The sequence below is a fragment of the Enterocloster alcoholdehydrogenati genome (genome assembly GCF_013282095.1).
GTDB lineage: Bacteria > Bacillota > Clostridia > Lachnospirales > Lachnospiraceae > Enterocloster > Enterocloster alcoholdehydrogenati.
Genome location: NZ_BLTJ01000001.1, coordinates 1 through 57671, shown reverse-complemented (window position 1 = coordinate 57671; position 57671 = coordinate 1). Strand labels below are relative to the sequence as shown.

Below are 57671 nucleotides of genomic sequence, written 5' to 3'. Positions count from 1 at the left end.
TTTCCATATATTCATCTGAAGTGATGGAACCCTCTGCAACATAGGTCAGGCCTTTTTCCCAGCTGGCCGTAAGCTCCGGATTCAAAAGCTGGCGGATGGAATGGTCTACCACGTCATAGACCATCTCCCCAAGCAGTGACGGCGTGATCACCTGAGTCTTTCCGTTTAAGGAAAGATACTGTATGCTTACCAGTTTCTTAAGAATCTCTGCACGGGTGGCGCTGGTACCGATGCCGCTGCCCTTGATCTGGGCACGCAGCTCCTCATCCTCGATAAGCTGGCCGGCATTTTCCATGGCCAGAATCATAGAACCGGAGGTATAGCGCTTGGGAGGAGATGTTTCCCCTTCCTTCACCCGCAGGTCCGCTACTGTAAGTATATCATTTTTTTTCAAATCTGCAAGCACCTGTAACAGTTCTGCTCTGTCAACTTTTGGGGATTCGGTATGATTTTGGTCCGAATCTCCCTCCTTTGCATCCTCAAAGGTTTCCTCCACCCCAGTTTTTTTGGCCAGATTCACATCTGCGATTTTCAGATATCCTGGTTCCGAAAGGACTTTAAAACCGGCAAAAAAATGCTCTTTCTTTCGTTCCAGTTCCAGAGAATACTTCTGATAGATCGCAGGGGGATAAAAAATGCTTAAAAACCGGCGGCATATCACCTGAAAGACTTTTTCCTGCAGGGAGGTAAGGGTTTTCAGGTTCCCAAGACCCTGTCCTGTGGGGATGATGGCATAGTGATCCGTGATCTGCTTGTCATTAACATACCGTGTTTTTGAAAGCCCCTGGTATGCCGACGTCTGCATGATCTCCTGAACAAAGAGGGACATAGGAACATAACCCGATAAACCGCTGATATTTTTATGAATCTCCTTGGCCACTGCCGCTGACAGGACTCTGGCATCCGTTCGGGGATAGGTAACCATCTTTTTTTCATACAGCTCCTGGACAACCTTAAGGGTCTCATCCGGGCTGATCTTAAACATCCTGGAGCAGTCATTCTGAAGCTCTGCCAGATTATAAAGAAGGGGAGGATTTTTTGTCTCCTTCTTTTTCTCCTTGGAAATGACTCTGGCTGTAAGGGGCTCTTCTTCCCTTAAAAAAGCAATCAGTTCTTCGGCCCGCTCCCGTTCCTTAAAACCATTGTCTTTATAAAGATAAGGGGTTCCGAAATAACGGGAGCCCTCTGCGGCTTTCCACTCAGCTTCCAAAGGAATGATCCTGCCGTCCTTATCCGCTGCGTCAAAGGTACCAAACACCCGGTAAAAGGGGGTCTTTACAAAGCTGCGGATCTCCCGCTCCCTTCGTACTACCATCCCCAGCACACACGTCATAACACGGCCTACCGAAAGTACCGTAAATTTGGTTCCCAGGTAGTTAGACATGGCCGGCCCGTAACGCAGGGTCAGAACGCGGGAAAAGTTGATTCCCATCAGATAGTCCTCTTTGGCTCGCAGATAGGCAGAGGCGGACAGATTGTCATACTCTGATTCGTCCTTCGCTTCTTTGATCCCCCGCAGGATCTCCTCCTCCGTCTGCGAGTCGATCCACACCCGTTTCTGGCGCTTTCCTTTTACCCCGGCCATCTGGGCCACCAGACGGTAGATATACTCTCCTTCCCTACCGGAGTCAGTACAGACGTAAATCGTGTCCACTTCCGGTCGGTTTAACAGCCCCTTAACAACGGCAAACTGCTTTGCCACTCCGGGGATAACCTCGTATTTGAACTCCCTGGGCAGAAAAGGAAGGGTCTGAAGGCTCCAGCGCTTGTACTTCATATCATATGCATCCGGATAACTCATGGTTACCAGATGCCCCACACACCAGGTAACAATGGCGCTCTCCGATTCAATATAGCCGTCTCCCCGCCGTCCGCGGATTTTTAAAGCATCCGCAAATTGCTGGGCCACACTGGGCTTTTCCGCAATGTATAACGATTTTGACATCCCATCCCTCGTTTTTCTTTATTTGCTGCATTATCATGTAAGGGCATCTCGCAGAAAATACCGCAGACATATTTTATTAGTATACCATTAAATGGATGATATGGCAATGTTTGCGAAAAAATCTCATATATTTCGTATAACTATTCAGCCATGCGGCAATTTTTGTGGAAATATGTGCTGCCAACTGGCTTGCATAAGCATATTTTGGGACAAATTGATGTATGACGTACACACAATGATGCAAAAAGAATGCAGCGCATGAGGATTTATCTCATATTCTGCATTCTTTTTTTGCCGCGCTATGTCTGTCTGCCGCTTTCCTGAGTTTTTAACCCGGCTCCCGCTTACTCCATCTCCCGGTAAAACCGGTAAACCGTGGTAGTGTCGTACACCTCTCCCGCTTTGAGGATCGGGGACGGAAAATGCGGTTTATGGCAGGCATCTGGAAAATGCTGTGTCTCAAAACAGAAGGCGTGGCGCCCCTGGTAGTGAGCGCCTCCCTTTCCCGGAACGGGATCATTTAAGAAGTTGGCTGTATAAAGCTGTATTCCCGGAAGATCCGTATACGTTTCCATCATACGGCCGCTTTTTGGATCTTTGGCTCTTGCCGCCAGAGAAAGGATGCCTGGATCATGATCCAGCACCCAGTTATGGTCATAGCCATGTCCCAGAATCAGAGCCTCATAGGGTTCATCAATATCCCGGCCCAGGGGTTTCATCTGTGTAAAGTCCATGGGCGTTCCCTCTACCGGCAGGATCTCTCCCGTGGGGATGGATACTTCATCTGCAGGAGTGAACCTTGAGGCAGCCAGCCACACCTCCTGATCCATCACAGAACCGCTGTCATGGCCAGCCAGATTAAAATAGCAGTGGTTGGTAAAATTGGCAACGGTGTCTTTATCACAGATCATACGGTAGCGGATCCGGATGCTGTCATCCTCTGTCAGTGTATAGCTGACCTGAATCGAGGCATTTCCAGGATAGCCCTGGTCTTTATCAGGGCTTTTTAAGGAGAAGGTTACGCAGCTGCCCTCGTCAGTCTCAGACGTCTCGCTTTCCCACAGCCTTCTGTGATACAGATCGGGGGCGCTGTGCAGGTTGTTGGGGCCGTTATTGGCCTCCAGCCTGTAATCAACTCCGTCAATCGTGATCACTGCCCCGCCGATCCGGTTGGCATTCCGGCCAATAATGGCTCCGAAATGGGGATTGTTGGACAGATAGCCTTCCAGGTTATCGTAACCCAGGATCACATCAGCCATCTTTCCATGCCTGTCAGGCACATTCATCGTAACCCAGGTGCCTCCCAGGGTGATAAAGTCCGCGCTGACGCCGTGATGATTGGTCAGTGTATACTTATAAACGTTTTCGCCTGAAGGCATGACGCCAAATACATTTTTGCTGATTGCCATAATATGTTTTACCCCTTCCATGAATGCAGAATGCCCTGGGCCTTCTGCCTATTTTGCTTCAATATAGCCTTTGGCGGCCAAAAACTCTGCACAGAGCACAGCTCCGCCTGCCGCTCCGCGTACGGTGTTGTGGGAAAGCCCAACGAACTTATAATCGTAAAGAGTATCTTCTCTCAGACGGCCCACAGAGATCCCCATGCCGTGTTCAAAATCTACGTCCAGACTTACCTGAGGACGGTTATCTTCTTCCATGTACTGAATAAACTGCTTGGGAGCGCTTGGAAGGCCCAGCTCCTGGGGAAGCCCCTTAAAGCTTACCAGCTTATCGATCAGCTGTTCCCTGGATGCTTTTTTCTTAAATCTTACAAAAACGGCGGCTGTATGGCCGTTTAATACCGGCACACGCAGGCACTGGCAGGTGATGAGGGGAGCTTCCGCCTTTACAATCACGCCGTTTTCAATATGGCCCCAGATGCGCAGCGGTTCCTGTTCGCTCTTTTCTTCCTCTCCGCCGATGTAGGGGATTAAGTTCCCTTCCATCTCCGGCCAGTCTTTGAAGGTCTTGCCGGCTCCGGAAATGGCCTGATATGTAGTAGCTACTACCTCGTAAGGCTCAAATTCTTTCCAGGCAGTCAGCACGGGAGCGTAGCTCTGGATGGAGCAGTTAGGCTTAACGGCGATGAAGCCTCTCTTGGTGCCAAGGCGTTTTTTCTGGTATGGAATCACCTCAAAATGCTCCGGGTTTATCTCCGGGATCACCATGGGAACGTCCGGTGTCCAGCGGTGGGCGCTGTTGTTGGAAACCACAGGAGTCTCCGTTTTTGCGTAAGCCTCCTCAATGGCCTTGATCTCATCCTTTGTCATATCCACTGCGCTGAATACAAAATCAACACCGGCAGCTACCTTTTCTACCTCGTTTACATTCATTACAACCAGCTGCTTAACCGCCTCAGGCATAGGAGTTGCCATCTTCCAGCGGCTGCCTACGGCCTCCTCGTATGTCTTTCCAGCTGATCTTGGGCTGGCTGCCACGGTCACTACCTCAAACCACGGATGATTCTCCAAGAGGGAAATAAATCTCTGTCCTACCATACCTGTTGCGCCTAATATGCCGACTCTTAATTTCTTTTCCATGTCTCGCTCTCCTCATCTTCTCTTTTTCACGCTTTATACGGAGATATTTACCTGCCATTCTCCATACTTAAACCGCTGCCTTTTATCCTATACCAAAGCAGAAAAAAATGCAAGAAGAAATTCGCCTTTTGCGTACATTTGTTTTTCCTGCACGCACATCCATAAAAATCTGTACATCATTCAGGTAAATTTTCAGGCCCTCTTATTTTTTCGTGCCTTTGGCATCCCGTTTGGTGATCCGCATACCGCTTAAGCTGATCTCACGATCCTTATAGGAAATGGAATACGGTTCTTCCCCCAGAAGATAGATCTGTTCCAACTCCTCGTTCTTGGAAAGCCTGATGCCGCGGACGCCGCGGGAGGCTTTTTTAAGCAGGGAAATCTCATCTAATGGAAAACGGAGGAAATATCCTCCTGTGGTCTGTAAAACGACCGTAGCCTCCTGTTTTTCTGTCAGGATCACAGCCTGCACTTCATCGCCCTCCTGAAGCTTGGTCGCAGCTACCATCCGGTTGTTTGTCTCAAATTCCTCTCCCGACACCTGCTTTACCATGGCAAGCCGGGTTGCAAATACCAGCCTTTTTCCCTTTAATGCCTGCGCACAGGTCAAAAGACAGATCCGGTCATTTCTTCCATCGTATTTACTGAGATTTTCCACAGGTACCCCCTTATCCCTGAGCTTGCCGGAAGGGATATCGGAGGCCTTGATCTGATGCAGAATCCCGCCTGCGGTAAAGAGGCAGATCTTGTCCGTGTTCAGACAGCGCTGTACATACACCTGCTCGGTGTCAACCGTCTCCTGATTGCGTTCATAGGTGGTCTTGTCAAGCAGTTTGCAGTAGCCGAAACGGTCCATTACAAAGACGACCTCCTGAACGGGAACGGCATTTTCAACATAGACGGCTTCAGGGCCATCCTCGATCAGGGTACGTCTTTGAAGAGCAAATTCCTCCTTGATGGAAGCCAGATCGTCCTTAATCACCTGATTCATGTTGGCTCTGCTGCTTAATATCTTCTGATAGGAGGCAATCTTTTTTAAGGTCTCCCTGTGATCCTTTTCCAGGGCCAGAATTTCCAGTCCGATCAGCTTATAAAGACGCATTTCCAGGATCGCAGAGGCCTGACGTTCGGTAAAATGCAGTTTTTTTGCATCCTCCTCAAAACCCGGCATACGGAAATGGATGTTTGATACATCTCCGGCAGTCAGGCAGGCCTTCGCATCCTTTAAACTCTTTGACCCCCTTAAAATGGCGATGATCAGATCGATGCAGTCGCAGGCGGCAATCAGGCCTTCCTGAATCTCCTTCTTTTCCAGTTCCTTTTCCAGGAGTACATTGTATTTGCGCTCCGTATTCTGATACTGAAATTCCATGAAGCTGCGCAGGATTCCCTTTAAGCTCAGGGTTTCCGGCCGGCCATCCGCAATCGCCAGCATATTAACGCCAAATGTATCCTCCAGCTTTGTTTTCTTATATAAAATGTTCTTGATCCGGTCAATATCCGCATCCTTGCGCAGTTCCAGCACAATACGGATGCCGTCCTTGTTGGACTGATTGGAAATGTCTACCACATCCGTTAATTTCTTGGATTCCACCAGATCCGCCACATCCACCAGAAACTTATTGATCCCTGCGCCGATCATGGTGTAGGGGATTTCCGTAATGATCAGCTTATCCTTATCTGCCTTGCGCTTGCCAAGCTCCACCTCAAAGCGGCCTCTCAGCTTGATTTTTCCCGCACCGCTTTCATAGATATCCGGCAGTTCGCTTTTGTTGGCAATGATGCCGCCGGTGGGAAAATCCGGGCCAGGCAGATATTCCATCAATTCTGCCGTGGTGGCGGCCGGATTGTCAATATAAGCGCGTACCACATCCACCACCTCTCCCAGGTTATGAGTGGGGATGCTGGTGCTCATACCAACTGCGATTCCCTCTGCACCGTTAACCAGAAGGTTCGGCACCCGTACCGGAAGAACCTCCGGTTCTTTTTCCGTTTCATCATAATTCGGCACAAAACTGACTGTTTTGTCCAGATCCTTTAAATAAACCTCCTGGGCAAATTTCTCCAGTCTGGCCTCAGTATAACGCATGGCTGCGGCCCCGTCTCCCTCGATGGAACCAAAGTTGCCGTGGCCGTCTACCAGGGCCATGCCCTTTTTAAATTCCTGGCTCATGACCACCAGCGTATCGTAGATAGAGCTGTCTCCGTGGGGATGGTATTTACCCATGGTATCGCCTACGATACGCGCCGATTTTCTGTGGGGCTTGTCATGGTCTAAATGCAGCTGGCTCATATCGTAGAGAACCCGGCGCTGAACCGGCTTTAAGCCGTCTCTGGCATCGGGAATCGCTCTCGCTGTGATGACGCTCATGGAGTAATTCATGTAGCTGCGCTGCATTTCTTCGCTGTATTCTGTCCGTAATATCTTTTCTGCCATTTCGTCCTCTCCTGTTATGCGTCGATCTCCGCTTCGTCAGCGTGTTCATAGATAAACTGGCGGCGGGGGCCTACCTCACTGCCCATCAGCATCTCCGTCACCTCAGAAGCCATTCTGGCATCCTCGATCTCTACCCGTTTTAATACCCTCCGTTCCGGGTCAAGGGTGGTTTCCCAGAGCTGCTCAGCATCCATCTCGCCCAGACCCTTGTAGCGCTGCAGGGTAAAATCGCCCTTGTGGCTTCTGCGGTAACGCTCCAGCTCCTTCTCATCATAAAGATACTCTTCCTGTCCCTTTTTAGGGATCACCTTAAACAGCGGCGGCATGGCGATATACACATGGCCGTCGTAGATCAGCTCCGGCATAAAGCGATATAAAAATGTGAGAAGCAGGGTATCAATGTGGCTGCCGTCCACATCCGCATCGGTCATGAGGATGATCTTGTCGTAGCGAAGCTTTGTTATGTCAAAATCATTTCCATAGCCCTCAGAAAATCCGCAGCCGAAGGAATTGATCATGGTCTTGATTTCCGCATTTGCCAGCACCTTGTCCATGGAGGCTTTTTCCACATTTAAGATCTTTCCGCGAATGGGAAGAATGGCCTGATACTGACGGTTTCTGGCCGTCTTTGCGGAGCCGCCGGCGGAATCTCCCTCTACAATGAAGATTTCGCATTTGGAGGCATCCCGGCTTTCGCAGTTAGCCAGCTTTCCGTTGCTGTCAAAGGAAAAACGGGATTTGGTCAGCATATTGGTCTTGGCCTTTTCCTCAGCCCGACGGATCTTAGCGGATTTTTCCGCACAGCCAATGATTCCCTTTAAGACCTCTACATTCCGGTCAAAATACAGCTGGAGTTCGTCTCCCGCTGCCGTAAATACTGCCTTGGTGGCGTCGGCGCTGGCCAGCTTCGTCTTGGTCTGCCCCTCGAAAATGGGATCGGGATGTTTGACGGCGATCACAGCCGTCATGCCGTTTCGGGTATCAGCCCCGGTAAAGTTGGGATCCTTATCCTTTAAAATACCAAGTTCCCTGGCATAGGAGTTGATAAGAGCCGTAAAACGCGTCTTAAAGCCTGCCAGATGAGTGCCGCCTTCCTGGGTAAAGATATTGTTGCAGAAACCAAGGATATTCTCCTCAAAGGTGTCCACAAACTGGATGGCTGCCTCTACCTCTACCCGATCCACGCTGCCTTTAAAATAAATCGGCTCATGAACCGGTGTTTTCCCGGAATTTAACTCCCGCACATAGGCGATGATGCCGTCCGGCTCATGATACGTGACGGACTCTTCCTCGCCGTTTCTGTGGTTTTCATAAAAAATCGTCAGATTGGGATTTAAGTAGGCAGTCTCATGGAGACGGCTCTTTAACCAGTCTGCCTTAAAGCGGGTCTTTTCAAAGATCTCGCCGTCCGGCAGGAAATTGATCTGGGTACCGGTTTCACGGCTTTTGCCTGTCACGGGAAGAAGCCCCTTTTCCAGAGCCACAACCGGAAGTCCCTTTTCATATGCGTCATGATAGATTAGGCCGCCCCGGCTGATCTTTACATCCATATATTCGGAAAGAGCGTTTACCACAGAAGATCCTACGCCGTGAAGGCCGCCGCTGGTTTTATATGCCTCATTGTCGAATTTTCCTCCTGCATGAAGCGTGGAAAGCACTACCCTGGCTGCGGAAACGCCTTTTTTATGCATCTCTACAGGTATGCCGCGTCCGTTGTCCTTTACGGTACAGGAACCATCTTTTTCCAGTTTCACCCAGATCTTAGAGCAGAAACCGGCCAGATGTTCATCTACCGCATTGTCAACGATCTCATAGATCAGATGGTTCAGTCCCTTGGTTCCAACGCCGCCTATGTACATACCCGGACGCTTGCGGACGGCTTCTAAGCCCTCTAAGACGGTGATGCTGTCCGCATTATATTGTTCTGTTGCCATTCTATTCCTCCATAGTCGCGAAGCACGCCCCTTAAAGCTAAGGAGCGTGTCGGTTTATCTCATAGTATTAAACCATATTTAATAAAATATTTCAAGCGTCTCCCTCAATCCCAAGTTTCTTTTCCAGCTCCTCGATCAGGCGCGACAGCTCCGGCCCCGGAGGGTCACCGGTAAAGTCAAGATGGGATAAAAGCTCTAAAATCCGATCCGGCCGACCTCCGATCACAAGGTCTAAATCCATGGCCAGGATGTCTTTTTCCGGATAGGGAAACTCGTTTTTCACAGCCTGGAAACGGGCTTTATAAAGATGTTTCGGATACATGGAATTCTCCTTTTATGAAACGTGAAAGCGTGCAACGAATAGGATTCCTCATTCTCAGCAGATTATGCAGAGCCGCGCGCCAAAAAGATCCTGTGAAAGATGTTATAAGCAGCTGTAAAAAATTTGAAAAACAGGCTTGCAAAAATCGTATAGTGCTGGTATAATGATTTCATCGCGCAGATGTAGTTCATCGGTAGAATATCAGCTTCCCAAGCTGAGGAGGCGGGTTCGATTCCCGTCATCTGCTTTACACCCTTGGCAGGGAGAAACCTTGTATTTATCAGAAAAACTTGGTAAATACAAGGTTTTTTCTTTATTTACACTTATTTTTATGTAACTGCAGAAATTATTTTTCCCCTTTTTACAGCCTAAATGTATCAAAGTATCACACGAATATCACACGATTTTAGTATCCATTAGTATCGCCGTAAGATGTGCCGTATAATTTCAGGAGGCCCCAAACGGCCTCCTTTAATACTGCCTCCTGCCATGCTATCTTTTACGCCTTAAACGAGTGATATCCCTCCTGCCATATCCTCTTTCCAGATTTTTTGCTTTAAAAGCGGCCGCCAAAACGCTCCGCAATCCTCCCCTCTCTGTAAGCTTTTAATAACTGCTCCAGATCCCCGATCTTTTCCTTCAGCTGCTGGCCGGTATCGGTATCTCCCACCAGCTTGCGGCTGGCCGTGCGCTTTACGATGATATCATCGGAATAAATGTCGCTTTCCTGCTCAATGGCGGCCGATCGGGATTCAAAGGGCTCATGAGCAGCCAGAATAAAACCATAAGAATTGTAGATCAGGGTATATCCTGCGATTCCCGTTTCCTTTTGATAGGCCTTGGAAAAGCCTCCGTCGATCACCAGTACCTTACCGCCGCATTTAATGGGATTTTCACCATTTTTAGATTTTACTGGCATATGTCCGTTGATAATGTGACTGTCCTCTCCCTGAAGTCCAAATTCAGCGAGAATCATATCCGCTGTTTTTTCATCCTCAAGATACCGGTAATAGGAGTTCTTTTTTTCTGTGTGGCTCTCCCTGTCAGCTAAAAAATACCGCTCAAAGGTAGCCATCTTATCCTTTCCAAAAAGAGGAGAATTCTCTCCCAGCCATATGTACCACATCAGATCCCGGCCCTTTTTCCTCTCTGCGGCATCCTCTGCCAGAAACCCTCTCCGTATATAGCTTTCCAGCACATCATAGAGTTGACGTCCCTTACAGAGCTCCCCGCAGATCTTAACCTCCTTTAAGCTGCCGTCCTCACAGAGAGGCATACAGCCATGGTAAAGAAGATTTTTGTTATACACTTTATACAGACTGCCTTTGGACAAAAGAAAACGCATATGCTGCTGAAGCTTTTCACAGTTTAAAAACGCCTGCTCCAACCGTTTCATAATAGCCGTTTCTTCTGCCGACAGGCGGTAAGGATCCGCTGGATCCACGGTTGGAAAATACATATCCTTCATGGTGTACTGTTTTCCATCCAGCACAATGGTTCCATTTTCATAATTGATCCGATGGAGAAGCAGCCGGCTCTCCAGATTAAACTCCGGATGTTCTCTGATCAGCTGCCCTTCCACTTTAAACTGAATGACGGAAATCGCCTTGTGCATACGCAGATTCAGTTCTTTTTCTCCGGGACTGCAGGGATGGCTCCCTTTTAAGGCAAAGCAGGAACAGGGATCTTCGCCATACGTCTCCAGGGCAAAGGTAGCCAGAGGCAGCAGGTTGATCCCATAGCCGTCCTCTAAAATATCCAGATTACCGTATCTGGCACAGATACGGATCACATTAGCGATGCAGCCGGGCTGTCCCGCGGCCGCTCCCATCCACAGCACATCATGGTTGCCCCACTGGATATCCAGTGAATGATATTCCATCAGCTTATCCATGATTTTATGCGGGCCAGGCCCCCGATCATAGATATCACCAAGGATGTGCAGGTGATCCACCACCAGTCTTTGAATCAGTTCGCAGAGAGCGACAATGAATTCTCCGGCCCGGCCCACACGTATAATGGTAGCTACAATCGCATTGTAATAGGATTCTTTATCCCGGATATCCGCCTTTTCTGTCATAAGTTCCTCGATCACATAGGCAAATTCCGGCGGAAGGGCCTTTCGCACCTTGGAACGGGTGTATTTGCTGCCGGAACGCTTGCTGACCTCGATCAGGCGGTACAGAGTAATTTTATACCAGTCCTCTTTGTTAGCCGTATGTTCCAGAATCTGGGTCATTTTTTCTCGTGGATAATAGATCAGGGTGGCAAGGCTCCTTTTATCCTCCCGGCACAGGGTATTGCCGAATACATCGTTTACCTTGCGCCGCACGGCTCCGGAGCCGTTTTTAAGCACATGGGAAAAAGCCTCCCACTCCCCGTGGATATCCGTAAGAAAATGCTCCGTTGCTTTCGGCAGGTTCAGTATGGCTTCCAGGTTGATTACTTCTGTGGATGCCGCGGCCACAGTGGGATAAAGCTCTGCCAGCCGTTCTAGATATCGTGTTTTAAGATCCTCCATGTATGCTCTCCTTATTTAATACGCTCTCCTATGATTCCTGGCGTTCCACAAATGTACCCGCTCCCGGATCGATGTGGTCCAACAGCCGGTAGTCATCGGTTCTTGGCGAAAGATTCTTCCTTTTAAGCCGTCTGCAGATGTAGTTGGATACAAGTCGGTAAATTACGGCAAACGCCGGAACGGCAATGATCATTCCCACAAACCCGAAAAGTCCGCCAAATAAGAGGATGGAAAAAAGAACCCAGAAGCTTGGAAGGCCGGTAGAGTCTCCCAGAATCTTTGGCCCAAGAATATTTCCGTCAAACTGCTGGAGCACCAGTACAAAAATCAGGAAGTACAGACATTTCAGCGGGCTTACCAGCAGAATGAGAAAGGCGCTGGGAATCGCGCCGAAAAAAGGCCCGAAAAAGGGGATTACATTGGTAACGCCGATAATCACGCTGATCAGGAGCACATACGGCATATTTAAAAACCTCATGCCGAAAAAACAGAGAATTCCGATGATAAGGGAGTCCAAAAGCTTGCCGGTAATAAAGCCGCCGAATACACGGTGGACGAAACGGATCTCATTTACAATACGGTTTGCTGTCTTTACCTGAAACAGCCCGTAGATAATCTTTTTAGACTGCGCACAAAGAGTTCCTTTGAGGTTCAGAAAATAGATCATAACGATCAGACCGATCAGTATATTTTTTACCACTGTCACAATATTGATCACACCGGTGGAAACGCGGTCAATGATAAGATATATGCTGGGCACCAGGTCTGTGGTCATCCAGGTCTGAAATTTCATCACCGCTTCGTTAAAATGAGGCATGATCGCCTGTTCCAGAGATGGATTGTCCTGGAGCAGTTTGGAAAGCCACAGCGTCAGGTTATTGATATAAACGGTAAGGCTGTCCTGAAATCCCAGGATACTGTCCAGTATCTGAGGAATAATCATCCAGAACAAACCGGAGACAACAAATATAAGAAGGAGCAGGCTTACCAGAGTGGCAGCCATCTTCCCTATACGGTTCCTGACCTTCTGGACCTTAAACAGCCTTACAGTCTTTTTGCAGACAAGGGAATAGGTAAAATTATAGATAGGAAGCATCAGGTAGGCCAAAACGCCTCCATAGATAATAGGCATCAGAATCTTGATGATCATACCGATCACTCCGAAGATATCCGAAGCCTTTGACAGAGCAAAAGCAAAAAGGACGCTGCAGGCAATGACTGCCAGCGCTGTGAGGCCCCAGTTGATATACAGCCGGAATCTTTGGTTTTTCATGTTTGTGTACTCCTGTGATATGTTTTAAAACAGTTCCGGCGTCAAAACCGAAAGCCTGTTTCTAAACAAGTATATCATGGTTCCCGTATTCTCACAATGCAGGGAAGGATTTTCATAAAAAGTTAATAATGCCATGAGTGTAACAGGCAAAGAATATGGTATAATGAATTTAAGAATGCAAGAATGTGTTCATCCCCATTGGGGAAAGCGCATCATTTGCGAAAGAAAGGATTTCCTTATGTCATACATCATAAAAATGGCCCTGGATATCAAAGCGGGGTTTGAACCGCCGGCCAATATGTCCTCTCCTATTGAAGCCTATTGTGCAGTCGGAACTATCGCCAGGGCTATGGGCCTTGAATGCCCGGAACGAAAAGACACTCTTTTTGAAATGCGTCAGGCATTAAGAGAGGCGATCGAGGGAAAGGAATTTCCCAGTACCAGGATCGAAAAAATCACACGGATCCTTATGAGCTTTATCCGAAATGAAGCTACCACAGACCAGATGATGGAATATACCCTATATGGGTATGAAAACGAAGGGGCCGGCCGCTGAACAAAGCTTTATGCGGCTGACCCCTTCTGCCGAGAATCCTTACCTGTCATTCCCGGCAGTTTCCATCTGACAGGTTACTGCCGTTTGGTGATTTTTTCATTTCGTATATACTCATATCCGCGCAGCATCCGCATCAGTTCCAGTGCGCTTCGGAAGGAAACAAATTTTCCTTTTTGGCAGGCTCCCTTCATACGTCCCTGCATACTGGAAAACTGACGCTGATGGATTTCAATCACTAAGGTTTCATATGCTTTTGCCGCTAATGACATAAATTTATCCATTTCCTGAATGTCCGAACACGTTTTCAGCGGAGCATATACCTGATTCAGCATCTGTTTTTCGTATGTTTTTCTCATATGCTCATCCAAAAACCGCATCTCGGTTGTTGCCATGGGTCTGGACAGCCTGGTGCATAAGATATCAATTTTCAGTGCCATATCCAGTATGCCGCAAAACGCTACTGGCTCCTTTAAATAAAAATTCACGATATTTCCGCTTAATTCCCCGCACCTGTTTTTAATACAAATGAGAAATACGCTCATACAGTTTGTGTTTGCCAGCGCCAGAAACTCACTCATTTCCATATTGTCACCTTATTTGTAGTCAAATGAATTTATTTTATCCCATACCGCACAATTTTGTTTAGGGTGTTTCCTGAATCCAGGCGCCGTTTCCATCAGTTGGGTATCCGTCAGGCGTTATTTCATTTATGTACAAAGATCCCAATGGGCGGCTGCTGGGATTTGTATATTCCCAATGCTTTGATGTTTGATTAAACGTCCAGGTCTGCTGCCTGTTGTCTGCCGTCAGATAATACCATATTCCGTCAATCTTCTGCCATCCAAGCATCATGGCACCATTAAGTGGGCTCAGATAATACCATCTGCCGTCGTTTTCATCATGGTGCCATCCCCTCATCATCCGTCCGAACCAGCCGTCATGTACATCTGACAGGAAATACCATTTTTCTGTACTCTCATCCAGGAACCAGCCGCTGTCCATAACGCCGTCACCGTCAAAATGATATGTATCTATCCGGGTATTTCCGTTGTATGTATAACGGATATTGGCCCAGCTGTCCTTTAAGCGTGTTCCGTTGTTTAACACAAATGCCCATTGATGTTCAGCCTGGTTAAAATGATCCCATCTTCCGTTGATCCCTTCCGAATAGGTACGGTAGCCATTTCCCGCACTGCTGCCTGGGCCAAAGCCTGCCGATCCGCGAAAACTGCCTGAATGGCCTCCTCCGGAGCCGCCGGATCCTCCATTGCTTCCCGGATGGTCGGTTCCCCCATTGTTATCCGGGGTATCCGTGCCGCCATTATTATCTGGAGTATCCGTTCCTCCATTATCATCTGGTATATCGGTTCCTCCATTGCTGACACGGTTCACTACAGCCTCAAGGGCGTTAAAAGCGTCCTCCAGTTCATCCACAGAAGGCCTTGGAAGCCGATTGAGCACTTCAACCGCCTCCGTCACTGCCTGAGTCAGAGCCTCTTTATCTTCATCACTTACAGATCCGTTGTTCTTTAAGGCGTTTGCCGTATTGATCTCCTGCTGCAGCTTTTCCTTTGCTTCCTGCCATAAGGTATCATCTTCCGGCTCATAAACAGCATATAATTCCAGATCCTGTTCCACAGGCTCCGAGGTATCATACATACGTCCTCCTGCCGGACGCTTTGACAGACCGGCAAACTCATATATGATACCGGTGGCCGAATCCCTATAGCCTTCGTGAATGTCCAGAGCCATGTAATCTGCGGAGTCATTGAGAGACTGACCGTCTTTTACCCTGAAGGTATGAACCTGTCCCCTGCTGGTGTCTATGACAGTTACATCATAGGCTTTGTAATAGCTGAATACCAGCGTATCACCAACATTGGCTTCAAAAGCAAAACTTCCGGTAAATGTGCCGGTTTCATTTGGATCTGGTGTAAGCTCTACTTCCTCACAGGCTGCACTGCCTTCTTCCTCTCCAAAATGAATCTTCCATAACCGGTATTCCATATTGCCCAGAATACTGGTATCCAGTTTTCCTAAAACTTTTATTCCAGGTGTCCGATCCGCCCCCTCTGCCAACGGTTTGTTGATGCCGTCTGCTTTACGCGAAAGCCCTATATCCAGACTCCACGGTATTTTCACATTGTCTGCGTCATTCAATTCCTGCTTCACCGCCTCCGAAGCAGATGCCACCGGAGCATGGCGGTTAAACTTCACTGTGTAAGCTATGCGCGTTCCATTTGCAAGGGCGATTCTGTCCTGTTCATTGTCAATCAGATGTTCTGTCAGCTCCTGAAGCGTTTCATCTGATTTATCCAGAGCAAATACGCCATTTTTAGGTGAATAATCCACAGATGCATTAGATGAGGTGGCGATTGAAGAGGGCCTATATACTGCCTGTATGATCACATCGCCCTCCATCATTTGAACCGCCTGATTTCTTCTGGTTGGATATGAAATATCCAAAGTTCCAATCTGCACTTCCCACTTCTCAAATGGGTTCCCCAGGTGATTCGTGTTTTCTGCGGAAATATAGATCTCATCTCCTGCTTTTACCTGAACTTTCTCTGCATACGCATCAATATCCAGCGCTTCTCCGTTTCTCATAACAGACTCCACATAGCCTCCGTTTACGGCCTGAAAGGTATACGTGCGTTCCTGCGCTGAAGAATCGGCTACCATTACCTGGCTTCCGTTTAACAGACGGTCTGACGGTGCGTCAGCATTATCTGCCGGTTTCGCTACTACTGTGTAGGACGAATTGGGCTCAAGCTTTATAAGCTGTGCTGTCAGCGGACTGCCTGATGGGCTTACCCAGCCGTCCTCACTTCCATCCTGACTGATAACATTTCCATCCATATCAAGAACTGCGTATACTGTATTGACCGCCGCAGGACGGATCACAATCTTCTTTCTGCCCTCTGTTTCGTCATCTGCCGTTGAATAGTTTTTCCCAAGAGCGGGAACGGTCACCCGGGCAGGCTGACTGATAAGGGACGGATCTATCGTATCGGTCAGTATATCTCCCACAATCGGAGCTGCACTTTCTGCCATTTCGTATACATAATAGCTGTCGCAGGGGAAAAGCCCTTCAAAGCGCCAATGGCCAAGCTGCTCTCCTGTCATGACTGCTATAATATGTCCTTCTCTGTCTGTGAGAGCGTACTTGCGGGCTCCATTAGCTCCGCTTATCTGGATCTGTCCCATGCCGTCATTCCCGATGCTTCCGGTTCCGTCCGGGATACACAGGATGCCATCATCCCCTCCCACAGGGGCAAAACGCGCTCTGTATGTCTGGTCTGACAGTATCTGCATATCGGAATCTGTGATCCTGCTGCCGTTTTCATCAAACCAGCCGATAAACATATAATTGCTGTCCGGCATAACCTGGGGCAGTGAAATCCGGGCCCATTGGGTACCCTTTGCGATGTGTACTCTCCTGGTTCCTGAGATAGTGCCATGGTTTCCGCTTTCAAAGCTGATATCACACCACTGTCCTGGATCCTCTGTGAAATCCGCATAAAGCTTTAGATTTCCCGTCAACTCTACCGCTGCATTCAGCGCGTCCCCAACTTTACCTGTGCCGGAGGAATTGGCCTTATACCAGCCGTTAAATATGTAATGTTCTTCTGGAGAAGGAGTGATCCCGTCTGTAAGCTCATCTATGGAGTGAACGCCCAAACGGAAGGAACGGGGGCTGCTGTCCCCTGACAGACTTCCATGTTCGCTGCTGTAGTAGTTTACCCTGCTCCACTGAGTTGTGTCATTCAGATCTTCATTATAGGTGATTGTGACAGTGCCGCCTGTTAAATCTGTCTTAAAATCCAGTGTGGACGCCGTCTGATCCAGGCTGATATCAGTGAAATTTCCATCCCATTCAATATTAGGCGGATAGGTATATCCTGCTTTGCGCTCCACAGGTATAGTCACCGTTTCGGCTGGAGATACTTCCCGTACTTCCGGTTCAGCCAGAATATTGTTATGGTTATCAATCCGATGAATCGTTACACGGGTTACATAGGAAGGATCCATATCGTAGGTATATACTACCGTTACCGGCTGATTAGGCATTTTCCCCGTGAAATTTTTCTGGGTGTCAAATGTACAGCCTGCGGTCCGCGCAGAATAAATTCCTCTTCCCGGAAGGTCATCTATATCTCCGCTTCCCGCTTTTATCTGTGCTCCTGAAAGCGTATATGCCTCAAGCTGCATTGGTGCTGCGGATATCTGCGACTCCGCGGAATAGAGGTGACTTTCCGGGGAATGGATTGCACGGCCCTGTCTGTCCACATATTCCACACGCAGGGCAAACTTTTTGGAGGGATCCGGCTCATATCTGAATGCTGCTGTCAGATCATCGTTCGGCATATTTCCACGGACAGATCGCGTAGATGTATTGAGAGTTGCGGATTCTTCCAGAGTGCCATGGCCGGAGGCATCGTCAAAGCGGCGCACTTTATTATTTTTAATCAGTATGGACGCAATCTTATACCCCGGTATGTTTCTCTTATAGGTTGCAGAAACTGCCGTATCCGCCGTCACTCTGTCCGTCCAGCTTCCGTTATTGAAAAATTCATAGATCTGGCTGTCTCCTATATCAGCCCATGCGCCTGGATCCGTTCCGTCTGTATTGGAATTTCTGTCTGGATTCAGATCCCGGTAATGCATGACAGTAAATGTAAACTGGCTGGATGTATCTCCCTTCCAGCGGGCCTCATACGTTGTAGATGAACGGTACGGAAATCCATAGGGGAGATATGCCATCTTGTTTCCTTCTTCATTGTACCAGCCGTCGAATACATATCCTGGCCAGTGCAGATCCGAATCAAACGCAGGCAGTACCGGTCGGTCGCCGGAACCCAGGTTTTCGACGGCGATTCCATTAAAATCTCCAGATTCTGTCAGCGGATGTCCCGCCTGACCTGTGGCATAGGTAATTCTGTTTTCTGTTCTTGGCACATTTTTGTAGTTGGAATGTGACAGATCCGGTCCTTCCTGGGGATCAAAACGTATTTCTGCCGGATCTCCATAATCCAGCGCATATACGGACGCAGGCGGCGCGGCCATGGTAAAAACCATGGCGGTCGCCAAAAGCTGCGTCAAATATGCCTTTATCTTATTTGTCCGTTTCATAAAACCTCCTACTGCTCTTTTAAGGCCCCGTCAGCTCCGACCAGATACCCGTCCGGCGTCATCTCATTGCTGTACATGGAACCAAGCGGCCTTTGCCGGTTCTGCATATAAACCCATTTTTCGGAGCTGTAATCATATGAGTATGTTGCTGTAGTATTACTTGGTGTGAAGAAGTACCATTTCCCTTCAATTTTCTTCCATCCCACTGCCATCTGGCCTGTAGCCGGATCCAGATAATACCAGTGCTTATCCGCCTCATCATAATGCCAGCCTGTTTTCATTTTTCCCAGCCAGCCGTCTTTCACTGTGTTGCAGTAATACCAGTTCATATGCTCGTCTCTGAACCAGCCGTAATCCATGATTCCGCTTGAATTAAAGTGATACCAGCCGCTCTGATTTACATTGTTGTTGGCATAATCCAGCTTTGCCCATATACCGGTTAAACGTATCCCGCCGTTTAGAACAAACGCCCATTTATCATTGTTTTGATCCAGCAGTACCCAATTTCCGTTTGTTCCGACCTCATAGCTTTTGCTCGTTTCTGCTATATAAGGGGCAGGAACCGAAACCGGTCCAGATCCGACTGTTTTTGATCCCCCTCCGGATCCTCCTTTTGAACTGCCGGATCCTCCATGGCTTCCGCTGCCCCAGCCATCGCCGCCGGATGTACCTCCACTGTTTCCGCCGTTCTGGATCTTGTTATAATGGTCATACCGCTCTTTCAGGATCTTATCAAACGGCTCACAAATTGCGTTTAGATTATCCAGCGCTTCCTGAAGCTCCTCAAGGGTGGCCCCAGGGCCTGTCTTGTCAAACACATCCATTGCTTTTTCAACGGCTTCTTTTATCTTTTCTGTTTCCTTCAATGTCAGAAAATAATCATCAGATTTTCCTACCGCTTCCTTGATCGCATCCTCCAGCTGCTTTCGGATATCATTGATTTCACTGCGGTTATCATCATAAAATGCATATACATAGGTCTTTCTTTTGATTTTCCTGTCTGGTTCAAAGTCTTTCAGGCGGTCTTGCCGATAACTCCATCCAACATAGTTAAATTCTACCCCTTCATGATCGACAAATGTGTCCGTCGGTGTCTCTACCTGGCCATATTCAAAAGAATATGTTCCATCTCCCGGCGCCTCACCCCGACGTACCTTAAAATGATATCTGTATCTGGGGTTTTCTTTATTATTGATGAAATAAACTTTGTATGCCTTTGAATATACGAGCACGTACCGCATACCTGCCTGGGCTGTGAATGAGAAGAGCCCTCCTGTCGTCTCCGGATCGTCAGACATATCTACCAGGTCTACTGTCATATCTGAGCTGTCCGGATCCTCAGAGATGGAAAACAGCTGATAATCCATCATATCCACGTGTTCTCTATCCAGCTGTACATATGTATTAAATGCTGCATCCGATGGCGAGGCAACTCCGGTTTTTCGGCCATTCACATACCGTTCAATATCTACATTTAATCCCCAGGCTCCCTGGTATGCTGACTCATGATTTCTGTCATAATAAGATGACTGTTTCACTGCATTGGACTCAGTAGCCCTGACGGTATTTTTTCTGTATACCACTTTATATGTCACATCTGCATGGTTCACATCCATAAGAACCCGATCCTCATCGGTTGTAAGTTCTTCCTCTAAGTCTCCAATTTCATTTGGATCCAAAGCCATCTCATGTTTATTTCCACCCCGCACCTCATCTATAACAGATGCGTTGCTGGGCGTTGCTGTTCTTTGCTCATAATAAGCGGTCATCACCACATTGGTATCCGGCATGGTAAACGTCACATCTGAATGGGGTATGGTTTCCTCCATTCCAGGCACTGTACCAATGGTTATCTTCCAGTAAAGGAAACGCCGGCCATTTCCATCCATATCCTCAGCGTGGAGCGCTACCTCATCGCCTTTGTGAACCTGATCATATCTGGGTGTATCTAATTCCTCTCCGTTAACTGAATGAACCAGGCCATTGACTGCCTCCGCTACATAACCAGGTATATCCAGCTCTCCTCCCGGATCGGTACTTATGCAGGTTCCGTCTTCCCGTTTACTTTCCGCTGTAATATCTGAAACACCATGTGGTCTTGCTACCACTACATATTCTTCATTATAATTCAGACCTGAGAAGGAAATACCTGCAGGCTGACTTTCCCTGACGGACTGCCAGCCTCCCGTTCCTGTCTCAGGAGCCATGACCACGTTTCCGTCCTTATCCAAAAGAGCATAATCAGAGTCAGTATCAGCGGGCTTAATGACAAGAACGGTCTTTCCTTCATTCTCCTCATCATAAAGTATCTGGTAATTCGTCTCCACAACAGGAACTAATATTTCCGCAGGATCGCTTATAATTCCGGTTACACTGTCAATGGGCTGTCCTGGCTGCGCCTGTGTTGTCCCGGCTGCTTCATATACAAGATACCGCGTTCCTGGATACAGATCTTCAAAATATACCCGTCCGGATATATTTCCCCTCGCAACCTCTAAAATATTGCCGTCCAAATCTGTGATGATATACTGATATCCCCGGATCGTTCCATAGGCAGTCACTTTCCCCTTTCCCTGGGTATCAATTCCGGCCGAAGCATCCGGCACTGTCACATCCGTTCCAAAAACAGCAGGGTCGGGATAGAATCGTATCGTATAGACAGCTCCGTCTGTAAGGCGGTTTTCATTCTCCATTGGCGTATTTTCGTGATACCATCCATCCGTCAGGTAGTTAATTTCAGCTGTATAAGAAGGCAGATCGCCGGCAATTTCACCCCAGGTATGGTCGTATGGGATATGGAGGCTGGATACCTCTCCGCCATCAAGGGAGCCATGCTCTCCTGCTGCAAACTTAATATTGATCCACTGATTTGGATCCTCACCAAAGTATGCAACTACTGTGACAGAATCGGTGAAACGGCTGTCGGCTGTAAGCAGTTTCTCGTCTCCGTCCTTTATTCCGTTTTCGTTATAATCAATAAACCACCCTTCAAAGCGGTAATAGGGAGCAGCTGATGGTTCCGGCGCCAGTTTCCTGTTCAGTATATCATCCCAGGTATAGCTTTCTGAAGCCCCCTCGGCCGTTCCGTCATTTTTCAGGACAGACGTTCTATAAATGCCTGCTGAAAGCTCTGTCACGTCCGCAGATGTTTCATTTCCTCTGCGCAGGGTTCCATGCTCACCTGCTTTATAGGTCAGATCCGCCCACTTTGACCGATCTCTGCTGTATTTATAGGAAACAGACAGTCTGTCATTGGGCATGAAGCCGCTGAAACGATTCTCACCGTCAAAGGTTCCTGCCGATGCGGGATCGGCGTTCCTGGACTGCAGCTGATAGCCATACAGGTTCCTGGCCTCCGCAGTTACGGCGGTATCGGCTGTTATATTTTGGGTATAGGGTCCTGTGATGTTTTTCAGGCGGGTATCCTGGGTATCATTATCAAGGTAGTCGATTCTGTACTCGTAGCCCTCAGTTGTCCCTTCATACAGATAGGTGATTTCCACCGGCTGATTGGGCATGGTTCCTGTAAATTTTCCATTTTCATCAAAGCTGCCCTGTAAAGCGCTGACTAAATTTCCATCTGCAGTATCCCCATTATTTCCGGCAGTAATTCCTGCGGTCAGAAAACGATAGCCATATACGTCCACAGGTACCGACGTGATGGTATCCTCCGGGAACACATTCTGTACCACAGGTGCATGAACCTCTGTACCATTTTCTGTCACATATTTTACTGTAAATGCAGATCTCGCATTTGGATTGCCGCGGTCTACCTGATATCCATATTTTACAGCTGCGTCCTGTCCCGGCATTTTGCCGCTGAATGCGCCCGTACCTCCATCAAAGCGTCCAAAAGGCACAGCTCCCTGTCCGTTCCCATAATCGTATGCAGAGGGGCTCATAGAAGAATCTGCAAGGCTCCATACATATCCGTGTATATTCTTTTTGGCGGACTGGATCTCTGCTTCTACGCTATAGGCATCCTCTGATGTAGTGGACTGAAATATGACAGAGCCATCCTCGTTTGTATAATCTACCGTATAGTCAAACTTCACATTGCTGTCCGGCATGAAAATCGCATAATAAGTAAGGGGATTTTCAGGGAATACCGACGGAAGGCTGTCTATGACCTGTGGATTTTCTCTGTCATTTACTGTACTCCATCCAATGAAACGGTAGCCGTAGCGGCTGATGCTGGGCAAAAGGGCATTGACATTTTCTCCAATAGAACCGGTCAGAGTCTGGGGCTGCGGGGTTCCGCCATTGGCCTCAAACGCAATCGATCCGTTATTTCTGGTATATTCATAGATGATTGTTACATCCTGTCCCGGCATCGTTCCGGTCACCTTGCCAAAATCTGCGGCACCTGTATCTGTCTGTGCAGACAGCGTATTTTCGCCGCCCTGGTCAATCACAACACCTGCAAGTGTGTATCCGGTAATGGCAGAGGGTGGGTTTACCGCAACTGCATCCCCTCCCGCATATGACAGGGATATATGTTCCGGCTCGCCATTTACAGCGCCGCCTGTAGCAGAATCCCGGTATACAAAGGATACGGTATATCCATTTCGCCTTAACACAGTATTTCTTCCGTTCCCCAGACCTGGGGTTCCAGCGCTTGTGTAAACGTTGGGATTTCCATCCCCTCCATCGGCTGTAAAATTATCCGCAAAAGGACACGAATCATCCGTTTTTGGGTAATCGTCGGACGGCACGGCAATCTTTACCTCCTGACCTTCCTCAGAGGCAATTCCGCCTGGTGAGGCGGCGGGAAGCTGCTCAGTTGTAACGCCGATCCGGGATATATCCAAATCATTCTTAACCGTTATATATTTTCCCTGCGCCAGGTATACGTTTGCTTTCTTTCCGGAGGGAGTCACATTATCAGATATCTGATTTCTGTTGCTGACCTCAAATCTGCCTGAGGCATTATAATAAACAGCCCCCTTTCCGGCAGAAATATTTCCGGAAACAGTCCCGAAATTCAAAGAGAGTCCTGCGCTTCCTGTCACATTGACAGCGCTTCCCTGGCTTGACTCACTGCCGCGGCAGTTCGTAATGGCAGAACCGCTGTTAAGCTCCAGTCTGCCGGATGAAACATCAATCAGCGGATCCGAACTCTCCTGATGATTTCCATCCAGAATGATGTCTGTCAGCTTTAGGGAAGGGCCTGATACATGAAACAGCGGGCCCGTGTAGCCATCTGTGCGGCGCAGACTTTTCATATAATCCTCATCCTCATTCTTTGGATTTCCGTCATGATCATAGTCTGTACTGGCAATGGTGATATCCTTCTGAGCGCTGCCGGTCACCTGGATTGCAGATGAAATATCCTGATAATCCATTACATAAATATACCCCTTGTTGTCTCCTATTTTCTCAAGCGCATACTCAATGGTTTTAAAGGGGCTGCTGTAGGTGCCTTCTGCGCTGGCAGTATCCTGTCCGTACTGTTCTGATACATAATAGGAGGTGTCTCTGATTGCAAACGCTACTCTTCTGTGGATCGTCTCATAAGGATGAAGCTGGAATTTCCATGAATAGGCCATTCCTGAATCTGTACCTCTTACTACATTCTCCGCGCTTTCATTAAAAACATTTGTTCCCCAGTTGCTATAATGTCCAATCCATCTGGTATCAGGAGGCGTCACACCCAGACTGCTGTCATTGGTGATACAGTCAAATGTAGTTTTGACATATTGGTTTACCATGTGGAATCCACGGCTATTTTTAGAGATAACAGCAGAATCATCCTCCCGGGTTCCTCCGATCATTACATCTGTTCCGGTTCCCAGCCTGATTTCCCTTCCAGCCGATCCGCCCTGGCCGTTTTTATCATAAACATAGTAATCTACAAATACATATTTATTATCCGGACTTGGGGATACGGCGATCTTTATCTCTATGCCATATGCATCCAGAGTCTGTACCCCGCCGTTTGCAGAGCCTCCGATCATCTGCCTGGCCCCCGTCCCAACCTGAAAAAAGGTTGCATATCCTCCATTTCTATAAGAAGTTTTAATGCTTGCCTGATCATAGCTTTGCTGTCCCGCCCGCAGGCCTCTGAGGTCAAAACGCCAGGATTTTTCTCTGCTGTCTGCTGTTCCCTGTCCTGTCACATAGTCCTCTTTCCAGGTATATGCAGTTGCCTCACTGGCGCCATTTCCCAGGTCTTGATCTTGCAATTCCGTAGATGCATATGCCAGCATATCGGGCCGCCACAGAGCCATTCCGGTAATCATGCATACAGCCAGAACCATGGCAGTCAGACGCTTATATAATCTATGTATGCTGCTGTTCATTTGTTCATCTCCTTTTTAAAAATTCAGCCGTTCTTCTTCCGACAGCCCGCTGGTATCCGGGGGCGTACCAGGCGCGGCTATGAGGCCTTCTGCAAAATGGTCCTCTGTATTTTCCTTATCATAATGATAGAATCCACTTCCCTCGTTACCATTTCTCCATCTGGGCTTGTCCTCATCTCCACACCAGGCAGCAAAACGATTGCGGATAATCAGAAGGTAGCCTCCGTCTTTGTCCCTTACAACTCTTCTCTTTCCTTCCACTACTTTTCCAGAGGTATCCACAACCTGATAATAGATATCTGATCCGTCTTCTACTTTTACGACGCCGTATCCATATTCCTCATCCGCGTCCAGACGAAGGCCGTTGATATAATACCTATCCTCTTTTTTCTGAAGGTGGTTCCGATTGCCAAAGGCCTTTCCATTGGAGGCAAAGCCAAAATGAAATACTCCGTCATCCAATGCTACTGCAATGTCCTGTCCTGTTTTCATGGAGCCATCATTGAGTTCATCCGGTGAGAACAGATACAGATCTGTTTTTTCAATGCCGTAAATGTTTCCCTCAATAAAATCCTCTGAACTCCAGTTATCCACATCATATTGAGCAACAAATTCCGACTTTCCGTCGAACAGCACAAATCCTGTCTGCATTCTGCCGATCCCGTCAAATGCATAGGAACGTCCGTTGATCCTGCGAATACTGTCCCGATAGACCTGGCCGCTGTTATCTGTATGCCACCAGCTGGCTTCCTGATCATAGTAATCATCCATATCAAGATTTTGTGAAGGGTACATCCAAAACCAGGTGTTTTTCAAAAGCACGCCCCCATCATATCCGGAATAATATCTTGCTGAAACATCACTGCTGGGATTGCTCTTATCTGCATTGTTAATACTGGCCACCTTACTCCACCAGGGAATCATGACGCCGTTCTCATCAAAGCCATACTGTGCGCCATTGATCGTCTTTTGCCTCAGGCGGTCGCCATTGCTTTTCACCTTCTTTGAATGGCTGTCAAAGAAAATCCACATCTTTTCATAATCCATGTAATTCCTTCCTGCCACCTCGCTGTCAAGATCCGATCCCCCGATTCCTTCATCTATATTTCCATAGTCCAGCCACTCATCCGTCAGGAGCCTGCCATCTGCTCTCGCATAATAAACACCTTCAACAAACGGTGCATCTGAATGGTCAATCATATTCCCATCCTCATCAAACCACCCTGACAGCATTTTTCCATTTTCATCAAATATATAAGTGCCGTCTCCAATTTTTCTTTTAAATCCGCTGCTCTTACGCCTGCAGCCCTTTCCGTCCGCGCCGAAATAGTACCATCCTTCTTCAAATTCATCTCCGGCCCCATTGTCGACATTCACAAAAATCCATGCGCTTTGCGCCATCCTCCCTTCATCATCCACATAGTAATTAGAATCCTTGTCCCGGAATATGCAGTGCTTTAAGAGCGTTCCATTTTCAGACAGAAAATACCAGCTATCCTTTGACTTTTTCCAGGTCAGAGTCACTGGCTGACCATCGGGATCATAATAACTCCATTCTCCGTCTGCCGCCTTCCAACCTTCTGCCGCCTGAGCTGTGCCCAAAAATAAAATCGTGGAAAATCCTACAGACAGCGCAAAGGCGGCAGCTGCCGTTATCTTTTTTTTCATACTTTCCCTGCCTTTCTCAAAACTTTAATATCTATAAATAAACCGCCACAGTCACTGAATGCTTTTCGCCCGATTCTTATAGGCAGAAAACATATCTGCATACCGGCGGGTTTTACCAGTCAGACACTCTGTTTCTATTCTTCCCTCAGGAGACGCGCATTTTTGGATATCCCAGGCGCAGCCTCTGTTCATTTTGCTTCTAAGAATGCCTATATCTGTAAATTCAAGAATATTGTATCTATTTTTGAGAAAAAAAAATTGTAGAATACGCTTTCACCATGTATATATCTGCATTTATTTTAAGGGAATAGTAACAATTCAGAATAGGGCCTCTTCTTAAATGCCTTTCGGCACTCCAGAAACATCTTTGGGAAGATGGAAATGTGGATACAGATGCAAAATTATGCTTATAAGCGAGCTTAATGCCTGTTTTCTCGCTTTCCGAACTGTTACAGGGAATTAAAGATTATTGAAGTGAGATATTGGAAAATAAACAGGTTGAATCAAATCAGTCATTCTATCCGGCAGAAAGTATGTTCTTTTTATGGCAAAATAAAAACCCCTTGATTTTACAAGGGGTTTTTACAGCCACTGGCCGGACTCGAACCGGCGACCCACGCATTACGAACGAAAATATTACTCCTAATGCATAATATTTTTATTGTATTTCCATTGTTTTTGAGAGAGTATAATGCCTTTTTGTGTGGCTATTTTAGGTTTAAACTATAAATTTCTTATAGCTTAGTAGTCAAATAGTAGTCAAATCTTAAAATCATTTTGTTAATCCCGGCCACCGCAACGCCCCGTCCTGATCAGGTGTCAGCGTCACCGGATCATTAAGCATCCGCCCCTGATCGTCCATGATATACCACTTACCGTCTATGGTCTGCTGGCCTTTGACCATAGCCCCGTCAGCGCCCAGATAATACCAGTGATCCTGATACTTATACCAGGTATCATACACCATCATTCCTGCTCCGTCAAACCAGTACCACTTTCCATCATCCTGATACCAGTCATTTTTTACTGGTTCCCCTGTATTACCCAGATAGTACCGCCAGCCGCCATCTTCCTGCTGCCAGCCGGCTTTCTTTTCCTTGGCCTGGACAATCGACCAGTCCGGCAGCCCGTAGCCAAGAATTTTCCCATAAGACCGGTTATAAGCCTTCCGGCACACCCCGCCGCCGTTTTCAATCACGCCGGATGCACCGGACGTATTACCCTCAATGGTCTTGATCCGCGTTGCCGTCACCTCTGTAACGATCCCTGTATGATAGGCTCTCTGGCCGTTGGTAAAGAAGATCACTGCCCCAGGCTCCGGCACCGCGGCCCACCGGCCTGCCTTTTTAAACTGATTGACCCCTGTGGGGCAATAATGGTACAGGCTGCCGCCCAGAAGTTTCTTAGCAACCTCCAGACCAAATGCCTGCACAAATACCTCTGATACGAACATGGCGCACCAAGGCTGGGCCTGCAGGTTCTGACCGGTGTGTGTCTTATAGTCCCTGGCAAAGCAAGTGAAATTGCCGCTGCCGGCATTGGCCGTAAAATCATCCAGCTGGGCGTTGCTTTTCTTTTCCAGATAGCCGTCCCAATGGGCGGCCTGATCAATGAGTTTCTTTACTGCGTTTTCCATATGTCTTTGCCTCCAAATAAAAAAGCCCGGTACAAAACCGGACAAAAATCATTTTCAGGTATCTTGCTTTTAAAATCTGCATATGCTATAATGCCAGTAGGCAAAGAGATACAACAGTGCAGCTGTTATGTATGCACCAACAAAAACCCCAGAGCGGCAACTCTGGGGTTTTCTTTACCGTTAGAGGTGGAACAAACCCAGGCTAGTTGTCATCGTCCCCACTATCTAGCCATTTGATGATGTAGTGGCAGGCTACACCACCCAAAATAGTGGTCAAAAGAGATACAACAAATTCTGTCATGCATACACCCCCTTTCCGTTGCCGGATTGGGTATGACAACATAGGCATTATAGCACAGCGGCAGTTATACCGCAATCAAAATATAGGCCCCAGGAATCTCTAGGGGCCTGTCTGCGTTGCGACGTCGCACGACTCTACTTATTCTTTCTTTATTCCCTCTTCTGGGGTATCCACTACCGTTTCAATCTTTTTCTTTATAAAACGTAATACCGGACTTAATACAGGAATTGCCACTCCTGTTGCCTCACAATTCTCCGTAATACTGATCAACTCATTGATTACCAGCCAAGACGCCACCATCGCGGAGAACAGCAGCGGAAACGCCATTTCAATATGTAAGTTGGCTGCTACATAGGAAATCATACAGTCTACTCCGTATCCCACAAAAATCAGTATGTACATCATTACTTTTTTCACAATACCCGCAAATGACTTTTCGCTTGTAATCTTTTCCCCATTCACCTTTGATGCTGCCATCCCCGTAAAGTAGTCAATGATATTGCAGGGGATCAGCAAAGCTAACGGGATTGCCAGCACTCCAAAGAAACTGAAAAACGCTCCGATAGCTGCACTTATTGTGTATTCAATTGCTTTAGCTTTCATCTTATACCTCTCATTCTTATTTTTCAGGATTTTCTTTCAGCCATTTTTCTGTTTTCTTACGCCAGAATTTAGGTACATCTTCTAACGTGATCTCTCCTGCCCGGATCTGTGTTCCATAAAAAGCTCCCATTATGCCTCACCTCCCTCTGCAAACGCTCCAACCGTTTCTCCCAGATCTCCGATAGCGCCATCCTGAATCTTCTGACCAGTCTCAACGCTGTCCAGACGCTTTTCTATCGCGCTTTTTTCCCGCAGATTGTATGTAGTGGTTACGGCTCCATCTGCATCCACTGTGGACGTTTCAGATACCAGCATAAGATTTGTATACGTTCCAACTGTCAGCCCGCTTCCGTTCTTGATCTGTACCTCTGCCAGGTTCTCCTCGGTCAGTTTCTGCCAGACCTGCAGCATGGCCGTTCTGTCAGCTGCTGCTACCTGGATCGCTGCAAGAGATGCACCCGCCTCCAATTCCACTGTGGTTCCATCCTTTAAAATCATTGTGTCTTTCATTTCATAGTCCTTTCCGCCTCTTTATCAAGGCATAAAAATAGGCCCTTAAATGGGCTGGTTTACGGGTTATCTTCCTTCACAAAATAATCATTTGCTAATTAACGAGAATCAGATATTATTCTTGTGTTACATTGATTTTATAGGTGTTCCCATGTGCATACCACCGAAGAAATCCATCTTCATGTAGATACAAGGTTCCATTGATTTGTCCATTGTTTATCAGATCTATCGCTGCTCTACTATATGGATTTATGTCTGTTCGGGCTGTTATCTGAAATGTTCCCTTGGAAGTACCAGTTGAACCAGAAATTATTTGAAGGGCAGGGATAGAATCCGAAATTATCTTTTGGGCCTGCGTAAAACTGTTTTCTTTATCTAATGCTGCATACTGTTTTGGAATATCAGACATATTGCTATTTTGTTGAGTGATCTGATCCTGGAGATTCTTGCCAAAAGCAGCATCAAGTGGATACTTTCCCGGTTCGTTGCACAAGCCATTATTTACAAGCTGGCCAGCATGAAGGATAAATGACATTCCAGCTTTAAAGTTCTTGTAAAATGTAATAGGATTCATTTTACTGACTACCTTCTCAAGGAATGCTGGAAAGCTTGTAATCCCTTCTACCGTTCCACTATCGTCAAATTCCGGTTTATACAGACCTTGAATTCCTTCTTCCATATTGTTCAAATGTTCCGCATCAATATCTGGTTCTGAATCATTCACCCAATGTGTAGGTATATATTCCTTCTCTGCCATGTTTTCTCTCCTTACTTTTTACACTTCAACTCTCGTAATGTCAGATTGGCAATCGCTATACTTGACGTAGTACGCATACTAAGCGATATGTATAGGTACCTGCTTCCTGTAACTGATGCCACATTAAGCGTACGGTTGCTGACATTGCCATTTGTGTCTGGTATTTCACGCTGCCAGTAAGTTCCAAGTCCTTCGTGATAAGTTTTTCCAGAGCCACTATCAGCCCTTCTATAAATATACTCCGTTTCATATCCTGTCGCTGCCAGAATCGAACATCCACCTGTTGCATTATCCAGAGAATACCGCAATTCAATCTCATTGATTTCGTCAAAATTCAATGGCCTGTTAAAAACGATTGCCGTTGTTACATAACGTGTATCCAGCGGATTTTCAAGATGCAGATTATCGCGTCCGAACGTCACATCTCCCACATAATATTCTCCGGCTTTTCTTCCAAATGCAGGAAAAGAGTTTATCGATTGGCCAGGAGCAAATACGCCATTATAATATGGAACCATAGGATCGTTGTTCTCATACCCTTCATAAGCTCCGATAATTGTGTAGTCACCAAGTTTTATAACTGCCCCCTTTTTTATATTAAAGGCATTTAGATTTGGTAGCCCTGCTATGACTACATCTTCTATCATATATTTATCCTTTGTCTCTACTGTCTGCTGCTCGCCGCTAGGAATTATATATTGCTGTCCCATGGTCGGAATGTTTTGCACAATCCTGCTGCCTGCGGCATAGTAGCCTGCTGCCGACTGATACTCCCCGTTAATTGTCAAGACATGATCAGCGGCATCAATGATCGGCATGGTGCCTATCTGTTCTTCATCGCTGCCCTGTCCAATAAAAGTTTTGCCCTTTTTTACATACCCTGGCTTAGCCGTCAATCCACGGATGTCTAAAGCCGCACCTGTATTCTTTATTATACACTCCACCAGTTTTCACCACCTAATCTACGAAGCCTTCAAATTTTCCCGTATACGGACCTATCTGCACACCTTTTTTTATTACATCTTCCGATATTCCCTGTATAGCAGCTATGACCACATTTCCAGTCATATATGCCCCTTTCACTCCTGCCTTTAGCCCATTGATTGTTGGAACTATATATTGTGGTCCAATTACCGGAATTTCCTGCGTCACTTTCACAGAGCTGGCGTGGCCTTCCGGGATCGTATAGGTCCCATTGATGGGAAGTTCTGCTTGAACTGTACCATTTTCTACCATACTGCCAACTGCTGCATTCTCACTTTCATTTCCTACAAAAATATACGGAGGCAGAACATCTTCCCTTTTTGCAGTTAAGATTTCATTGTTAAAAGCACTTCCGTTATATACCCGGCACTCTGCCATAATTTATACCCCCTTTATCATGATTGAAAAATCTACAGTGGGCCTTGAACCATAGCAATACAGCATTATAGTTCCTTCTCCACTCACAGCACGATCCACATACCCAAACGCCTTTTTTCTGTTTTTGGCCACATCTACAGACGGAGAATCCCCAAGCCAGGGCCCCCCGACCGACGGGCTATCCTCTGCCGTAATCCCTGGAACAGATATTTTTTGCGAATATGGAACAGATTGACTCCAATTATTGGCAGGTACATTTATCACACTCTGCCCCTTTAGTTCTGCATCCAGATCTTCGATCTGTTTTTTTGTTGTTTTTATTTTCTCATTTGCATCATTGATCGCTTTGTTTGTTACATTGATATCATTAGAAGAAAATATATCCCCTTCCTCTGCATAGTCCGTTACATCGTCAAAGCTGATAGTACCATCTTCATTCTCGATCATCCGGTATTTGCGGCGTCCTGAAAATTTATCATCTCTGTAAGTAGTCTTTAAACTCATATGTTTATGCTCCTGTTTCCAAATGTACGTTTTCCCAAATGAAAGGATAATCTATATGGACCAGGAAATGATTTTTCAATCAAATCTCCTATATCAAATATAATCTTTTCAATAAAATTCGCCTGATAAACAGACGCAAACGTGATTTTCTCTGGGGTCTGCGGGGTACTGGGAAGCGTATAGTAAGCCTCCCGAATTGTTATAAGATTAGTTCGCAGCCGATCCATTTCCCTATCTGTTCGTTGGTTTTCGGGTTTCCAGTTAAGTTTGTTATCTGTAACATTCCTGTATCCATATTTGTTTAACACATAAGAAACCCATTTGATCGCTGACTCAATACGATTTAAATCCCTGTAATCAATATACGCTTTGTCTGTCAGTTCCTGTACATCTGCCGCCACACGGTCAAAAATCAGCGCATCCAGATATTTACTCATGTATTACCACCTCCGCCCGGATTTCTTTTATTCCAAACTGATATGATATGCTTTCGATCGTTCCTTCCCTCTGTCCATCATATGCAGTATCAACACCTACTACTTGTCCCAGCATCTTATTTGACAAAAGTACGTCACCCCTTACGTTTTCAGCACGCTGGTAATATTCATACACACGGTTCAGAACTTCTTTTGCATTGCCTGTATGTACCAGAGTAGCACTTAACACCTCTTTTACATTTTTATTGAACACAATAGCAGGGTTCTCTTTTAAAAGCGATGTCGTCAAGTGCGTATATTTTTTGCCCCTAAGAATCACTGTCTCCCCTGTGCCTTTAATCACGGCATAGTTATCGCCATGCTTAACCAGTTCTCCGCCAGTAACCGACAAATCATAATGCGGTTCTGAAAAAATAACTTCCGCTGTACCATTTAACACATCATTATAAAGTTCTTCTGTCTCCTCTGATGGCTGGTATGTATGCACAGAAATCCTTATACCTGTAACTACATCGCTGTGTTCCAGCGTCAAACCATCAAATGCATCTGCCTGGGTAAATGTCCCTGACAATTCCGTTTGATGCGAATAAATCATGACCCCATCATAATTACTCGTATCTACCACTGCCCCAATCGCAAAGGCAACCTGTACCAGAGCGTTTCGTTTCGTTGTATATGGGATGTGTCCGAACAATGGAATATCTGACAACGTATCATCCAGAAGATAGCCAAAATCTTCCCCGTCAAATATCTGCCCGATCACCACTGCCGCTGTCTGTCCGGTGTAAATCCCTCCAGTAAATTCATTTCCATCCAGCACGCCAATAGCATCATGACTGTCCATCTGGTAGTCTGTCCGGTTTTTTCTGGCACCGTTTTTCAGATAAAAGTTTCCGATCCTCTGCCCGTTAAAATACACCGCAAGTTTCTGTTTCTTTTGAAAGTCAAACGGTATATTGGTTTCTGTCCGTACCGTAAAATTCAGTGTATTGACACTGATATTTTCGCTGATTGCGTTGACTTCCTGTAAGCAGGAGGTTGTTAATAGTTCATCGGAAAAGAAATCACGGTATATCCCATAATCAATCCTTGTAATAAATACCGGACGAAATGGTTGTGATGTTTCGTAAAACGTAATCACAATTTTATCGTACAGCTGCACATAATTACTGCAAAAGTACCGTACTGCATCCGGCATAAATTCCATGTCGGACAGCAGTTTGCCTTCCGAATACCATTTAACCCTCAGCTTTGTACAGTAATCGCCTGACATCATATTAAACGTCAACAGAAGGCCAACACTTGTAAATTTTTGGCTAAACATTACGGTAAGTTCTGGGGATTTGGTCACCTGTCGCAATGTACTGGATGGAAATACAAACAGGCCTGGTTTGAGCTTTTTGCTTGGGCGCACGCCTGCAGAATTTATTATCTTTGCCAGACGGCCGTTTTCATCTGACACCTCATCCGATATATACCCGTAATTTTCTGCATCATCAGGAAAATTGACATACTTACCATTCATCAACGCAAATCTCGGAAGGCACAAGGAGTACCCTGGATAGATCAGGTCATCTCTTTTAAGTTCTGGAAATGCCTTCTGGACGACTGTCTTTTGCGGCACCAGCCCATTGCCTGGATACAGCCCCTTCCGCGGGCGCAGGCCGGACTGGATCACCTGAGGGCTGCTGTGCTCTTTTGCGTATGGCGCCACATCGTCATATACAATCTTTAACCCTTCTGTATTTTCTGCCGCGTCTGAGCGGATTGACTCTTTCAGGAACATCTCTCATGGCCTCCTCTGTGGTTCCATGGCTACAAAGTATATGGACAACCCGCTCCACAGGTTTTTCCCTTTGATCCGTTTCATTTTATCTTTCCCCTGTGTCACATAGGCTTCAAATGTTAGATTCCTCTGCGCGTAAGGAAATGTCATCTGATGGGATCTGACAGGAGCGGATATGATTTCATAAAATGTATCATAGTCATCCCTATATCCCGGATAAGGTTCAATCTCCAGCGTGTAATTATAAAAAGTACCGGCCACTTCCCGATACATACCGTAGTTTTGAAGTCGTCCTGAGTTCTTCGTATCCGTTACCGAGAATCCCCTTTCGAGACTCATTACATTCACCCTAAGTTCTACGCCATCTATAGAAAATATCGTTTCGGTCATGCTTGCCCTTCCACCACCATTCTCACACCAACGCGTTGTTTCTCCTGATTATTAAATTTATAAACCAACTGTCCAAACTTTGTCCCATCTATAATCAAGTCTGCCCGCAGTGTGTTATTTCCACCGACTCCACCCATTTCCTCGATTGCTTCTTTAAAAGCCTGTTTCATGGCAGGGATCGGACTGACAATCTCTGTATCACGGTTATTATCTCCCAATATAGCCGCAAATTCTCCCGCACGCGGAGGTACTACCGTGCCTGTAGCCAAACGGGGGATTCCGTGTAGTGACAGTTCATAAGCTGATACAGGATAGCCGTTTCTGCCTCTGGACCCACTATTGGAATATCCAGACGACGCGGCACGCTTACCTGCGTTGATAGCTATTACAGCGGCAGCAACTCCAGCTGCGATAGAGGCTGCCATCACGGCTGCTCCAGCTGGGCCAGATAACGCTCCCAGAGCAACTGCCAGAATTCCCGCGGCGGATGCCAGCGCCAGTACACCGGTAATAACTTTCTCTGTTGGAGTCATAGAGTCCCAATTCAGAGCCAATACAGAAATTAAAGAAATAATACTGGATATAGCAAGTGTCAAAGGGCTTATACTTGATACAGTCCGAGATAACATAACGATCACCTGTTCGCCAATTGTTATGAAACCGCCCAGTCCACTTATGAGTTTAGCTATCCCTGTAACAAATTCCGTGATTTTCCATGCCGCAAAAAACGCCAACACCGCCAACGTTATATTGGCTACCAAGGTCTGATTCTGTGAAATCCAATCAGAGAATCTTGTAAGCCATTCTACCAGTTTTTCAAGGGCTGCTATGATAAGCTGCCCCGTCCACTGTCCAAGCGGCTGCAGGAATTCATCCCATAACCATAATGCCAATGGTTTCAGCGCATTCAAAATTGAGGACAGTACCTTTAAAGCTGCCGATATCAAATCAAAAGCGGCGGGCACGGCATTCTCCAATCCCCACTTTGCCAGCGGGAGAAGCACGTCACTGAGAAACCACAAAAGCAACTCACCTATTGCATTCACTATGGGGCGCATATTCACTAATACCCCATCAAAGGACACAAGGAGCGGAGAAAAATCAAGGGTCGCCGACCATGTTCTAATTTCCCCTGTTGCATCACGAAAAAATCCAGTTACCTCCAGCAAAAGATCGCCCAGATGGCGCATGATAAGCAGGCCTGTATTCCCACTTGTCCATGCCTCATCAAATCCCTGTGCCAAGTTCCCAACTGTATATAAGAGATTGGAAATAGAAATCAGAACGTCATCCGTTACAGCCTTCCCGTAGCCCTCTTTTTCCCACACAGTCATAAATGTACTGCCTACATCGCTGCCCAACTTTTTTAGCTGGTTAAGGGCAAATTCTGCTGCGTCCATAACTGCAGATCCGTTTTCATCCCAGGACTGCTGCATAGGGTCAAAAAGCCCGGAAAGGATTTCCTTTACCCTATCCGCAAATTTTACGATATCCGTTTCAATCTCTACAGTTTCAAACATCTGATCCGGTGTTGGAGGTTTGTATGTTTCTGCTGACTGAGCATCACTTCCCTGTGCCTGTATCAGATCATCAAATGCAAATGTCAGTTTTTTAGTTGCCTTTTCCTTCTCTTTTAATTCATCATTGGATTCTTTTAAAGAGGCTGCATAATCTTCCTCCACATCCACAGCCTTTACAAAGGTACTTTTTCCTGTCAGGGCAGCGATAAACTGCCCTGCATAGGTCGCCCCCATAGATAACAGATCAATAATCTGCTTTAATGCGGGGGCTGCCACCTGTAATGCCGGCGCAAATGCCGTTGCAAAGCTGTTTTTAAGCCTCGTATTAGCTGACATAAGCAGGGATGCGCTTTTATTGGTCTCGTCTGAGTACCGGGCCAGATTCTGGAAACCTTCTTTTATCTGATTCTCGATCATGCTTATAGAACGAAAAACCAGTGAAAAAATAATGGAACGCCCCAGGGTATTTAATCCTTTCCCAGTGCTTTTTGCGGACTTTCCCGCTTTATTTAGGGAATTTCTCATTTGATTTGCGGATTTGTCGACCCGTTTCTGCCCCTGATCTGCGTTCAAAAGAGAACTTTTATATTTCTCTGCCGCTTTTTTAGCCAACATCAGTCCCCTGTATGCCTTATCATACTCTGCATCTCCCAGACCAAGCCCTTTTCGCTCTGCATAATACAGTTTTTCTTGATAGTGGTCTAACTCATCCTGCAGTGTACGGAACTTAAAATCTGTACTGCCAATAGATTCTCCAACGCGGTTAAAAAGCGCAGAAATATTTCCGGGAAAATGTTTGAAAGCATTAACCGCCAAAAACACAGTATCCTTAAAACTGGACACACTTTTTTCTTCCTTCTGTGTTTCGGCAGTGACCGCAGTTGATGCCTGCCGCGCTGCCTCTTCCAGTTCCTTATTTTTAGCAATCATAACATCTACATCATTTCCATAGATATCATACCGTTTTCCATTGTCTGGTGTTGCCAATACAGACGCATTGTTGTTCGTGATGGTTCCTGAAAATACTGACGCTTTCTCTTTCCTGAGCCGCTCCATCTCGTCTGCTGCCTTTTTGGCAGCTTCTGCCATGCCGTCTACTTTACGGGAGGTTGCAGACACTGCAGTCCCTGAATCTGAAAACGTTTTGTCCAATTTTGCAGATAAACTGTCTACCAACGCAGAAAGCCTATCTACCGCCTTTTCCAGACTGGAAGTTTCAAAACCAGAGGTATCAATCTTCGTGTCAAATATTAAGCTGCCATCTGATGCCATGCTCTCACCTCATTTCCGGGTATAAAAATAAGACGCCTTTCGACGCCTACCCCAATAGCCTATTCCAATAGTCAATTTCTGCCTGTTCCTCTTTTGTGTGTTTACGTTTCAAATCACACTGTCTTTTATTATTCCGGTAAAATTCCTGCTCCCATTTTTCCAGTTTCTTTCCCTTTGCTCTTTTCTGGCGAATGCCAAGAACCGTAGAAAACGTTCCTTCTTCTATTTCCATAAAATATCCCATAAATGTCCACCAATGGACGTATTCTTTCCCCCTTACCTCACATCCGGCAACTTTGTTTACTGCCGGAAATATGATCGCCTCATCTTGCTCCCAATCCATTACTTTTACCGCACTTTTTTTATCCTCTTCCTGCTGTCCACAGTCCAGAAACCACAGCGCCTGCTTGATAGCTTCTGGAAAAGCGTCTGGGGGGATACAGTTTAAGTCCCCATACAGTATGGTCAGCATCACTTCATACTGTTCATCCAAATATAATTCTGGATCATTAAACGCCTGCATGATAACGAGGATATCACGGAAATCGGTTCTGATATCAAGAACACTGCCTGACACAGTTAAGGACGTCGGCAGCCTGCCTATCATTTTGAATATCCTCCAGTATATTTTTTCACACGCGCCTGACTGGCGGCATTAAATTCAGCAATCTCGTTTTTGATAATCGACATCATGGAGAGCATAAAGGCTTCAAAAAGGAACATCTTTTCCTTCCCCACAGTACATAAAGGGGACTGTCCAGCAAACACAGTGTCATAAACGTCTGCATTAAATATATAGTTCAGTTCCTTCCGCATCATAGAATTAAATGATCGTAAAGCGTCTGACGATTCTTCTGATCCATCTACAGGCGTTCCGTCTGGATTTAATGGGATTCTTTTAATTTGCTCCTGATATTCTGCTATATGTTTCTGCGCCTCTTCTGATCGGATGAGCAAGTTCAGATCTCCTGGATTGATACGAATCACCCTTGCCTCGTCCCCATTGATAGAAAATGTTTTTATTCCCTCATCAAAATTGATACTCTGCATCCTTTACCTTCTCCCCTTCATTCCTTTCCATCCTCTGTAAACGTCTTAGTTGCTAATGCAAACAGTCCCTTGACCCGATTCCCGGTATGATGTACATTAAATGGAATCTGGTATCCGGTTGTATCACCTCCATAGCTGGAAACCTCAATAATAGCATCTTCCTTATACGCAACATAAGAACCGGTCTTGGTCTCATGCTCTTCCCAAAGATGTACCTCTACTACAGAGGTTTTCAGATCATCCAGGGTCTGACGCTCATCAATAATGGTCTGCAAACGCCCAAACAAAGGATCCCCAATCTCTGCATAATACGGCTCGGCGGATGCCTGGGGCTGATAGCTGTCCAGATTTACGGATGTTTCCCCCCAGATATTACTTTTGGTGTCTACATTGGCATTCATTTCCACGTTAAACTCTTCCAGGTCCTTGCCTAAGCGGACATATTTCGCCGTACCCCCGGAAGCTGCCGGCGCTGCCGCATCAATATAGTGTGCCATGAATTTACGCTTGATTTTCCCTGTTACTGTTCCTGGCATTTAAAATTCCTCGCTTTCTATTTTGTACTGGGCGTAGATCTGAAGCTGATACATTACGCCGCTGTCAATGGTTTCACCCATCAGTCCCATGCTCATTGCATTGGCTGTGCTTGCCTTTAAAAAAGTTCCCTTTAACTCCTGTTCTCCGGCCTGAAATGTCAGTTCATCCCCGGACGGCAGCCGCTCCAGCCAGAGCGACAGTTCCAGAAGGAAGTTACTGTTTGCCAGCCGGTTATAATCCGTAAAGGACTGGCCGACCGCATACATAACAAATTTATGCTGCCAGATCTGATTCCCCAGCACATCCTCTTTTACCAGGCTGTCCCCGTTGCTGGACAACCCATAGTTAACCGGCTCCGGCTCCGTAAAATCAATATGGATCCCATCCCCGGCCAGAAACTCAGATATCTTTGGGTACTCCGTCAATGTCTGGCGCATATAATCTATGATTGTCATTAGTTTCCCCTCCTGTCTGCCAGAGCCTGTGCCGCCCGGAGGATATCATCCTTGTGGTCTGCTTTCATCCGCTCAAACCACTTCTTCCCCCTCATAGGGGCCCCGGCGTAGGTCAGTTCTTTACCTGTAGGCTCTTTAATCTCATTCTTTTTTGCCCAGGCGCTGCCTGTACTGGGAGACACATACAGGACGCCCTCATAGAGGTAATGGGCATATGGCCCAGGGATATCAATCTGCCCGGATCCGATCACTGTTGCCATAACCATCATGTGCTCCAGCTCTCCCGCCTGTCTGCGGGGCATATATGGGGCCATGTACCTCATGCACTCGCTGTCTACCAGCTTTTGCACTGGCCCTCCTTCCTGTAACCCACGGGCTCTCAGAAGATCCTTCGGAGGCTTCATTTCAAATTTAATTTCCATATCTGCCTCCTTACTTGCAGGACAGTTCATAATGCCATACGGATTCGCTGCCATACAGCCTTTCATCCACAGTAGTAACCGTCACATAGTGATAAGCAGCCTTTAAGGCTGCCAATGATTTCGACAAGGTCTCTTGGCTGTCGCAGTCAATCTCATCCAAGACAACACCTTTAACAGCCAGATCCTTGCCTCTGGTAAATCGCAGAGAGCTGTCCAGATTCTCATAGGGGATTACCAACAGGACAGAGGCTGCATCCCTCTGCCCTGTCTTAAGAAATGTGGACTGCTGCACATCCTCCCAATACACTCCCTCAATGGGAACACGGGTATAATGTACATCCTTGCCCTCTTTGCTGTACAAATACAGCGTTACGTCTGCGTTGGTATACATATCACACCCCCTGATAACACAGGCCGGTATTTCCAAGCCATTTCATCACGATGGCCCTCTGTTCTCTGGTAAACGCAGAATTGCTTTCTCCAGTAGTTCCGAAGCTGACAGAATAAGTTCCTACCTTCTCTGACGTTTTCCCTCCAGCATCTTTCCTCTGCTTTTCCCTGGCATACTCTGTTTCTGCCAGTTCGCAGCAGCACAGACGCGCTGCCTCTGGAATCTTGGCCGCATTCTCCAGACGGCCGAACGTATAGTGGTCAATGATCTGGCTGGCCTGACGGGCATAAAAGTCAAAACCGGCGCTGATGGCCGGCTTACGCCCCAGCAGGTATCGGTCCGTATAAAATCCTTCATCTGCATAACTCATCAGCACCATGGCTCCTTTCTACGCATTGGGGATCAGAGTGATCGCCTTAGGTACCGCAGCCTTGTCTACAGTTACGGTCTCCGTGATCGTGCCATACCCATTCTTTTTGATCTTTGCCGGATAAGTACCTGGACGCAAATAGAACTCTGCCACGCCGGCGGCGTTGGTTTTCAGTCGGGAACCATTCACATCCACAATAGCGCCTTCAACGGCCTTAGGCTCGCTGTTGTTATCCTTGACTGTAAAAGTAACCTTCTGGGTGGTTACTGCAGTTGCAGGCTCCAGATATGCAAACGGGCAGCCCACGCGGTCCTCATCCATACGGGTTGCAGGGTTCGGCAGCGCCCAGCCCATACGGAACACGATTCGCAGCGCTACCATGTCCTGCTGGGCCAGGTTGTAAACGATCTCCTTTGTGGTTGGATCCTGGATCACGCCCTGATCAATGATTTTAACAGTTACATCCTGACGGATTGCATATACAGCCTGCTTGAAATCTCCGACGATCAACTGTGCAATTTTTCCATCATAAGATCCATTTTGTGGGAAGTACATCGGAGCTCCATCAAGAGCATAGTTCGTAGTTCCCTGCATATCTGCCTTAAAAATCGGCATTCCGTCTGTGGACTTAATGCCTCTCAGCTTTGCCCGCATTCCCATGGATGCCAAGGCTCCGGTCACCATATACCCATCCTCTTCTACCTTGGAAATCACGCCCCCCTCGCCAAGCAGAAGCGTGTAATAGTCTGAATTGGATCCCGATGCCACATTATTTCCTGCCTGGCGGGCCAGGGTAATAATATCATTCTGCCATGCTGCTGGGCGATTCGTGCCAAAGATAACCGCGGAGTCCACAGCCTTTCCGATAGCCTCATTCACTCTTGGGGTAATTTCTCCAAAAATATCAAACTCTGCATCGTCTGCAACCGCTTCAGGGATCGGTACAATAACAGCCAGCTCAGCGGCATTGATGTACACATTATCCCATGCCTGCTTACTGGTCTGCTTCATGCCAGTATCGCCATCTACCCAATGTGCATCGGGCAGAAAATCCAGTACACGGATACGGGTCTGGTTGCTTGTCATATTGGGCAGCTTGCGTGCCAAAGACATAAATACGGACTGTTTTGGTGCGTCCTGAAAAATCGTAGAAACTACCTGCTCCCGGATAATAGCCTCTGTATCGGCTCTGTTCGTAATATGTACTGCCATATTGTTTCCTCCTTATTCTCTTCCTAAAATGCTTCTTAATGCTGCATTGGCTCTGGCTTTTGTGTCCTCTGCTGCCGCACCGCCCGGACCAGGCGTAGTGGAAACCACTCTGGGGATATTGATATCCTGAAACAGATAAGCATTATCCTTCTTTACAACATCCAGAGCTGCCTTAATATCTGCCTCCTGGTTCTTGCTGGCCTTCAGCTTTTCGACATCCAGGAACGGCATGACAGCCTTCAGATCACGCGGCTTAAAGCCCTCTGCTGTTGTCTTCAGAAGGTCATTGAAATCCCTGTCTGCAATCTGTTTCTGGTACTCAGTTTCTTTTACCGCCAGATCAGAAGTCAACTGGGTAATCTTTCCCTGGAGTTCCTGCACATTTACGCCCTCAAAACTTTTAAGTGTAGCCTGAGCTGCCGCAAGCTGCGCCTTATAATTGTCGCGGTCCTGCTTGACTCCATTCAGCTCTCTGCCATACTCGGCCATAACATAATCGATCTGCTCCTGTGTCAGACCTTTTGCCTGTAAATCTTCTGTTTTCATTTCATATTTCCTTTCTTTCCATGATTCGCCGTTAGGTTATTTATAGGTGTGTAACCATCCACCAAACGAAAGACTGTTTTAGGTCTCATCATCTGACCGGAAAAAGGCATAAAAATAACACCCAGGCCCCGCCTGCGTGCTTATGACTAATTCTATGACTTGCTATGACTTATTCGATTTTTCCACACCTCACGCACCGCCGCACATACCCGCCAGCCTCCCGGCTCCAATGCTTACGGTACCTGTGCCTGCATCTGCGCTGTCTCCACCATGTAATCAGTCCCATGAGCTCACCTCCCATCACTCAACCAGTTTCCAGCCTGCCGGGTACGCATCCGGCCCCCATACACAGCCGTCCATCTGGCAGATATACCGCTTGCCGTCCGCGTAAGTCATCTTATCGCCTGTGCTATAAGCGTCATGTGCCCCGGTGGGCTGTACCCATGCGGGGTACTCCTCCGTCTCCGGCGGGGTGACGCTGCCGCCTTCCAGCTTGGCGATCCGGGCCGTCAGGCTGAGGATTGTCTTTCCCATCTCAGTCATGTTGGTGTACAGGGTGTCGATCTGTTTCTGCAATGGGGCATAACTGTTTTCCGGGTCGGCGCGGGTACGGGCCAGATCAACCAGCTCCGTGCGCTCCTCATCCGTGAGGGCGCCTTGAAGCCAGATGGTATCGATCTTTTTCAGAATATCCGTCAGTTCATAGCTGCCCGACTGGATTACGTTTCTTATAATCTCATGCATTATGTACCTCCTACTGCATCTAAAATGGTCTTATTAAGGGCCGCAAATTTGTTGTCGATATAGGTCTTGGTATCAGCGGTATAGGTTGTCTCCATATGGCACCCCGCGTCATTGCTCACAACCGTAGTCGGGCTGTACGTCCGAAGGGCCTTGTAGGCGGCGATCTCTTCCGGGGTGAGGCCGCGTTCGATGGGGGTATCCAAATAGGTCATTACTTTCATTGGATTTTCTGCGAGGAACGCTTTCCAGTTGGCAAGTCCTTTATCTTCAAGACTTTCATCATAAAAACGATTACTGACGGTATATAATATTGAATTACCAACCCCCAGCCATATGGATTCGATAATCTCGGTATTTTCCGAAACAGTAAACATATTGCAAAATCCAGCTCGTCTACTGTCAGAGAATGGCAGGATACCATCAATCATATATCCTTTAAATCTGGACGATGAATAGATACGCCAATCCTCACTCCCATCAAATACCTTCTGCCATCTTCTCTCGATATATTTCTCTCTTTCCAGATCGATCTCGTCGCATACCCACTGCTGGCCCTTGGCATCTGTATAGTTGCCGCCGGATGATACCGGAATCCCCGGAAGGCCGTTTGGGGCGGATAGCGTAAGGGACTGGGAGGTGCGGTAGGATTCATAGGTTTTTACATCACCAACGGCAAGCATATATTCTAGTCCAGACGTCTGTGTGAGTAAATCGTAAAAACCTTTAACAGGCTTACTTCCTATAGATTTGCAAACCTTGGTTTGTCCTTTATCAATACTAAACCAGACATTTGAATCATCGGTTCCGATAAATTTAATATTGCCACCATTTGATGCTTTTCCATTCGTCATAAGAGTAACTACCGTGTTTGCTTCCAACGGAGATTCGCAAAAAACATTGTAATTGTTGGGTTTTAACAGATTACTGCCAGCTACCAATACCTCAATACTACCGCTCTCCCCCGCCGTCTCCATCTCCTGCGGAGTTTCCGGGCTTGGCGTTCCCTTCTGATCCGTCCGCCCAAACACCCGCAGCCCCTTAAACGCCCGGCCCTCGGCGGCGTCCTTGATGGTGATGTCTGTGCCAGTGGCAGTAATCTTGATCCCCGGTGCCAGATCAGTTATGCCTTCTGCCAAACCAGCTATGTCGGCCTTATTCTGGTTGATCTGCTCCCGATCGGCCTCAACACCTGCCGCCGCTTCCTGCACTCGCTGTACTTGCTTATCGCCTTCCGCAGTGACTGCCTGTACTGCTGTTGTTTTGGCTGTCTCTACCGCATTTGACGCACCCTGCCCGGCTGTCTTAATAGCATCTACCTGGGCCTTGCCCGCAGCATTAACATCTGATACTGCCTTCCCGGCTGTATCTACAAAACCTGCTGTTGTCTGCTCAACTTCTGTCTTGTCCGCTGCCACGTCCTCACGCATCTGCTGTACTGCCTGCCGGGCGCTTGCAACCTCCTGCCGGTCTGCCTCCGTGTCTGCGGCATACTGTCTGGCCCCATCCTCTGCCGCCTCTGCGCCCGTTTGGGCCTGTCCTGCGGCTGTCTCTGATAACTTGGCCGCCTCTGCCGACAGGGCCGCTTCTGAGGCCGCCTGCTGCACCTGAGAGAGCATACCGGCTACTGCCTGTTTGTCCTGTGCCACGGTATCAGCGTTAATCTCCGCCTGATCTGCCAGCCCCTGGACGGTTTCCAGATGTTTCCCCGCCTGCGTGGCTGCCTCCCTGGCCTCACCCGCGGAGGATACTGCCTCCTTTCCCGCGTCCTCTGCCCTCTTGGCGGCCTCATTGACAGCCTCGATGGCCTGACGGAAGATCTCCCCATCTTCTGGAGCCTCAAAAGCCTCTGGCATGGGTCTTGCCCTGACCTGTATCTTGATCCGCTTGATCGTTTCACCAGATACCTGATCTGCCAGGTACACCCACGCATAGATCTGATAGTCCTTAGAGTTTCCGGCTCCTTCTAACATACTGTCCGGGATCGGGACAGTTGTTATCCCATCCTGCGTTACTCCCACACGGGTCACAGCTTCGCCGCCGGTTTCCTGTAGTGCGAAGTGAATCTCAACCGCCGCCGGAAGATTTAGGCCCTGGATCCGCAGTTCCTGCCCGTAATCCCACTGCCACACGCCGTAAACCTGGGCGTAATCGTTATTCTCTGTAAATACTGCTGTAATCATCGGTTTCACCTCCCTGTTGCGACGTCGCACAACCTAAAAATGCATACAAAAAAACCACCGGCCATTACTGACTGGTGGTATCTACTCTTCTTCCCATTCGGTTAAAGCTTCGCTTTCTTTTTTTAATCGTTCTAATTCTGCATTTCTTTCCTCTTCCGTCATTTCCTCATGGACTATGACATCCTTACCTCTTATTTCAATTCCCTCCATTCGATTCCAAACTCCTTCTCAAATTCTTTCAATGCTGTCAACTGCGCCTCTTCTATGTCATAAGTGTATGGCCTCGAAACATATTTGTCAACAGTCTTATTAAAATATTCACTGCGGAATGGTTTGTCTCCAGCTTTATACTGAAACACTCTTCCATCATGGGTAACTATCACTCCAAAATCATATCCTCTTGCTCCAGCGGAAACAAAATCCCCTCCTGTAGGATATACATTTGTTGGATGGTTATGCATCCCTATAACTCCCTCTGTTCTAGCATAATTCTGGATTTCCTCAATTTCTTCTTTAGATAATTCTACTCCCAAATTATTCGATCCATTTGTTTTTGAAAAAAGTCTTTTTCCGCTTTTGGCACTAATAATATACAGATCTTCTCCATCGCTTCCGTTTCTATGCACAAGCATGGCTCTTGCATATTTCCGCAAAGCGTCATTTACTGCTGAATTTCCAGTAAGTTGCGTAAATTTACTTCTGAACAAATCGGATTCAATCTTTTTCAGATCAACAATATTGCTACCCTTACGAAGATTTTCAATATTCGCACTTTCTGTTTCAATCTGAATAGAAGATTTTTCCCTCTCAGATACATCTTTTCCAATTTTCAGCCGTTCCCGCTGCTGCCTAAGCCCCATTTCCTTTGAAAACTCCACATAGGTCTTATCCGTCAGCCTCAGCCTGCCCTTAGCCGCTGTAATATCATCCGGGTCAGCCTTAGCCGCCACTAAAAGCTTAATATCCTGTTTCTGCTTTCGGATTGTACGCTCCAAGCGTCTCTGATACTGCAAGGCTCCATATGTATCATATTCACGCCCTTTAAATAGCCTTTTTTCGTTTTCTTTCCGATTCTGCTCTTCCAGCCATTCATCTGTATATTTTCTCTGGCTGATTCCTGGAAGAAATGGAAAGCGGATATGGTAGCAGTTAATCCCGGCAAATCCCAGCATTTCACCCAGCCCACAGACGGTTCTCATCTCCTCAGAAGAATAAACCCTTCCCTGCCAGCTCTGATGATTCAGATACCCGGTTCCTGTGTTTCTGGCCCCCATGTGCCAGTCCACTTCCCAGTAATCCGTCCCCAGTTCTTTTGCGTTCTTTTCGTTTACTTTGTCCGTGATCTGGGCGATTCCTGTCATAACTGCACGGCGGGCGGCTACTTCGATCCGATCCGATTTGCCGGATGCATAATCAACCGTTCGTATGCCGCTGGCTGTCATCTCATCAATAACCTCTCCTACCGCCTGACTGTATGTCCTTGTGCCTGTGGTAATTCCCAGCATAGCCTTGTCCAAACTGCGCTCCAGATACTCAGAAAGCGGGGTAAACACTTTCCTGCCTCCCATATGCACATTAAAACCTGTGGTTTTTGTGATATTTTCCATAGGCCTTAGGGTGTCCTTGGTCTGTTCCCTGACAGCCTCCGCTACCTGCTGGAGCCACTGATTATCCCCATAAGGCACATAGTCCTGTCCGGCAGCCTCGTATATCTCCTTGTTGCGGATGTAATCGGACTGGATTGCCTGATCATAGATCTGGTCGATCTCAAGCCCCGCCGATCCAACGCCATCCCGGAGCAGGCGCTTAATTTCTTTCCTGCTTTTACCAATAGCATCCATACGGATCAACAGCCAATCAATGACTGGGGTGATCTGAGCCACTTCCCGGATCCGCTGTATGATCTCAGACATAACAGACAGTTCCAACGCTGTCATGGTGCGCTCTAATGGCTTTGGCAGCTTCTCCAGTTCTTCGGGCGTCATGGTATCACTCCTCTGTCAGTGCAGGCTCCGGTAGGTTTTTAGTAGCCTCTTCCAGCGTCTCCCCGTACCACTTACTGCGGTACTCAGCCAATGACATTACGCCCATAGCCACATCCTGCCGATCTGTCTGCCGCTCCGTTTCCGCATCCACGATGATACTGTCATCCCAAACAAAGGATACCTGATAATCATTTCCCGGAGGGATCAGGCCATACAGCACCGCCCAGAAGTTCATTGCGTACACCAGATCTTCCAGAGCTCGCTGTAAAGCCATCTGCGTGTCGGAAACAAACGTGTAAGACCTCTGCTTGCTGACCTTGATCTCTGTGGCCGTCTTATCCACATTCTGGGGATCTGACAGGGTGCCATATGCCAGATTACAGGCAAACTCAATCAGCCGCAGCTGGGCATTGAATCCGTTAAACAGGGCGGTATCTCGAATTCCGGGAGAAAATGTATCAATAAGCGGCTTGTCTGTGGCTCCTGCCTCGTAGTTCAACTCCCGATATAATCGTTTTTTTCCTCCCGGATATTCAAACTTATCCCTGTCTTTGTTGTATTTCAGCATACTCTCAGCAATATGAACCGCAAGCTGCGTGCCCTCATACTCCCAGCAGATATTTGAGTACCTCCGGTCCGCTTCCGCTACCAGCTCGTCTGCTCTGGAATATACCGATACCCCCAACGGGCTGTCTGTGTCCTCCGCATTTGCCATAGGTACCTTGAAATACCCAAACAGGAGCCTGTCCGATCCCGCAAGTGATATCTCCGGCACCAATTCAGACCAGCGGTCCACGCTGCTGACCTCGAGCTCTGTTCCCAGGCTGTAATCGTTGGTAGCCACGAAAGCCCTGTTTGTGATGTGGATTACATCATTCTGCAGCGTATGTACTTCCAGCCGGGTATATATCTTCTTTCCTTTTCGGAACTGTTCCGTAAACACGCATTGCATGATCCGGCCCGAATCATCGAACGACAGCGGGAAAAAGCTGTCTGCCTGCACATACTGGATTGCAAGCCCTGTTTTCGTCATATACGGTTTAAGAATCAGACCGCCCTTTGCGCACCCGTATTCCACATAGCGCCGCAGATCAGCCAGCACCTTTTTCTGGTACTCCTGGTTCAGATATTCAGCCGCCGCGCCGCCGGTTATCTCCGACTGCATCTCCAATGTCACCAATCTTGCAATCTCTGAGGCGATAGCTGCCGGTATCTGTGCGCTCTTGACTGTTTCCCGGTCTACCCAGGGAGCATGATTCTCGTACATGGCTGTCCATAACTCAATCGCAGAGGCCATCTGAGAAGTCAGGCATACATCTATCTGCGTGTCGGAATTCTGATTCAATATCTCTGTGATCGCTGTCAGCATTTTTGAAAATTTCATCCTCATCACCTCTATTCGTACCGGATAAACCGGCTGATATCCCGCTCAAATGTGTACTCAAACGCGTCCAGTGTATCTATATCACTGGTACCATCATCCAGCCTCACATCTTCCACAAGACTCTTTTCCTCATCCCACAGTGCAGTAGTAAGGGCATCCTCCAGCGTCTGGCACTGATCTTTCGTGTAAGAAAAGCGGTGCTGGCTGAGCATCCGCTGCGTAAAACGTATTCGGTCATTGATTGTTGTCTTAAGTGCGTTCTCGATCCGGATCCATCCAAACCCCGACTTCCTGACAGCCGTCCTCAGTCCTGCAATCAGCGTCTGCTCTGCGCTGTCGCAGTAAACAGCAGTAATGAAGCCGTATAGGTTGATGATCTTCAGACAGAAGTCTACGAACAGATTCCCCAGCTTATCCGGGTCAATGCTTCCGTTTTTGCTCATATGGCGCTCACTGGCAAGGGCAGTAATACTGTGGTAAGCCCTGGAATATGCTGTAGCCACAAATGCGTGGCCGGAGCCGGAACCGCCAAAGTCGACGCCGATATTGATCTGCATGATACTCTTAGGCTTTTCATAGATTGCAAAGGGATTAACCCCTCCACTGGATACTGCGTCGCACATCAGCTTATACACAGATCCTTCTGCCGCAACCCACAGCCCACGGATGTACCGGTCATATAGGACCGTCCCTTTGTACTCCTTACAAAGCTCATCCACAAATACAGGGCTTACAAATGGATTGTCAAAAAGTTCATACTTCTGGCAGTAAATATCAGCGTCTGAATCCAGAAACTGCTTAAACCAGTGCTGTGGGGCATCCGGGTTGCACGCCCCATCAAAACAGGAATATGGCTTATCAAGACGGGATTTAAGCATATTAAATACGTCCTGGTTCCAATCCACCACCTCATCACCATAGCAGTATTTCAGTGAAGATCCCCGGATCTTAGATACCTGACTGACCTTTTCGGCCCCGAGGCAGTAAACATCCTCGCCAAACATCGGGCAAATGTTCTGGGAATTGATATCTCCCACAAGATTTGTACCCCAGATTCGTTGTAATGGTTCGATGATGTTACGCTGGATCGTGCCCTTAGACACGCCCAGAATTGCCACCAGGCCCTCTTTTCCGGCTCTGGCACGGATTCTCTTGGGAATTACATAATAGTCCATATAAGTCTTTCCAGAACGTGTAGCACCTACCTTGATATTCCAGCGGTGGTTTGCGTTCTGGAAAAACTCCTGCTGCTTATCGGAAAATGGCATATCACACAACCCCTTTGATCTCACTCAGAACCTCATCCAGGCGGCTCAGCTCTGCGTCATTGTCTGTCCCTTTCAGCTTATCCGTCTGGGCTTTGATCTGGGCGATGCGGGCTCTCTGCTCTTCGGTGGCCAGATCCATGTGATTCGCCAGCCAATTCAATGCCTTCATACGGTCAGCCAGTTTTATACTTGCCCCATCTTTGCCCTGTTTCACCTCAGTAATCAATGTACCGTCTACCTCCGCTGATTCCCGGAAGCGGACTGTATTGACCTCTTTCATCAGTGGGGTTTTCTCTCCTGTCTCCGGATCTTTTATCTCCACCGGTCCAAAAGCTCCCATAACCTGGATTTCCTCCCGGCCAAATTCTACATAGTCCGTAATGTCTGCAAATGCAATATCCATGTACTTCTGAAAGATATCGTGCTCATCCAACAGCTCACGATTAAGCCTACTTTGTTTAAGACGCATGATTTCGTCACGCACTCCATCATTCTCCAACAACCGATACCCTATTGATGCAGCCGTATCATAGCTACAGCCATATGCTTTCTGATACGCTTTGGTCACATTAAAACATCGGACATAATGCAAACAAAAAAGCCGCTGCTTGTCAGTGAGTTCGAGGTTTTCCATAACCTGTTCCACATCCTCCGCAATGACCTTTCCTCTTTTCTGCTTTCTGTTCGTTTTATTTGCCGAACGATCATTATTTTTATCCGAACGCTCGTCATCCCACTTGTAAGTGGATTTCCATCGGCGAACCGTTCCTTCCGGCAGGTTTAGTTGACTTGCAATCTCAACTAATTTTGTTCCCTGAAGGTACATGGCTTTCGCCTGTGTAATTCTTGAATCTGGCGCTCTCGCCATGCTGTCTCACCTCGATTCGTCAGTTTTGGTAAAAGAAAAGAGATAGCCGGGGCTACCTCAAATCAATATCTTGTATTTATCCACACATTTTCCACAATATGTTGACAAAAAAAGAAAGACCCCTGCCAAAGCAGGAGCCTCTCCCAAGGAGAATAACGCATGAAAAAAAATGAAACTGAATCGTGGAAACCGGAATCGAACCGGTGACCTGCGGCCCATAAGGCCGTCGCTCTTCCGCTGAGCTATCCCGCAAAGGAAAAAGGGGACGTCCAGCCCTGGGCCGGAACCAGAGCCAGACGATCCGGCCGCGGGGCTGCGACACCCGGCGGCCGACTGGGGCTAAGTGTAAGCCGTCGGCTGTATGCCTTTGGCTTCGGATTTTATTATAAAACGACTTTTCCGACATAAACGACCTTTTTTACTTAATTCCACAACTTTTTAGATACTTATCTCGGATATGTAACCTCGGATAGTCTGGGTTATCCCGATACCCCAGTCTTTTTGCAACCTCTTTCCATGGCAGCCCATCCAGATAGAAATATTCAAATACTTTCCTGGTAGCCGTATCCTCGATTGCCTCAACCCACTTTCTAATTTCTTCTGCTTCTGCCTCTTTCTGATCCAGAAGCCGGCGCTTTCTTCTATATCGTTCACCATCAAAGCCCACCACTGCCTGCGGACGTTCAAAGCCCTTACTATAGTCTTTTATGACGCTGCTCCCCAGCCCTGCATCTGTTGTATTCATTTCATTCAGTTCCCACCTCAGGATCGCAATTTCCTGCATCAGTCTCTTGTAGCTTTCCAAGCGCTTTATTGTCATTTCCAACGGTATCACCTCCTGTATCTCTCATCCGGACACAATGACGTATACGCATAGGCCGGCATCCGGGCTGACCCCCCATCCAGCTTAGGCCCCCGGATCGCCTCTGCGTCACTGGCTGCTACTGCCCGCTCTCTCCGCAGCCGGTTCGCCTTCCTTTGGGCCTCCGTTTTTACAATCCCCATTATGTATCCCTTCTTTCTGGCCCCGCAGCAGGGCTATGGCGTATTCCAGGTATGGATTTTTCTTCTGCCACATTGTTTCCTCCTGGGCTATATGTCAGTTTAGTTACACTCCTGTCCTTCTCGTTTGTTCCATGCTTTTACAACAGATTCAATGGCACCACCTGTCGGACGTCCTTGTGCATATCCGTCTACAAGACATTTTGTCATCGCCCCACATTTTTCACATATAACTCTTACGCCATCCTCAACATGTACAACCGATTCTCCACCACAAAACGGGCACGGCTTTAATTTGATATCACTCATTTCCACTCCTCCTAAACCCTAATTAACGTACAGCTTGAATCACCATGGTATGCCTGGCATTACATGGTTTTGGCATTACGTCATTCTCCACAATCATCCACGCAATTGTCCCATCATACTCAATATCCTTCGTATCTGCATAGAAATCCACCTTCTGCACCCATCTTTCTCCTGTGAAACATACCCTGGTGATCCATATCTCACAATCCTCCTTCGGTAATTTGTCTCTGAAATCATAATCAATCAGTATCCATCTATTCATGGTCTACCTCCGTCAAATCTTAATTTTCCAGCTCAATCCCCATAACAACATATCCTGGCTGTATTCCAACAAATTTATCATCAATCAGATATATTACTTTTGCTTTTGCCTCTCTTCCAGAATATTTGATGTTGTCCCACTCCTTTAGAATCAGAACATCACCAATGCAAAATTTCCTGTCATCTTTTCTGATCTCAAACTTCTTTTTTCCAGAAAGCACATCTTCAAAATATTTCGGATAAATTTTTAATTCATGTTCCATATCAGACCTCCAAAATTCTTAATTTTAAATAAAATCAAATATACTTATTTGCCGTTCCTCCCAATATAACCGTTCTTCCCAGTCATGGATGCTTGTATTGGTTAGGATGTTCCACTTATGGCCGATAAGCTCCGGTTCATTCTCCAGCTTCAGAAGCTTATCCCATAAATCTTTATGATTTGTTCTAAGATGTTTCAATTCCGCATATTTTGCATTAGGGCAGAACCAGCATCCTCCCCTTGGTGCAAAATCGTATATCGGGGATAGCAAATCATATTTCTTGCACAAGTCGAACGCCATTTGCTCTGTATATCCATACTTCTCAAGCATAGATATTTTATTTCCAGAATTTGCAATGCGTTCCATTCTGACTGGCTCATCAACGGCTATACCAATATACTGGGTAAATTCTTCATTTATTTCATTTAAGAATTTTCTTATCTGTGGCATTTTGCAATCCCTATTGATTAAACACCTTCCTGACATCGGAAAGCCTAACTTTCTTCCAATCCGTTTCCCCTTAGTCGCTATGTGGTGAAAGCAATCTAAGTATGTTTTCTGTGAATGAAGTATCTTTACCTCATATCCCCAACTTTCAAATATCGGAATTGCCTTGTTTTTGATGAAATCAATATGCTCTGGAAGTTCGCCGCTGGTATTTTCATCAAACATCACTTCTGAGAAGATAATCAAATCCAACGGCTCATTGTGCTCATGTGCCAGAATAATACTTGCTGTACTGTCTTTCCCACCACTCCAAGAAGCAATGTGCTGCATCCTCTACTCCTTTTTTATTCTTTCAACCTTAATTTTCTTCATTCAGCCAGTCACGTATAAAATCCCGGCCAGCATCATGCGTACACGTTCCAAGGCAGCCATTCCCAAAATCAGGACATCTTTCCGCACAATCGAATGGAATTTCATGAAATAATTCCGTCAGTTCTTCTTCGCTCATGCTTTTTATGCGATCTATGTTTTTCATCTTCTCCTCCAAAGGCTAATTCTGTTCTATACATGATATCAACACATATACTATCCTGAGGTGATATCATGGATTCTTGTGAACTTACAGTAACGATTTCTGCTCTGGCCTGCTGTATTGCCGATGGCAGGTCTCCGGAAGAGATCGCCCTGATCAGTTCCATCTTTGTACAGATCGGTGACTCTCTGGCCACTATGGCTGCACATCAGGCCCTCTGTGCTCCCAAAGATACCAAGTAATTCCTTGGGAGAAACTCACTCCTCTGGCCGGTATGGCTCCGGCAGCGGCTGCCAGGCAGTCACTGTGTCATACACATTTGCCAGATTCCTTTTCTCTTTTTCCACTAGATCACAGTATACCCATTCGTTATAATCATCGGAGTACTGCCAGATCCCTTCGCCTATATATTCTGCCTTATACACACCATAGTTCTCTGGGTGGTATGTCTTTTTCTCTTCTGGAAGCCAGTCAGCGTCATAATCGCTGATCCATTTAGAATGTTTTACAGTCGCCCAGACTGGTTCTCCTAGCTTCGGCAGCCTCTCCTCCACCGGGATCCAGCGGTGCTCCGATGTTTTTCTGTTCGCGTTTAACGCCTTGATTTCTTCCGGCGCCAGACCGGTATCCTCGTACTCCATCAACTTCCAGAGGGCTCCATACAGCCGCTCCCGTAAAGGCTTGGTGATTACCTGTCCTTCATGCAGCTGTTCCCATGACACTCCCTCCAAGCACCAATTTCCCTGCTCATCTTTCTGTGTTAATCTCTTCATTCCCGCCTTCCTCCTCCCATTCAAGTGCCTCGCCGCATATCTGGCAGTATTTCTGCCCCAGCTCAATCCTCTCATTCTCACATACTGGGCACATAAATCTTTCTTTTCCCTGCATCAAAATCTTAGCCATGGCTATTCTCCTTTCCTGATCGGCGTTCCTGCCCCTTCATCATCCGCCTTAACATTCGATTGGAAGCGACACTTTCTATTGTGCAGCCTTGTCCGCTTCCAAATTGTTTACTATACGCTGTCAAACCTACCGCCATACCAGCCGTTCGAGTTTTACTTATTCTACTTTTCCCCATCTTTTTTACCTCACTTCATATAATCAAATAGCGTTGGGGCCTCAATCTCATCTTCTGCCGCCTGTAAATACCCTACTCCATCCCGGAAGTAATCTGGATTCAGTTCAATTCCATATCCCTTCCGATGCATCTTAACCGCAGACATAGGTACCGTCATAAGGCCGCCGAACGGATCCAGCACCTCATCTCTCTCATTGGAATAACGGTTAATGATCCGTTCCACAATATCAAGCTGTAAGGGGCATACGTGCATCTGGGCCCGTCTCCGGGACTGGTTCGTGTTAAGCGTCCGCATCCGGTTTATATCGTCCCATACTTCCCAGGCCCAGCTCCCAGGTGCCACCACCATAAAGGTGGCAGGCAGCTTTCCGTCCGTGTCCAGCTTTCTGGCTAACGCTACATGATCTTCATAATTGTAGACAGTACCCCTGCTGTATTTGCGGTACACAGCCTGCAGATTATCAACGGATACCTTTCCCAACTCTTCCCTGCTGATTAACCGATCGCCGGAGCTGCGCCAAAACCCATGCGCATCAATCTGCCACTGTGCCCTGGTGTATTCCTCCTTGGTTTTTTTGACTGGTTCATCCGCATAGGCTGTGGACCGGTCTGTAGGCAGTTTGCGGAACAGCAGGATATACTCCGGACAGCCTACACCCATTTTGGAGCCATCCTTGCACTGTTCGCTCCATCCAAGCCGGTAGGTCTGGTTATTTTCCCGCACCACATCCGTCACCACGGTAATCATACCGAAATATTGGAACCCATGTTTTATGTAATGGTTGATACAGAGTGCATGGAAGGGTTCCACCGTAGGCATCCCAGTGCCGGTGGCATTTCCGTACAGTACCCGGTCTTTCACATGGACCGCCGCCACCCGTCCAGGCTTCAACACCCGCAAAAGCTCCGGCGTCAAAAAGTCCATCTGTTCAAAAAATCGTGCCGTGTCCTGGTTATGGCCGAAATCATTATAGTTTGCGCTGTACTCATAATGGTTGCCAAACGGGATGCTCGTATGGATCAGCCCAAAGCGGCTATCTTCCAGTCTCCGGACTGCCTCCACACAATCGTCATGTACTGCTGTATAATTCTTTCCGTTTATCTCCACAGTTTTTACCCCCATCTTTCGCTTTAATGCCTGCTCTTTTCCTGTTCTGGAAAGTCCATATTTCCGTACAATCTCAATCATCTTTTCCACCATGTGATCGTGGTTTTTCCATTTCTCCAGCAGTGCCTCTTTGATCTGGCGCTCCGATTCCATGTAGATGATGTCAATCACCACCGGCTCAGTCTGTAAAAAACGGTAACACCGGTGGATTGCCTGAATAAAATCGTTAAATTCATAATCAATCCCCAGAAATATCTCCCGATGGCAATACCGTTGGAAATTGCACCCTGATCCGGAAAGAGATTTCTTGGTTGCAAACAGACGGATCCTCCCGTCTGAAAAGGCAATTACCCTTTCTTCTCTAACCTCATAATCCTGAGAACCGTAGATGTCCGCGGTTTCCGGCAGTGCTGCCCTGATTGCGTGCCGCTCCGCCTCCTGGTCATGCCACAACACAAAATGATCCTCCGGTGATTCTTCTACCAGTTCTTTCATTTTCTGTACCCGGGCATCAATGCTTTCCCGTTTTACCTGTGCCGCCTCCTTAAGACCGACGGCCGCATCCTGAAACAGGCTCATCTGTCCATCCCGGTCAATGGCATCCCCATAGTGTACCGGGATCTCATGCCATCGTACCTCTAACGGTGGAAGGTCATAGCCTGCATCTGGATAATCCGGGCTGACATCAGAAGGCTTTGTGACAAACAGCGCCCAGCTTGATACCCACAACCAAAACTCATCTTCCATATTGGGGTACAGGGTCAGGTTGTTAGCCTTAGTGCTGTCCCTCTGAAAGAACCGGGTAAGAGCCTGGCCGGTATCCATCACTTCCAAGTAGCCGGCATAATGAATCAGCTCCTTGTATTTGTTCGGGCTCGGCGTTGCTGTGGCCACCAGCTTATAAGGCACGCCCTTGAACTTATCCAGGAACATCTGGTAGGTCTTGCTCCCGAAGCTGCGGAGCACCGATGCCTCGTCCAGGCTCGTTGCCGTAAAATATACCGGGTCAATATCGCCGTCCCGGACCCGCTCATAGTTGGTCAGTACAATGTCGGAATCGGCTGCCCTGACCTCCTCCATGGTGCGGACATACTGCGGTTTCCCGTATCCCAGAAGTTCCACGGCGTCCCGCTGAAACTCCTGTTTTACACCTAACGGGCAGACAATCATCGCCCTGCCGCCCTCATGACGCACTGCCTGGCGGCAAAATTCCAGTTCCTGCACCGTCTTTCCCAGGCCAAAAGATTCAAACAATGCCCTGCGGCCGCCACGCAGAGCCCAGACTACTGCATCTGCCTGGTGTGGTTTTAACGCCGGATTGATCTCTGCCCGGTCTGCTAAAAAACCGCTGTCTGGCGCAATCTCTATCTTACTTTTCAAAAACTCTAAATATTCCATATCTTTATAGAAGCCTGCATATGCATTACCCCGGCCGGAGGTTCCAGCTCCTTTCATTTTTTATCTTCTCATTTTCTGTATCCCTGAAATCAGGTTCTTCCGGTTTTCTGCCGCTATGACATCTCGGATTGATTCTTCAGGGAACGGGA

Annotated in this window: 51 protein-coding genes and 2 tRNA genes (1 of these 53 running past the window's edge); 3 read left to right on the top strand and 50 right to left on the bottom strand. The window is 47.2% G+C overall.

Going from position 1 to position 57671, the window contains the following annotated elements:
- The 6 genes from HW447_RS00260 to HW447_RS00235 all read right to left on the bottom strand — a co-directional run.
- On the bottom strand, positions 1 to 1945 hold the 5' portion of the coding sequence (locus tag HW447_RS00260; RefSeq protein ID WP_176253325.1) for a DNA topoisomerase. 125 nt of this gene lie to the left of the window's left edge; the window shows 1945 of its 2070 coding nt (coding positions 1-1945); it begins with the start codon at positions 1943 to 1945; its stop codon lies off the left edge, out of view.
- A gap of 344 nt (positions 1946 to 2289) precedes the next feature.
- Entirely contained in the window at positions 2290 to 3354 is a 1065-nt protein-coding gene (locus HW447_RS00255) for an aldose epimerase family protein (protein ID WP_176253324.1), read from the bottom strand.
- A gap of 48 nt (positions 3355 to 3402) precedes the next feature.
- Positions 3403 to 4488 (bottom strand): aspartate-semialdehyde dehydrogenase, encoded by a 1086-nt coding sequence (gene asd / locus HW447_RS00250; protein WP_176253323.1) that lies wholly within the window; start codon positions 4486 to 4488, stop codon positions 3403 to 3405.
- A 202-nt stretch (positions 4489 to 4690) separates the two neighbouring features.
- The gene (locus tag HW447_RS00245) at positions 4691 to 6925 is read right to left on the bottom strand and encodes a DNA gyrase/topoisomerase IV subunit A (RefSeq protein ID WP_176253322.1); all 2235 of its coding nucleotides are present in this window, start codon (positions 6923 to 6925) and stop codon (positions 4691 to 4693) included.
- 14 nt (positions 6926 to 6939) lie between these two features.
- Positions 6940 to 8859: a DNA gyrase/topoisomerase IV subunit B gene (locus HW447_RS00240; protein ID WP_176253321.1), complete on the bottom strand. Its 1920-nt coding sequence runs from the start codon at positions 8857 to 8859 to the stop codon at positions 6940 to 6942.
- Positions 8860 to 8950: 91 nt separating this feature from the next.
- Positions 8951 to 9181, bottom strand: coding sequence for a hypothetical protein (locus HW447_RS00235; protein WP_176253320.1), 231 nt, complete (start codon positions 9179 to 9181; stop codon positions 8951 to 8953).
- 176 nt (positions 9182 to 9357) lie between these two features.
- Here HW447_RS00235 and HW447_RS00230 point away from each other — a divergent pair.
- Positions 9358 to 9428, top strand: a tRNA-Gly gene (locus HW447_RS00230).
- A gap of 309 nt (positions 9429 to 9737) precedes the next feature.
- On the opposite strand, the gene HW447_RS00225 is transcribed toward HW447_RS00230, so the two are convergent.
- Both HW447_RS00225 and HW447_RS00220 read right to left on the bottom strand, forming a co-directional pair.
- Positions 9738 to 11702: a fructose-1,6-bisphosphatase gene (locus HW447_RS00225; protein ID WP_176253319.1), complete on the bottom strand. Its 1965-nt coding sequence runs from the start codon at positions 11700 to 11702 to the stop codon at positions 9738 to 9740.
- Between the two features lie 28 nt (positions 11703 to 11730).
- Positions 11731 to 12975, bottom strand: coding sequence for an AI-2E family transporter (locus HW447_RS00220; protein WP_176253318.1), 1245 nt, complete (start codon positions 12973 to 12975; stop codon positions 11731 to 11733).
- 238 nt (positions 12976 to 13213) lie between these two features.
- On the opposite strand from HW447_RS00220, the gene HW447_RS00215 reads away from it, so the two are divergent.
- A complete protein-coding gene (locus HW447_RS00215; RefSeq protein ID WP_176253317.1) occupies positions 13214 to 13531 on the top strand; it encodes a DUF3837 family protein in 318 nt (105 codons plus the stop codon).
- Positions 13532 to 13605: 74 nt separating this feature from the next.
- Here HW447_RS00215 and HW447_RS00210 read toward each other — a convergent pair whose 3' ends face one another.
- The 39 genes from HW447_RS00210 to HW447_RS00025 form a co-directional block, all read right to left on the bottom strand.
- Positions 13606 to 14109: a hypothetical protein gene (locus tag HW447_RS00210; RefSeq protein ID WP_243176162.1), complete on the bottom strand. Its 504-nt coding sequence runs from the start codon at positions 14107 to 14109 to the stop codon at positions 13606 to 13608.
- A 64-nt stretch (positions 14110 to 14173) separates the two neighbouring features.
- Positions 14174 to 18664, bottom strand: a complete 4491-nt coding sequence (locus tag HW447_RS00205; RefSeq protein ID WP_176253315.1) for an N-acetylmuramoyl-L-alanine amidase family protein — start codon at positions 18662 to 18664, stop codon at positions 14174 to 14176.
- Positions 18665 to 18672: 8 nt separating this feature from the next.
- On the bottom strand, positions 18673 to 24966 hold the full coding sequence (locus tag HW447_RS00200; RefSeq protein ID WP_176253314.1) for an InlB B-repeat-containing protein: 6294 nt from the start codon (positions 24964 to 24966) through the stop codon (positions 18673 to 18675).
- Between the two features lie 15 nt (positions 24967 to 24981).
- On the bottom strand, positions 24982 to 26634 hold the full coding sequence (locus HW447_RS00195; RefSeq protein ID WP_176253313.1) for a cell surface protein: 1653 nt from the start codon (positions 26632 to 26634) through the stop codon (positions 24982 to 24984).
- 772 nt (positions 26635 to 27406) lie between these two features.
- On the bottom strand, positions 27407 to 28270 hold the full coding sequence (locus HW447_RS00190) for a CHAP domain-containing protein (protein WP_176253312.1): 864 nt from the start codon (positions 28268 to 28270) through the stop codon (positions 27407 to 27409).
- Positions 28271 to 28709: 439 nt separating this feature from the next.
- A complete protein-coding gene (locus HW447_RS00185; RefSeq protein WP_176253311.1) occupies positions 28710 to 29174 on the bottom strand; it encodes a phage holin family protein in 465 nt (154 codons plus the stop codon).
- Between the two features lie 129 nt (positions 29175 to 29303).
- Positions 29304 to 29684, bottom strand: a complete 381-nt coding sequence (locus tag HW447_RS00180; RefSeq protein WP_176253310.1) for a hypothetical protein — start codon at positions 29682 to 29684, stop codon at positions 29304 to 29306.
- Between the two features lie 115 nt (positions 29685 to 29799).
- On the bottom strand, positions 29800 to 30441 hold the full coding sequence (locus HW447_RS00175) for a hypothetical protein (RefSeq protein ID WP_176253309.1): 642 nt from the start codon (positions 30439 to 30441) through the stop codon (positions 29800 to 29802).
- Between the two features lie 11 nt (positions 30442 to 30452).
- Entirely contained in the window at positions 30453 to 31385 is a 933-nt protein-coding gene (locus HW447_RS00170; RefSeq protein ID WP_243176161.1) for a hypothetical protein, read from the bottom strand.
- 13 nt (positions 31386 to 31398) lie between these two features.
- Positions 31399 to 31803: a hypothetical protein gene (locus HW447_RS00165; protein WP_176253308.1), complete on the bottom strand. Its 405-nt coding sequence runs from the start codon at positions 31801 to 31803 to the stop codon at positions 31399 to 31401.
- Between the two features lie 3 nt (positions 31804 to 31806).
- Positions 31807 to 32307: a hypothetical protein gene (locus tag HW447_RS00160; RefSeq protein WP_176253307.1), complete on the bottom strand. Its 501-nt coding sequence runs from the start codon at positions 32305 to 32307 to the stop codon at positions 31807 to 31809.
- Positions 32304 to 32744, bottom strand: coding sequence for a hypothetical protein (locus tag HW447_RS00155; protein ID WP_176253306.1), 441 nt, complete (start codon positions 32742 to 32744; stop codon positions 32304 to 32306). The genes HW447_RS00160 and HW447_RS00155 overlap by 4 nt, the downstream gene beginning before the upstream one ends.
- On the bottom strand, positions 32737 to 34530 hold the full coding sequence (locus tag HW447_RS00150) for a hypothetical protein (protein ID WP_243176160.1): 1794 nt from the start codon (positions 34528 to 34530) through the stop codon (positions 32737 to 32739). Before HW447_RS00150 ends, HW447_RS00155 begins: the two co-directional genes overlap by 8 nt.
- Positions 34531 to 34533: 3 nt before the next feature.
- The gene (locus HW447_RS00145) at positions 34534 to 34920 is read right to left on the bottom strand and encodes a hypothetical protein (protein ID WP_176253305.1); all 387 of its coding nucleotides are present in this window, start codon (positions 34918 to 34920) and stop codon (positions 34534 to 34536) included.
- Positions 34917 to 37055 carry a hypothetical protein gene (locus HW447_RS00140; RefSeq protein ID WP_408609669.1) on the bottom strand — a complete coding sequence of 713 codons (2139 nt, stop codon included), beginning with the start codon at positions 37053 to 37055 and terminating at the stop codon, positions 34917 to 34919. The genes HW447_RS00145 and HW447_RS00140 overlap by 4 nt, the downstream gene beginning before the upstream one ends.
- A gap of 703 nt (positions 37056 to 37758) precedes the next feature.
- Entirely contained in the window at positions 37759 to 38319 is a 561-nt protein-coding gene (locus HW447_RS00135) for a Gp15 family bacteriophage protein (protein ID WP_176253303.1), read from the bottom strand.
- The gene (locus tag HW447_RS00130) at positions 38316 to 38762 is read right to left on the bottom strand and encodes a hypothetical protein (protein WP_176253302.1); all 447 of its coding nucleotides are present in this window, start codon (positions 38760 to 38762) and stop codon (positions 38316 to 38318) included. Before HW447_RS00130 ends, HW447_RS00135 begins: the two co-directional genes overlap by 4 nt.
- A gap of 17 nt (positions 38763 to 38779) precedes the next feature.
- Positions 38780 to 39298: a hypothetical protein gene (locus HW447_RS00125; protein WP_176253301.1), complete on the bottom strand. Its 519-nt coding sequence runs from the start codon at positions 39296 to 39298 to the stop codon at positions 38780 to 38782.
- Complete coding sequence (locus HW447_RS00120; RefSeq protein ID WP_176253300.1) at positions 39299 to 39754, bottom strand: hypothetical protein; 456 nt, start codon at positions 39752 to 39754, stop codon at positions 39299 to 39301. It lies immediately after the preceding gene.
- A complete protein-coding gene (locus HW447_RS00115; RefSeq protein WP_176253299.1) occupies positions 39754 to 40176 on the bottom strand; it encodes a minor capsid protein in 423 nt (140 codons plus the stop codon). The genes HW447_RS00120 and HW447_RS00115 overlap by 1 nt, the downstream gene beginning before the upstream one ends.
- A 10-nt stretch (positions 40177 to 40186) precedes the next feature.
- A complete protein-coding gene (locus tag HW447_RS00110) occupies positions 40187 to 40567 on the bottom strand; it encodes a DUF6751 family protein (protein ID WP_176253298.1) in 381 nt (126 codons plus the stop codon).
- 1 nt (position 40568) lies between these two features.
- A complete protein-coding gene (locus tag HW447_RS00105; protein WP_243176159.1) occupies positions 40569 to 40937 on the bottom strand; it encodes a head-tail connector protein in 369 nt (122 codons plus the stop codon).
- Positions 40938 to 40955: 18 nt separating this feature from the next.
- Positions 40956 to 42149, bottom strand: coding sequence for a phage major capsid protein (locus HW447_RS00100; RefSeq protein WP_176253297.1), 1194 nt, complete (start codon positions 42147 to 42149; stop codon positions 40956 to 40958).
- 12 nt (positions 42150 to 42161) lie between these two features.
- The gene (locus HW447_RS00095) at positions 42162 to 42695 is read right to left on the bottom strand and encodes a phage scaffolding protein (RefSeq protein WP_176253296.1); all 534 of its coding nucleotides are present in this window, start codon (positions 42693 to 42695) and stop codon (positions 42162 to 42164) included.
- A gap of 300 nt (positions 42696 to 42995) precedes the next feature.
- A complete protein-coding gene (locus HW447_RS00090) occupies positions 42996 to 43439 on the bottom strand; it encodes a hypothetical protein (RefSeq protein WP_176253295.1) in 444 nt (147 codons plus the stop codon).
- Entirely contained in the window at positions 43439 to 45619 is a 2181-nt protein-coding gene (locus tag HW447_RS00085) for a hypothetical protein (RefSeq protein WP_176253294.1), read from the bottom strand. The genes HW447_RS00090 and HW447_RS00085 overlap by 1 nt, the downstream gene beginning before the upstream one ends.
- Positions 45620 to 45700: 81 nt before the next feature.
- Entirely contained in the window at positions 45701 to 45829 is a 129-nt protein-coding gene (locus HW447_RS18095; protein WP_279285635.1) for a hypothetical protein, read from the bottom strand.
- Positions 45811 to 47604 (bottom strand): phage minor capsid protein, encoded by a 1794-nt coding sequence (locus HW447_RS00080; protein ID WP_176253293.1) that lies wholly within the window; start codon positions 47602 to 47604, stop codon positions 45811 to 45813. Before HW447_RS00080 ends, HW447_RS18095 begins: the two co-directional genes overlap by 19 nt.
- Positions 47605 to 47608: 4 nt before the next feature.
- Positions 47609 to 48988, bottom strand: coding sequence for a phage portal protein (locus HW447_RS00075; RefSeq protein WP_176253292.1), 1380 nt, complete (start codon positions 48986 to 48988; stop codon positions 47609 to 47611).
- A gap of 11 nt (positions 48989 to 48999) precedes the next feature.
- Positions 49000 to 50256: a terminase large subunit domain-containing protein gene (locus HW447_RS00070; protein ID WP_176253291.1), complete on the bottom strand. Its 1257-nt coding sequence runs from the start codon at positions 50254 to 50256 to the stop codon at positions 49000 to 49002.
- A 1-nt stretch (position 50257) separates the two neighbouring features.
- Positions 50258 to 51124, bottom strand: coding sequence for a terminase small subunit (locus HW447_RS00065; RefSeq protein WP_176253290.1), 867 nt, complete (start codon positions 51122 to 51124; stop codon positions 50258 to 50260).
- A 180-nt stretch (positions 51125 to 51304) separates the two neighbouring features.
- Positions 51305 to 51376 (bottom strand) — tRNA-Ile (locus tag HW447_RS00060).
- Positions 51377 to 51542: 166 nt separating this feature from the next.
- Entirely contained in the window at positions 51543 to 51950 is a 408-nt protein-coding gene (locus HW447_RS00055) for a hypothetical protein (RefSeq protein ID WP_176253289.1), read from the bottom strand.
- 105 nt (positions 51951 to 52055) lie between these two features.
- Positions 52056 to 52202, bottom strand: coding sequence for a hypothetical protein (locus HW447_RS00050; RefSeq protein ID WP_176253288.1), 147 nt, complete (start codon positions 52200 to 52202; stop codon positions 52056 to 52058).
- Positions 52203 to 52228: 26 nt separating this feature from the next.
- Complete coding sequence (locus tag HW447_RS00045) at positions 52229 to 52435, bottom strand: Lar family restriction alleviation protein (RefSeq protein ID WP_176253287.1); 207 nt, start codon at positions 52433 to 52435, stop codon at positions 52229 to 52231.
- Between the two features lie 22 nt (positions 52436 to 52457).
- Entirely contained in the window at positions 52458 to 52697 is a 240-nt protein-coding gene (locus HW447_RS00040) for a hypothetical protein (protein WP_176253286.1), read from the bottom strand.
- A 19-nt stretch (positions 52698 to 52716) separates the two neighbouring features.
- Positions 52717 to 52959 carry a DUF3850 domain-containing protein gene (locus HW447_RS00035; RefSeq protein ID WP_176253285.1) on the bottom strand — a complete coding sequence of 81 codons (243 nt, stop codon included), beginning with the start codon at positions 52957 to 52959 and terminating at the stop codon, positions 52717 to 52719.
- 24 nt (positions 52960 to 52983) lie between these two features.
- Entirely contained in the window at positions 52984 to 53736 is a 753-nt protein-coding gene (locus tag HW447_RS00030) for an adenine nucleotide alpha hydrolase family protein (protein WP_176253284.1), read from the bottom strand.
- Between the two features lie 28 nt (positions 53737 to 53764).
- Entirely contained in the window at positions 53765 to 53941 is a 177-nt protein-coding gene (locus HW447_RS00025) for a hypothetical protein (RefSeq protein ID WP_176253283.1), read from the bottom strand.
- Between the two features lie 68 nt (positions 53942 to 54009).
- On the opposite strand from HW447_RS00025, the gene HW447_RS00020 reads away from it, so the two are divergent.
- Positions 54010 to 54180: a DUF6774 domain-containing protein gene (locus HW447_RS00020; protein WP_176253282.1), complete on the top strand. Its 171-nt coding sequence runs from the start codon at positions 54010 to 54012 to the stop codon at positions 54178 to 54180.
- 15 nt (positions 54181 to 54195) lie between these two features.
- Here the strand turns inward: HW447_RS00020 and HW447_RS00015 are convergent, their stop codons facing one another.
- From HW447_RS00015 to HW447_RS00005, 3 genes are all read right to left on the bottom strand, one after another.
- Positions 54196 to 54711, bottom strand: a complete 516-nt coding sequence (locus HW447_RS00015) for a DUF551 domain-containing protein (protein WP_176253281.1) — start codon at positions 54709 to 54711, stop codon at positions 54196 to 54198.
- Entirely contained in the window at positions 54686 to 54841 is a 156-nt protein-coding gene (locus HW447_RS00010) for a hypothetical protein (RefSeq protein ID WP_176253280.1), read from the bottom strand. Before HW447_RS00010 ends, HW447_RS00015 begins: the two co-directional genes overlap by 26 nt.
- A gap of 185 nt (positions 54842 to 55026) precedes the next feature.
- A complete protein-coding gene (locus tag HW447_RS00005) occupies positions 55027 to 57579 on the bottom strand; it encodes a DNA methyltransferase (protein WP_243176158.1) in 2553 nt (850 codons plus the stop codon).
- Positions 57580 to 57671 lie beyond the last annotated feature (92 nt).

Coding starts and splice junctions, on each gene's coding strand:
- HW447_RS00180 (WP_176253310.1), bottom strand. CDS start 29,684: ATGAAAGACACAATGATTTTAAAGGATGGAACCACAGTGGAATTGGAG.
- HW447_RS00165 (WP_176253308.1), bottom strand. CDS start 31,803: ATGGCAGAGTGCCGGGTATATAACGGAAGTGCTTTTAACAATGAAATC.
- HW447_RS00100 (WP_176253297.1), bottom strand. CDS start 42,149: ATGGCAGTACATATTACGAACAGAGCCGATACAGAGGCTATTATCCGG.
- HW447_RS00145 (WP_176253305.1), bottom strand. CDS start 34,920: ATGACCGAAACGATATTTTCTATAGATGGCGTAGAACTTAGGGTGAAT.
- HW447_RS00220 (WP_176253318.1), bottom strand. CDS start 12,975: ATGAAAAACCAAAGATTCCGGCTGTATATCAACTGGGGCCTCACAGCG.
- HW447_RS00065 (WP_176253290.1), bottom strand. CDS start 51,124: ATGGCGAGAGCGCCAGATTCAAGAATTACACAGGCGAAAGCCATGTAC.
- HW447_RS00110 (WP_176253298.1), bottom strand. CDS start 40,567: ATGTATACCAACGCAGACGTAACGCTGTATTTGTACAGCAAAGAGGGC.
- HW447_RS00215 (WP_176253317.1), top strand. CDS start 13,214: ATGTCATACATCATAAAAATGGCCCTGGATATCAAAGCGGGGTTTGAA.
- HW447_RS00085 (WP_176253294.1), bottom strand. CDS start 45,619: ATGATTACAGCAGTATTTACAGAGAATAACGATTACGCCCAGGTTTAC.
- HW447_RS00140 (WP_408609669.1), bottom strand. CDS start 37,055: ATGTTGGCTAAAAAAGCGGCAGAGAAATATAAAAGTTCTCTTTTGAAC.
- HW447_RS00210 (WP_243176162.1), bottom strand. CDS start 14,109: ATGAGTGAGTTTCTGGCGCTGGCAAACACAAACTGTATGAGCGTATTT.
- HW447_RS00105 (WP_243176159.1), bottom strand. CDS start 40,937: ATGAGTTATGCAGATGAAGGATTTTATACGGACCGATACCTGCTGGGG.
- HW447_RS00075 (WP_176253292.1), bottom strand. CDS start 48,988: ATGAAATTTTCAAAAATGCTGACAGCGATCACAGAGATATTGAATCAG.
- HW447_RS00155 (WP_176253306.1), bottom strand. CDS start 32,744: ATGAGTAAATATCTGGATGCGCTGATTTTTGACCGTGTGGCGGCAGAT.
- HW447_RS00195 (WP_176253313.1), bottom strand. CDS start 26,634: ATGAAAAAAAAGATAACGGCAGCTGCCGCCTTTGCGCTGTCTGTAGGA.
- HW447_RS00025 (WP_176253283.1), bottom strand. CDS start 53,941: ATGAAAAACATAGATCGCATAAAAAGCATGAGCGAAGAAGAACTGACG.
- HW447_RS00040 (WP_176253286.1), bottom strand. CDS start 52,697: ATGAATAGATGGATACTGATTGATTATGATTTCAGAGACAAATTACCG.
- HW447_RS00245 (WP_176253322.1), bottom strand. CDS start 6,925: ATGGCAGAAAAGATATTACGGACAGAATACAGCGAAGAAATGCAGCGC.
- asd (WP_176253323.1), bottom strand. CDS start 4,488: ATGGAAAAGAAATTAAGAGTCGGCATATTAGGCGCAACAGGTATGGTA.
- HW447_RS00120 (WP_176253300.1), bottom strand. CDS start 39,754: ATGACAATCATAGATTATATGCGCCAGACATTGACGGAGTACCCAAAG.
- HW447_RS00015 (WP_176253281.1), bottom strand. CDS start 54,711: ATGAAGAGATTAACACAGAAAGATGAGCAGGGAAATTGGTGCTTGGAG.
- HW447_RS00045 (WP_176253287.1), bottom strand. CDS start 52,435: ATGAGTGATATCAAATTAAAGCCGTGCCCGTTTTGTGGTGGAGAATCG.
- HW447_RS00175 (WP_176253309.1), bottom strand. CDS start 30,441: ATGGCAGAGAAGGAATATATACCTACACATTGGGTGAATGATTCAGAA.
- HW447_RS00080 (WP_176253293.1), bottom strand. CDS start 47,604: ATGACGCCCGAAGAACTGGAGAAGCTGCCAAAGCCATTAGAGCGCACC.
- HW447_RS00240 (WP_176253321.1), bottom strand. CDS start 8,859: ATGGCAACAGAACAATATAATGCGGACAGCATCACCGTCTTAGAGGGC.
- HW447_RS00095 (WP_176253296.1), bottom strand. CDS start 42,695: ATGAAAACAGAAGATTTACAGGCAAAAGGTCTGACACAGGAGCAGATC.
- HW447_RS00010 (WP_176253280.1), bottom strand. CDS start 54,841: ATGGCTAAGATTTTGATGCAGGGAAAAGAAAGATTTATGTGCCCAGTA.
- HW447_RS18095 (WP_279285635.1), bottom strand. CDS start 45,829: ATGGAGGGAATTGAAATAAGAGGTAAGGATGTCATAGTCCATGAGGAA.
- HW447_RS00070 (WP_176253291.1), bottom strand. CDS start 50,256: ATGCCATTTTCCGATAAGCAGCAGGAGTTTTTCCAGAACGCAAACCAC.
- HW447_RS00005 (WP_243176158.1), bottom strand. CDS start 57,579: ATGAAAGGAGCTGGAACCTCCGGCCGGGGTAATGCATATGCAGGCTTC.
- HW447_RS00185 (WP_176253311.1), bottom strand. CDS start 29,174: ATGAAAGCTAAAGCAATTGAATACACAATAAGTGCAGCTATCGGAGCG.
- HW447_RS00030 (WP_176253284.1), bottom strand. CDS start 53,736: ATGCAGCACATTGCTTCTTGGAGTGGTGGGAAAGACAGTACAGCAAGT.
- HW447_RS00190 (WP_176253312.1), bottom strand. CDS start 28,270: ATGGAAAACGCAGTAAAGAAACTCATTGATCAGGCCGCCCATTGGGAC.
- HW447_RS00225 (WP_176253319.1), bottom strand. CDS start 11,702: ATGGAGGATCTTAAAACACGATATCTAGAACGGCTGGCAGAGCTTTAT.
- HW447_RS00090 (WP_176253295.1), bottom strand. CDS start 43,439: ATGCATGAGATTATAAGAAACGTAATCCAGTCGGGCAGCTATGAACTG.
- HW447_RS00135 (WP_176253303.1), bottom strand. CDS start 38,319: ATGATAGGCAGGCTGCCGACGTCCTTAACTGTGTCAGGCAGTGTTCTT.
- HW447_RS00020 (WP_176253282.1), top strand. CDS start 54,010: ATGGATTCTTGTGAACTTACAGTAACGATTTCTGCTCTGGCCTGCTGT.
- HW447_RS00200 (WP_176253314.1), bottom strand. CDS start 24,966: ATGAACAGCAGCATACATAGATTATATAAGCGTCTGACTGCCATGGTT.
- HW447_RS00115 (WP_176253299.1), bottom strand. CDS start 40,176: ATGGAAATTAAATTTGAAATGAAGCCTCCGAAGGATCTTCTGAGAGCC.
- HW447_RS00160 (WP_176253307.1), bottom strand. CDS start 32,307: ATGAGTTTAAAGACTACTTACAGAGATGATAAATTTTCAGGACGCCGC.
- HW447_RS00050 (WP_176253288.1), bottom strand. CDS start 52,202: ATGTGGCAGAAGAAAAATCCATACCTGGAATACGCCATAGCCCTGCTG.
- HW447_RS00205 (WP_176253315.1), bottom strand. CDS start 18,664: ATGAAACGGACAAATAAGATAAAGGCATATTTGACGCAGCTTTTGGCG.
- HW447_RS00150 (WP_243176160.1), bottom strand. CDS start 34,530: ATGTTCCTGAAAGAGTCAATCCGCTCAGACGCGGCAGAAAATACAGAA.
- HW447_RS00125 (WP_176253301.1), bottom strand. CDS start 39,298: ATGCCAGGAACAGTAACAGGGAAAATCAAGCGTAAATTCATGGCACAC.
- HW447_RS00235 (WP_176253320.1), bottom strand. CDS start 9,181: ATGTATCCGAAACATCTTTATAAAGCCCGTTTCCAGGCTGTGAAAAAC.
- HW447_RS00035 (WP_176253285.1), bottom strand. CDS start 52,959: ATGGAACATGAATTAAAAATTTATCCGAAATATTTTGAAGATGTGCTT.
- HW447_RS00255 (WP_176253324.1), bottom strand. CDS start 3,354: ATGGCAATCAGCAAAAATGTATTTGGCGTCATGCCTTCAGGCGAAAAC.
- HW447_RS00130 (WP_176253302.1), bottom strand. CDS start 38,762: ATGCAGAGTATCAATTTTGATGAGGGAATAAAAACATTTTCTATCAAT.